Here is a 56,817-nt window from a genome sequence, read left to right as displayed (position 1 = left end):
GGTGCAGGGCCTCGCGGTCGGCGGCGAGTGGGGTGGCGCGGTGCTCATGAGCGTCGAGCACGCCCCCGAGAAGTCGAAGACGTTCTACGGCGGCTTCACGCAGCTCGGCAACCCGGCCGGTGCGCTGCTGGCGTCGGGCATCTTCGCGATCATGACCCGCATGGGCGACGACTTCATCATCAACGGCGGCTGGCGCATCCCGTTCCTGCTGTCGATCGTGCTGGTCGGCGTCGGCTTCTGGGTCCGTTATCGCGTCGAGGAGACCCCGGTCTTCGAGGCGAAGGTCGAGGGCCGCAAGCAGTCGATGCCGCTGGCCTTCGCGCTGCGCACCAACTGGCGTCCGATTCTGCTCGGCATCGGCATCCTGCCCATCTCGACCGGCGGCTACTACCTGGCCACCACCTTCGCCACGGCCTACGCCACCGGCGACACGGTCGCGATCAGCGAGCAGGTCATCCTCGACGCCATGACGATCGCCTCCTTCGTGGAGTTCGTCGTGACCCTCCCGGTCGCCTGGCTGGGAGACAAGTGGGGGCGGAAGAACGTCATGTACATCGGTCTGATCACCTCGGTGCTGACCTTCGTGCCGTTCCTGCTGATCCTGCCGGGGCGCATCGAACCGCTCATCTTCCTGTTCGCCTCGCTGGTGCGCATCGCGATGAGCGCCACCTACGCGCCGATCGCCGCCCTGCTCTCGCAGATGTTCCGCCCACAGGCCCGCTACACCTCGATCGCCCTCTCCTACGGTGTCGGTGCGGCTGTATGGGCCGGATTCTCGCCGTGGTTCGCGACGCAGCTGATCGCCTGGACGGGCAGCATCTGGTCGGTGATCGCGATGTTCATCGGCATGGCCCTCATCGCCGGCATCTGCACACGCCTCGCGCCGCAGCACTCCGACGAGGCTCCCGTGACGGCGTCCTTCACCGCGCGTACGGACACGACGGCGAACCGCCTGCCCTGACCGGCGCCGCCCCTCCGCCTCCCGCACGCCACGACCGCGAACAGGTTCCCCATGAGAAAGCTCACCCCCTTCGACCGCTCGGCTCAGACGGCTCCCCTCCTCCTGACCGCGCACGCCATCCACACCGCGGATGCCGACGCCACCACGGCGACGGCGATGCTGACCGATCGCGGGCGCATCCTCGCGATCGGCACGCCCGCCGAGTGCGAGGCGGCAGCGGAGGGGGTGGGCCTCTCGCCTGAGCGCATCGATCTCGGCGACGCCGTCATCGTCCCCGGTTTCGTCGACGCCCACGCGCATCCGCTCATGTTCGGGCAGATGATGAGCTGGGTCGACTGCGGCCCCGAGAAGGCGGGCAGCATCCCCGAGATCGTGGCGCTGCTGAAGGCGGCGGCCGCCGAGCTTCCCCAGGGGCGTCCGGTGCGCGGGTACGGGTACGAGCAGCGCAACCTCGCCGAGAAGCGGCACCCCACCCGGTTCGAACTCGACGAGGTCGCCGCCGACCGCGAGGTGTACCTCATGAACGCCTCGGGCCACGGCGGCGTGGTGAACTCGCACACCCTTGCGATCAACGGGGTCGACCGCGATACCCCGAACCCCGACGGCGGAGAGTTCTTCCGCGACGCGGACGGCGAGCTCACCGGCGAGCTGTCGGACGCGGCGTGCAACATCCTCACCGGCGTCCACGGGGTGAAGATCGGTCATCACGGTCCGAACTTCCACCTGGCGGACGAGCCGGAGGAGCACCTGCGCCAGCTCGACGCGGCGACGCAGCGGTTCCTCGCCGGAGGAGTGACCTCGATCGGCGACGCCCAGGTCACCCGTCGCGAGTTCGACATGTACCTGCGCCTCGCCGAGGCCGGGCGTCTGGAGCTGCGGGTGTCGATGTACCTGCTGTCCCACCTGCTCGACGAGGCCCTCGAGATGGGGCTCGTCGGCCAGTTCGGCAACGCACACCTCAGTTTCGCCGGCATCAAGTTCTACGCCGACGGCACGCTCGGGGGCTGGACCGCGTACTTCCCTGACGGCTACGTGGGCGACCCCTGCCGCACAGGCCAGCTGTACCACGAGCCCGCCGAGTACGAGGGGCTCATCCGCAAGGCGCACGCCGCGGGGCTGCAGACCGCGACTCACGCTCAGTCGCCCACCGCGATCGAGATGGTCGTGTCAGCGATCGAGACCGCGCTCGCCGAGCACCCCGACCCCGACGCCCGTCACCGCATCGAGCACTGCGGCCTGCCGACTCCCGAGCAGATCGAGCGCATGGCCGCCTCCGGCATCCGTCCGGTCAACCAGACCCAGCACTACTTCAACTGGGGCGAGGGCGTCGAGGAGGCGATCGGCACACCGGGCGAACGCTTCAATCCGCTGGGCGAGTTCGAGCGTGCGGGTGTGCCGTTCACGATCTCGTCCGATGCCCCGGTCGCCGAGCCCATCCCGCTCGAAGCGATCCAGACGGCTGTGACCCGCGTCACGCGGCGTGGGCACAAGCTCGGACCGGATGACCTGCGCGTCTCGGCGCTGGCCGCTCTGCGCGCCCACACGATCGAAGGTGCCGTGTCGATCGGTCGCGAAGACGACCTGGGTTCGCTCGAGGTCGGCAAGTACGCCGACTTCGCGGTGCTCTCCGGCGACCCGCTGGCCGTTCCCGCCGAGGCGATCTCGGCGATCACGGTGCGCGAGACCTGGGTCGACGGCGTCCGTCGTCACCGAGTGTGAGGATGATCCGATGACCACCGACACCACACCGGCAGCGCAGTACGCCGACACGGCGGGACGGGCGGTGCTGGAGACGATCCGCGCCTACGGCGTCACCGCGGTCTTCGGTATCCCCGGCACCCACAACCTCGAGCTGTACCGCCCGCTCGCCGACCTCGGCATCCGGGCGGTGACGAACCGCCACGAGCAGGGATCCGGCTACGGTGCCGACGGCTGGGCCCAGCAGACCGGCCTCCCCGGCGTCGTGATCACCACCTCCGGCCCCGGACTGCAGAACGCCATGAGCGCGATCGGCACGGCGTTCTGCGAGTCGCGCCCGCTCATCGTGCTCTCCCCGGGAGTGCCGCTCGGCGCGGAGTTCGCCGACGTGGGCACGCTCCACGAGACGAAGGACGCCTCGGCGATGGTCGCCGCCATCGCCGAGTGGTCGCGTCGGGTGTCGAGCGCTGCCGAGGCGGTCGAGGCGGTGCACGACGCGTTCGCGCTGTTCCGCACAGGTCGTCCGCGCCCCGTGCACATCGAGGTCCCGCTCGACGTGCTGGAAGCCCCCGCCGACGTTCCGGCCGAGGCGCGGCAGCCGCGGCCGGTCCCTGCGCGGGTCTCCGGTGATCCGGCGGCGCTCGCCGAAGCGGCCCGGCTGCTGGTGGAGGCGAAGACGCCGGTGATCGTCGCCGGTGGTGGGGCCGTGGATGCCGCGCATGAGGTCACCACGCTCGCCGAGCGCCTCGGTGCCCCCGTGCTGACCACGCTGAACGGCAAGGGCGTCGTCGATGAGCGGCATCCGCTCTCGCTCGGCTCGAACCTGCGTCTGGCCGCCGCCCGTTCGATCGCGGAGACCGCCGACGTGCTGCTCGTGGTCGGCTCGAAGCTCGGTGAGGCCGAGCTGTGGGCGCCGCGGCTCGAGGCGGGGGGCGCGGTCATCCGCATCGACATCTCGCCCTCGCAGCGCGACAAGAACCTGACCGCGACCGTCGGTCTCACCGGCGACGCGGCTGCCGTACTGGGGGCGCTGCTCTCCGCCATCCCCACCGACTCCGCCATCCCCACCGACTCCGCCGAGGGCCGCTCGCCGCGCGACCTCGCCGCAGCGCGCGCCGCGATCGATGCCGAGATGCGCGCGACCGCCCCCGACACGGTGGCACTGGCCGAGCTCATCGTCGAGGCCCTGCCCGCCGACGCCATCGTCGCGGGTGACTCGTCGCAGATCGTCTACATGGCGCTCGGCAGCGTGCTGTCGTCGGCTCGTCCGCACTCCCTGCTCTACACCCCGACCTACGCCACCCTCGGCTACGGCCTTCCTGCCGCGATCGGTGCCAGGGTCGCGCAGACCGAGCACCCGGTCGTGACCGTGATCGGCGACGGCGCTCTGATGTTCTGCGTGAACGAGCTGGTGACGGCGGTCGAACAGCGCCTCGACATCACGATCGTGTGCGTCGACAACGGCGGCTATGCCGAGATCCGTCAGAACGAGGTCGACCGCGGCATGGAGCCGATCGGCGTCGACCTGGTGCAGCCCGACTGGGCGGCGCTCGCCACGGCCTTCGGCGCGATCGGACGCAGGGTGGAACGCCGCGACGACATCGCGTCGAGCATCCGCACCGCGATCGCCGACGGGGGAGTGCAGCTGGTGCACATCCCGCAGAGTGCGCTCTGAATCCCTCGACATCCCCGACGAACAGGAACGAGCAATGACCGACAACATCGGCCCCATCGACGCCTCCGTGAACCCGCGGTATTCCGGCATCGCGACCTTCGCCCGGCTGCCCCGCATCGAAGACGTGCCGCGTGCGGACATCGCCGTCGTCGGCATCCCCTTCGACTCCGGTGTGAGCTACCGACCGGGCACGCGCTTCGGCCCGTCGCACGTGCGGGAGTCCTCGCGGCTGCTGCGCCCCTACAACCCGGCCCAGGATGTGTCGCCTTTCGCGATCGCGCAGGTGGTGGACGCCGGTGACATCCCGGTCAACCCCTTCGACCTCACCGAGGCCGTGACCGAGGTCGAGCGCGCGGCGCTGGCGCTCGGCGAGCAGGTGCAGCGCATCGTCACGATCGGCGGCGACCACACTGTGGCCCTGCCGCTGCTGCGTGCGGTCGCGGCGAAGCACGGTCCGGTCGCTGTGCTGCACTTCGATGCGCACCTCGACACCTGGGACACCTACTTCGGGGCCCCCATCACGCACGGCACACCCTTCCGACGCGCGAGCGAGGAGGGGCTGATCGACCTCACCGCGAGCTGCCACGTCGGCACCCGCGGACCCCTGTACTCCAAGCAGGACCTGGAAGACGACGAGCGCCTCGGCTTCTCGATCGTGTCGAGCGAATACATCGAGGAGCACGGGGTCGAGGCCGCCATCGCCCGCATCCTGCAGCGCATCGGCGACAAGCCGCTGTACGTGTCGATCGACATCGACGTGCTCGACCCCGCCCACGCCCCCGGCACCGGCACCCCCGAGGCGGGCGGGCTCACGAGCCGTGAGCTGCTGCGGATCCTGCGTGCCCTGACCTCGCAGAACATCGTGGGGGCGGATGTGGTCGAGGTGTCGCCCGCCTACGACCACGCGCAGATGACCGGTATCGCCGCGAGCCACGTGGTCTATGAGCTCGTGACGCTGCTGGCCGCCCGCCTCGCGGCCTGAGTCCACCGGCCCCCGGCCTCCCGCCCCGCCTTCCACCCCCTCCCGATCCAGCCCCCCGGGTCTCCAGATCTCTGCTCCGGTCGCGATATTCCAGCCAGATTCCGGATCCAACCTGGAATATCGCGACCGGAGCAGGGCACCGGGCGGGTGGGGGCGTGTCAGGCGTACGAGGCGGCGAGCAGCTCGGCGAACAGCTCCTCGGGGTCGCAGTCGACGCGACGCCGGGTGAACCACTCGCAGATGTTCATGCAGTCGCGGTGCAGCAGGTCGAGCCCCTGTGGGTTGGCGATGATGTCGACGATCTGCGGCAGGTCGATCACGCGCACCCGCCCTTCGTGCACGAGCAGGTTGTATGCCGACAGGTCGCCGTGCGCGAAGCCGGCTGCGGCGAAGGTCCGCATCAGGTCGACCGTCTGCGCGTAGAAGTCCTGCAGCTCGGTGCGATCGCTGCGCACCTGGGCGAGGCGGGGCGCGGCCGTGCCGTCGGAGGTGCCGAGGAACTCCATCAGCACCTCGGTGCCGTTCACCTGCACCGGGTACGGCACGGGTGCGCCGAGCTCCCACATCCGGCAGAGGGCCTCGAACTCGGCGAACGACCACTGCGCCGCGGCCACCTCGCGGCCGTGGACCGACTTCCGTGCGAGCGCACGCGTATCGCGGGTGTTCCGGGTGCTGCGGCCCTCGGTGTAGATCGACGAGCGGTGGAAGCTGCTGTGCTCGGCGCTGCGGTATCGCTTCGCGGCGAGCAGGCTGTGCTGTGTGGAGTCGCCAGGCACCGCTCTTTCGAGCAGGAACACGTCGGCTTCCTTGCCGGTCTTGAGGATGCCCCGCTCTGTGTCGAGCGCCCCGGCAGAGGTCACGACCCACGCGGGCCGGGGTTCGGGACCACGCTCGGACGGTGTGACCGCCGGCCAGGTGGTCCACCGCTGGCCTTCGCCGGGGTCGACCTCGGCGAAGGAGAGCTCGGTCTCGAGGGAGTCGAACACGGTGCCATCGAACGCTGGTGCGTCGAGTCCGGTGGCGTCGAAGGATTGCGCGTCGAAGGATGGTGCGAGGGATTGTGCGTCGAAGGACGCGGCTTCCGAGGAAGCGAAGAGATCAGACAAGATATGGCTCCGGGAGCAGGAGGCCACACCAGGATCAGGAGCGGGTGGCCTCGAGGGGAAGGTGGTCGGCGGAGAGCGCGACAAAGACGGTGTTCATGTCCTCGGCTCCTTCCGCTCGGGCTTCCCGGGATGCTCCCGGTGCGTCGTCGAGCCTAGGGCGTCGACGACACCGTGTCCAGAGGCGGAGTGAGCCCGCCGGAACCGGACCGGACGAATGGTCGGATGCGGCGGACGCCTGATCGGGCGTCGGCCTCCGAGGACTGCGAGTGTGGAGAACATGACCACGACTGCCCCCGTCCCCACCGTGCCGCCGTCCGCGGCTGCCCGTATCCGCTACGGCGGACTGATCGTCCTGATGCTGATGGGGTTCCTGCTGGTCACGGCCGAGTTCCTTCCGAACGGCGTCCTCACCGAGATGGCCGACGGGCTCGGGGTCACCCCGGGGCAGGCAGGGCAGACGGTCACGGTCACCGCGCTGGTGGGGCTCGTGGTCGCGCCGACCGTCGGACTCATGTTCCCGCGGCTCGATCGACGGTCGCTGCTCGTGTGGATGGCGCTCGCGGCCGCCGTGTCGAACCTCATCGTCGCGATCGCCCCGAACCTGATCATCGTGCTGCTGGCGCGCTTCCTGCTGGGCGCCGCGATCAGCGCGTTCTGGGCGATGTCGATCACGGTCGCCGCACGGCTCGCGGGACCGGAGAACCTTGGTCGCGGTGTCATGTTCACCTCGGCCGGAGTGTCGCTGGCGACGGTGGCCGGGGTGCCGCTGGGCGTCATGCTGAGCGAGCTCGTCGACTGGAGGATGGTCTTCGCCATCGCCGGCGCGCTGATGGTCGTCCTCGCCGTCGTCCTGCGTTTCGCGCTGCCCTCGGTTCCGGCCGAGAGGGCGTCGAGCCTGCGTCTGCTCGTGGACACGCTGCGCCGCCCGGGGATCGGTCTCGGCATGGTCGGACACGTTCTGGTGGTGCTCGGACACTTCCTCGCCTACACCTATGTGCGTCTCGCGTTGGAGCGCATCCCGGAGGTCGACGCCTCGACCATCGTGGTGCTGCTGGCGCTGTTCGGTGTCGGCGGGCTCCTCGGCAACATCACGATCGGGCTCGTCATCGACCGCACCTTCGCGTTCTTCGCGGTGTTCGCGCCGCTGGTGATCGCCGTGTCCGTGCTCTCGATGATCCTGTTCTCGGGGTCGATCATCGGCGTCGGCATCGTCGTGCTGGTGTGGGGCTTCTTCTTCTCGTCCTGGTTGATCGTCGCCAACACCTGGGTCGGTCACCGCATGCCGGATCGTCTCGAAGCGGGAGGCAGCCTCGTGGTCGTCGGGTTCCAGGGAGCGATCACGCTGGCGGCGGGCATCGGCGGTCTCCTCGTCGACACCCTGAACGTCGAGCTCGTCTACGTGATCGGCGCGATCGCGCTGCTCGCCGGCGCGGTGCTGTTCGGCGCCTCGAACCGGGTCAGCAGCAGGGCCTGAGCAGCACGCGGCCTCAGGCCGAGACGGGGAGGCGGTGCGCGAGCCGCCACGACGAGGGGGTCATGCCGGTGCGGCGTCGGAACGCACGGCTGAACCCCTCGTCGGAGGCGTATCCCAGCTCGCGCGAGATGTCGGAGACGCTGCGTCCGGCCTCGAGCATGCGCTTCGCCGCGTCGACACGCACCTCGGTCACGTAGTCCGCGGGTGAGCGGCCGACGGCGCTGCGGAACCTCTCCGCGAAGGTCGACCGCGACATGGCGCCGATGCCTGCCAGGCGCTCGACCGTCCAGTCGCGGCCGGGCTCCTCGCGGATGGCGTCGACGACGCGGTCGAGGAACGGATCGTTCGACAACGAGGGCCAGCCTGTCGGCGCGCAGCCGTTCGCCGCCCATGCCCTGATCAGGGACAGCAGCACGGTGGTCGCCATCATGCGGCAGATGATGGGGTCGCCCTGGCGCGCGGGTGTCACCGCGTGATCGATGACGCCCATGTTGAGGGCGAGGGCTGCGGCGGCGGGCTCCACGGCGTCGAAACCGGTGACCGTGAGGAACGGGGGGAGCAGGGCGGGGAGCGGGGATGCCGCATCCGCGAGCTCGATGTCGGCGATCATCAGACTCGTATCGTCCTGTGCTTCGAGGACGAAGGGCGAACGACCGAGCGTCAGGAACGCGTCACCGGCGACGAGCTTGTCTCGGCGGCCCTTCGGGGCGAGGGCGAGGGCGTCGAGCGAGAAGCGCTTCGGGTCGGTGTCGACGTCGAGTCGGCAGCCGTCGCCGAGCGGCGGGTGCCCGTGCACGCCGCCCGCGGCGACGTAGACCAGGGTGATGCTGTCGGCCGGAATGGGCAGCAGCGATCCCGCAGGCAGCGAGGCGCGTCGACCGATGCCGACACGGAGGTCGACGGAGCCGAGCACGTTCGAGAGCGCATCCGCGTCCACTGTCACCATGCCTTCGGCAACGCCGTCGCGCCGTTCGCTATTCCGTCGCGCCGTTCGCTATTCCGTCGCGGCCGCGCGACGATGCGCTGTGCGGTGCCGGCACCCCGCTGACCGACCTCAACCATTCGGTTGATTCGGAGCCCCGAGCGTGCGGATACGGTGGAGGGACACCACCCGAGGAGTACCGTGTTCCGCACCCCCGACCGCCTGTTCCGAGTTCTCGCGATCGCCGAGGCGATCACCTGGACGATCCTGATCTCCGCGATCATCGCGCGCGCCGTCGGCGCTCCCGGAGTCGTGGTGACCGTGGGCGGTGGCATCCACGGGTTCGTGTTCCTGTCGTACGCCGCGACGGCGATCCTGGTCGCCCTCAACCAGCGCTGGCATGCCGGCGTCGGCGTGCTCGCGGTGGCCAGTGCCATCGTCCCGTATGCGACGATCCCCATGGAGATCTGGCTGCATCGCACCGGTCGACTCACCGGAGACTGGCGCCTCGAGGCGACGGACGATCCACGTGATCGTCGCTGGTACGACCGGCTGATGCGGTGGTTCCTGCAGCGGCCGTGGGTGCTCGCGCTGCTGCTGGTCGTGGGCATCGTCGCGCTGTACGTCATCCTGCTGCTGATCGGCCCTCCCGGCGGGAAGTGAGCCGAAGCGGGCTGTCCTCCGCTGTTCAGGGCGTGACGACGACCGCATTCTCCTCATTGATCTTCGCCATGGTCGCCTCGGCGTCTCCGGCGGTGCAGTCCACGATCACGGAGAGTCCCACCCCGGTCTGGGTGAAAGCGCGCGCGGCCATCAGCCAGGTGCGGCTGCCGTCCACTCCGACGACCTGACGCGTCTCGACGCCCCCGTTCCCTCCCGCCATGTAGCTGAACTCTCCGGTGGTGGCGAGCGGCGTGACGTCTGCCGTCGGCATCTGCAGCAGCACGCCGAGGATCGCATCGGACGACGTGCTGTCGTCACCGGGGACCACGGGCACGTCGGTCGTGTGACCCTGCCAGAACCGTGCGGTGCAGGTGCCGTCGACGGTGCCGTAGGTCCACCCGCCGTTGCCGTCGTCCGGGGCAACGATCTTCCACCCGTCGTCGACGACGAGACCGTCGCCCCACTCGATGTAGGTGTCGCTCGCGAGATCGAGCCCTTCCGTGAAGCTCAGGGTCGAACCGGAGGGGCCGTCGGCCGGTGCGTCGGTGTCCGTGCCCGCGGAGGGGGCGTCGGAGGGCGAGCCCGTCGGGATCTGCGCGTACAGACATCCGCTGAGGGACAGGACGGCCAGGGCGGCGACGGCCGCGGCGGTCAGGCGCAGGGTGTGGGAGGAAGTGCGCGTCATGCCGGTCAGCCTAGCCCCGCTCTGCTCCGCCCTCTCGCCGATGCTCGTTCCTGCCTCAGTGCGCTGATCCTGCCTCAGTGCGCTGTGGCCACGCCGATCGAGTCGTGCACCATGACCGCCGCGACCCGAGCGCCCGCACCTGCCGCGACGATGAGCTGCTGCGGTCCGGGAGCCGCCGCGTCGCCTGCGGCGTACAAGCCTGGCACGTCTGTGCGCCCGGAACGGTCGATGCGCAGGTGCCCGGCATCGTCCGTCGTCGGAGCGATCCCCTCGAGGAACGACAGCGTGCTGTGCCATTCGGGACGTACGAATCCGCCGTCGATGGCGACCGTCGTGTCGTCACCAAGGCGGATGCTCTCGATCTGACCTCGGTCGCCGACGAGCTCGACGATGGGTTCCCGGCGTACGGCGATCCCGGCGGCGGCGAGTTCGGCCTCCTCCTCTGCTGTGACCACATCTGCGCCGTGGGTGAACACCGTGAGGTTGTCGGTCAGGCGACCGATGAGGCGGGCGCGTTCGGCGATGTCGGGTGCCTCACCGATGAGGGCGAGGCGACGACCTCGGAGCTCCCAGGCATCGCAGGCGGCGCAGCTGAACAGGCTCATGCCGTAGTAGCCACGGAGGTTCGGCACCTCGGGGAGCGTCTCGCGCAGGCCGGTGGCGAGCAGCACGGTGCGTGCGGTCACCGTCGTCTCCGCCTCGCGGCGCCCGATCCCGGCCGCGAACCCGCCGTCGCTCGGGCGGAGCGCGGTGACCCGGGTGCGCCTTCGCACCTCGACGTCCGGGTAGGCCGAGAGCTCCTCCCTGGCGAGCCGGCGCAGCTCCTGCGGCGGGATGCCGTCGCGGGTGAGAAAGCCGTGCGATCGCAGGGTCGCAGCATTGCGCGGACGATCGGCATCGATCACCAGCACCCGCATGAGTGCGCGTCCGAGGTTGAGGGCGGCGGACAGGCCGGCCGGCCCGCCGCCCACGATGAGCACGTCGTAATCGGTGCTGTCGCTCCCGCCCATCACCGCAGATCTCATCCGCACGGTCCTTCCGAGAAAGGGACGGATCCATGCCGCGGCGTCTGCCGGGCGACACCGCCGGGGCGGCCGGTAAGGCTCGCCTTACTCTCATCCTGCCACTGTTCGACGCTCGCGGCGCCGTGCGCCTCAGCCTCTTTGCTCAGCCTCTTCGCACGGGCTGCTGCAGTTCGGTGACCCAGTCGGACTGGTCGTCGGAGACGGCGCGCACGTAGAGTTCGCGGCAGGGGCCGTCGTGCACCAGGCCGCGGGCCACGATCTCGGTGTGGATCGCGTGCCAGCTCTCTGCGATGTGCTCCATCGAACCGAGATGGATGCCGCACACGGCCTCGTCCGCCGGAGGCAGTTCGATGATCTCGAGACCTTCCCGTGCGGGTCCGGCATAGGTGTATCCGGCGATGACCTGCAGGCCGTCGTCGAGTGTCTCGTACTGGGCGATCGGGGTCGACAGGGAGTGGTCGTCGCCGATGATCTCCGCCACTGCATCGAATGCGGGACCGACGACTCCGGCGACGGCGGGCTGGTCGGCGACGATGGTGCGGATCGCGGCCAGGCGGACAGCGGGGAGCGGCTTGTCGATGATCTCGATCTGGGACATGTGATTCTCTCTCTCGATGAGGTGGAGGCGCCTTTCCACGTCGACGAGTCTCTCTGCGGCGACACGGTGCTCCTGCTCGACCTCTGCGCGACGGATCCGCAGCAGCGCGGCGATGCGCTCGGCATCGACGCCACGGTCGAGGATCGCGGAGATGTCATCGAGCCCGAACCCCAGCTGGCGCAGGGCGACGATCCGGTGCAGCCGTTCCAGCTGTGACGGATCGTAGGAGCGATAACCGCTGAACTCGTCCACGTGGGCGGGCTCGAGCAGACCCGCGGCGTCCCAATGCCGGAGCATCCGGTGGGTCACCTGGCCGATCTGCGCGAACGCTCCGATGGACAACATGCCTCAGTTCTCCCGTCTGCCACTGTGTCAGGGTCAAGTATCGCGGTGGGACGGCGGGGCATCGGCGCGCTAACGTCGACGCGTGGACGAAGAGGTGCTGGCAGGAGGGAACGCGAGCGGGGTCGTTGTGCGCATCGGCGACACGGTGCGCAAGGCGTGGACGGCAGCTACCCCGAGCGTCGATCATTTCGTCGCGGCGCTGCGGATGGCGGGCGTCGATGCGCCGGAACCGCGTGGCCGCGATGAACGAGGCCGGCAGGTCGTGGAGTTCGTGCCGGGAACCCTGGCGATGGACGGCGAGCGGCTGACGGCGGCCGAGCTGCGGCGCGTCGGCTCGATGATCCGGGAGATCCACGACGCCGGTGCCGGATACACGCCGCAGGCGGATGCCGTCTGGGAGACCGCGATCGTCGCGCCCGGTGCCGAGCTCATCTGCCACAACGATCTGGCGCCGTGGAACCTCGTCATCGGCGACCGCTGGGTGTTCATCGACTGGGATGCCTCCGGTCCGAGCACCCGGCTCTGGGACCTCGCCTACGCGGCACAGGCGTTCGCGCTGTCGGACGTCGGGCGAGACCCGGTGGAGGCATCTCGGGATCTCGCTGCGCTGGTCGACGGATACCGGGCGGACGATGTCATGCGCCGTGATCTGCCTCGCGGCATGGAGGACCGGACGGCGGCGATGCTCGCGCTGCTCGAGCGGTCTCACGCCGTCGGCGACGAGCCGTGGTCCTCGATGTACGTGGACGGGCACGGCGACCACTGGGCGAACGCCCTGCGGTACGTACGGGAGCATCGAGCGGTGTGGGCCGACGCCCTCGGCGGGGGCTGAGCGGCTTTCCGGGCGCTCTCGAGCACAGCAACGTTCACATTCCGGTATATCGTTTTTCGCCTGTGATCTGGGACTTCGAATGTCGGTGGCCCCTGATTCACTCCAGGTATGACGGCATTGGCTGATGCGACGCTCGAGCAGGTGGGCGCGCTCGCCGCGCTCACCGAGATGCTCGTCGAGGTCGAGCGCACGATCAGCAGTCTGCAGGCCGCGCGCGACGGCATCCTGGCGGTGGGGTCACGCATCGCTCTCGAGGTCGCCGAACAGGCGGAGCACCCCGATCGCGGCGACATGTCGGCGCGCACGGTGGCTGCCGAGTTCGCCGCCGCCCTGCGGGTGAGCGATCGGACGGTGCAGCGCCGGATGACAGACGCGGCATGGATCGTGGAGCGCTTCCCGCTGGTCTGGGAGGCGCAGGGCGCCGGTCGCATCAGTGCAGCGCACGCGCGGGTCATCTGCGAAGCAGGGGAGCACCTGGATGAGGCGGCGAGTCGTGACGCCTATGCGACGCAGATGATCGCGTTCGCCGAAGCGGAGTCTCCGGGGCGGGTGGGCCGCATGGCTCGGCGGGTGGCTGAGCGATTCCAGGCGCGGTCGATCGAGGATCGGCACCTCGACGCGCGGGAGAAGAGATCCGTGTGGGTGAAAGACATCGGCGACGGGATGTCACAGCTCGGCCTGCTCGGGCCGTCGACCCTCGTCCACGGTGTGTTCGACCGGCTGACGCAGATGGCCAAGATCGTGCAAGGGACGGATGGGCCTTCGGGTCCGGAAGCAGACTCGCCCTCGGATCCGCGCACCTTGGATCCGCGCACCTCGGATCCGCGCACCGTCGCTCAGCTCCGCGCCGACCTCGCCCTCGACCTGCTCCTTGTCGGCGCTCCGATCGGGCACGACGTTCCTGAGGGACTCCTCTCGGGGATTCGTGGAGCGGTGTCGATCACCGTCCCCGTCACCACCCTCATCAGAGGCGGTGGGGCGCCGGGCGAGTTGAACGGCTGCACTCCCATCGACTCCGCGACTGCCCGCACGCTCGCCGGCACCGTCTCCGGATGGGATCGAGTGCTGACCCACCCCATCAACGGGGCGCTCCTCGCGGTGGACCGCTATCGTCCGGGGTCCGACCTGAAGCGACATCTGAAAGCGAGGGATCAGCGCTGTCGATTCCCTGCCTGCGGACATCTGTCCGTCGACTGCGACATCGATCATCATCACGACGCCGCTCTCGGGGGAGACACCCGCGAATCAAACCTCGGCCACCTGTGCCGACGCCATCACATGCTCAAACACCACTCGCCGTGGGCGGTCGAATCTCTGGGTGGTGGCGTGTATGCCTGGACGAGTCCGACCGGCAAGAGCTACATCGACCGACCGCCCCCGCAGAACACCGTCGCCTTCGCGGAAGACTTCGCGGTGCCCCCGTTCTGAGCCCCTTCGTGTCGCGAGTCGGGTGCTCGTCCTTCGCCGCGGGCGCTCTTCATCTCAAACTTGAGTCAGTTCATATCAAGTTCATTTGACTCCTCGTCGACCCCCACGTACACTTGAGTCATCGCGACTCAGGTTTTCCTGATCGCCGCAGATTTCTGGAACACAGAGAACTTCCCACGAAGAGAACTTCCAACAAAGGAGAGAACACATGGCACGTGCTGTCGGTATCGACCTCGGAACCACCAACTCCGTCGTCAGCGTCCTCGAGGGTGGCGAGCCCAAGGTCATCGCCAACGCCGAGGGTTTCCGCACGACCCCTTCGGTCGTGGCCTTCACCAAGGACGGGGAGGTGCTCGTCGGTGAGACCGCGAAGCGCCAGGCCGTCACCAACGTCGACCGGACGATCGCTTCCGTCAAGCGCCACATGGGCACCGACTGGACCTTCGACGTCGACGGCAAGAAGTGGACGCCGCAGGAGATCTCCGCGCGCATCCTCATGAAGCTGAAGCGCGACGCCGAGGCATACCTGGGCGACACGGTGACCGACGCGGTCATCACCGTCCCCGCGTACTTCAACGACGCCGAGCGTCAGGCCACCAAGGAGGCCGGTGAGATCGCGGGCCTGAACGTCCTGCGCATCATCAACGAGCCGACCGCTGCCGCTCTGGCGTACGGCCTCGACAAGGGCAAGGAAGACGAGCTCATCCTGGTCTTCGACCTGGGCGGTGGAACCTTCGACGTCTCGCTGCTCGAGGTGGGCAAGGACGACGACTTCTCCACGATCCAGGTGCGCGCCACCGCCGGTGACAACCGCCTCGGTGGAGACGACTGGGACCAGCGCCTGGTCGACTACCTGATCAAGCAGTTCAAGGAGACCACGGGCGTCGACGTCTCGGGTGACAAGATCGCCCTGCAGCGTCTCAAGGAAGCTGCGGAGCAGGCCAAGAAGGAGCTCTCCTCCTCGACCTCGACCAGCATCAACCTGCCGTACCTGTCGCTGACCGACTCCGGCCCCGTGTCGCTGTCCGAGACCATCACCCGCGCGAAGTTCGAGGACCTCACGAAGGACCTCCTCGACCGCACCAAGAAGCCGTTCGAGGATGTCATCCGCGAAGCCGGCATCAAGGTGTCCGAGATCGACCACATCGTGCTCGTCGGTGGATCGACCCGTATGCCAGCGGTCGCCGAGCTCGTCAAGCGCGAGACCGGCAAGGACGCGAACAAGGGCGTCAACCCGGACGAGGTCGTCGCCGTCGGTGCCGCACTGCAGGCCGGTGTCCTGAAGGGCGAGCGCAAGGACGTCCTCCTCATCGACGTCACCCCGCTCAGCCTCGGCATCGAGACCAAGGGCGGCATGATGACCAAGCTCATCGAGCGCAACACGGCCATCCCGACCAAGCGCAGCGAGACCTTCACCACGGCAGACGACAACCAGCCGTCCGTCGCGATCCAGGTGTTCCAGGGTGAGCGTGACTTCACGCGCGACAACAAGCCGCTCGGTACGTTCGAGCTGACGGGTATCGCCCCGGCTCCCCGGGGCATCCCGCAGATCGAGGTCACCTTCGACATCGACGCGAACGGCATCGTGCACGTGTCCGCCAAGGACAAGGGCACCGGCACCGAGAAGTCGATCGTCATCTCCGGCGGTTCCTCGCTGTCGAAGGAAGACATCGAGCGCATGGTGCGCGAGGCCGAGGAGCACGCGGCCGAGGACAAGGCGCGTCGCGAGGCCGCCGAGGTCCGCAACCAGGCCGAGACGCTCGCGTACTCGATCGACAAGCTGATCACCGAGAACGACGACAAGCTGCCTGAAGACGTGAAGACCGAGGTCAAGGCCGACGTCGACGCGCTCAAGACGGCTCTGGCCGGTGAGGATGACGACGCTGTGAAGACCGCGTTCGACAAGCTCAACCAGTCGCAGTCCAAGCTCGGCGAGGCCATCTACGCCTCCTCGCAGGCGGATGCCGCTGCCGGCGCTTCGGCTGACGGCGAGGCCCCGACCGGTGACGCCCCCTCCTCCGACGAGGACGTCATCGACGCCGAGGTCGTCGACGACGAGGACGAGAAGAAGTAACCATGACCGACAAGAACTTCGACGAGAACCAGAATCCTGAGTCCGCCGAAGGTCGCAGCGAGGGGTCGGATGCTCAGGCATCCGGCCCCGCGCCGCACCACCAGGACTCCCGTGATGCGCAGGCCGCCGAGGGCTCGGACGAGACCCCGGCAGACGGTGCTCCCGACGACCTGACGGTCGACGACATCCTCGGCGCGACCCAGACCGGTGAGGCCGCGGCGGAAGACGCCGTGCTCGCCGACCTCGAGTCCACTCTGCTGAACGACCTCAAGCGTCTGCAGGCCGAGTACGCCAACTACCGTCGCCGCACCGAAGAGCAGCGGCAGGTCGAGATCGAGCGGGCGAAGGGCGAGGCCGCCAAGGGCCTGGTCCCCGTGCTCGACGACCTCGATCGCGCGGCCCAGCACGGTGATCTGGTGGAGGGCACGCCCTTCGCCGTGATCGCCGATAAGGTGCGCACGGTCGTGGAGCGTCTCGGAGTGGTCGCATACGGCGAGAAGGGCGAGGAATTCGACCCGCAGCGTCACGAGGCGATCTTCCAGCAGCCGACGCCCGGCGCCGAGAAGACCACGATCCTCGAGGTCGTCGAGGTGGGCTACCGTCTCGGCGATGTCGAGCTGCGTCCTGCGAAGGTCGTCGTCGCTGTCCCGGAAGGGTAGGTGATCGATGGCCAGCCAGGATTGGTTCGACAAGGACTTCTACAAGACCCTCGGGGTGTCCAAGGACGTCAGCGATGCGGAACTGAAGAAGACGTACCGCAAGCTCGCCCGCAAGTATCACCCGGACTCCAATCAGGGTGATGCCAAGGCCGAGGCGAGGTTCAAGGAGATCAGCGAGGCCTACTCGGTGCTCTCCGACGCGGAACAGCGCAAGGAGTACGACGAGATCCGAGCCATGGGCTCCGGTGCCCGCTTCACGGCGGGCGGCCAGGGCGCAGGCGGCTTCGAAGACGTGTTCAGCCGTTTCGGCCAGCAGGGTCGAGGGCAGACGGCGGACTTCGAGGACATCTTCGCGATGTTCAACCAGGGTCAGGGTGCGAGCTTCGGCGGCGGACGTTTCGGCCAGCCGAGCGGCGGCTACCGCGGCTTCGGCGGACCGCAGCGCGGTGCCGACGTGACCGCGCGCACCACGCTCGACTTCGTCACCGCCGTGCAGGGCGAGACCATCTCGCTGCAGGGCGAAGACGGCAAGCCGTTCAAGGTGAAGATCCCCGCTGGTGTCGCCGACGGGCAGAAGATCCGTCTGCGCGGCCGTGGTCGTCCCTCGCCGGATGGCGGGGAGAGCGGTGACATCGTGGTGCAGATCACGGTGCGGCCGCACCCGGTCTTCACGCGTGACGGTCTCAACCTGCGCGTCGTGGTGCCCGTGACCTTCACCGAGGCGACCCTGGGCGCGACCATCGAGGTCCCGACCCTCGGCGGCGACGTGGTCAAGCTCCGCGTCGCGCCCGGCACCCCCTCCGGGCGGGTGCTGCGGGTCAAGGGGCGAGGAGTCGCGACGTCGAAGGGCACGGGCGATCTGCTCGCCGAGCTCCAGGTCGCGGTGCCGACGCACCTCGACGAGGCCGCACGTGCGGCGCTGGAGAAGTTCCAGGAACTCGAGCCCGACGAGAACCCGCGAGCCGAGTTGATGGCGAAGGCCCGGCGATGAGCAGTCGGAAGCGATCACCGGGGTGGAGGCGTTCATGATGAACGCCGACACCCCGGTGTTCGCGATCGCGGCCGCCGCCGAGCTCTCCGGCCTGCACCCTCAGACGTTGCGGCAGTACGACCGCATCGGCCTCGTCGTCCCCGGCCGCACCTCGGGCGGCTCGCGCCGCTACTCGTCCCGCAACATCGAGCAGCTGCGTGAGGTCGCACAGCTCTCCTCCGAAGGAGTGAGCCTTCCCGCGATCGCTCGACTCCTCGACCTCGAAGACGAGAACAGGGCGCTGCGCAACCGGATCGCCGTGCTCGAGAGCGCCCTGCGCACCGAACGGGAGAATCGTCCGGGCGTGCGGGTGTTCGCCGCGGGTTCCGCAGGTGTCGTGCCCATGCCGACCGGTCGCCGGCTGCGTCGCTCGACCGAGGTCGTGCTCTGGGACCCGCGAGGCAGCGCCTAGAGGCAGCGCTTAGAGGCAGCGCCGAGAAGTTGCGCCGAGAAGTTGCGCCCGGCCCGGTCCTCCCTTCCGGTGTGTATCCTGTCAACTGTTAACAGGAGGTCGCCATGACGCAGTCCGTGAAGCGTGGAGAGTCACTCGGCGCGCAGGTGGCCCGAGTGCTCCGGCACCGCATCGTGCGGGGCGAACTCGCACCGGGTGCGCGCATCACCGAAGAGGCGCTCGCCGAGGAGTTCTCGGTCAGTCGTGGCCCCGTGCGCGATGCCCTCACCCAGTTGAGCTTCGAGAAGCTCGTCGAGGTGCAGCGTCCGCGCGGGGTCTACATCGTCGGGCTCACCCGCGACGATGTCGATCAGCTCTACAGTCTGCGCGGTGCCCTCGAGCAGCTCGCCCTCTCCCGAGCCATGCGCGTCAGCGACGATGCCCGCTGGAAGGGGATGGATGCTGCAGTCGCGCGGATGGGCGAGGCGGCGGACGCCGGCGATCACGCGGCCTTCGTGACGGCCGACCTGGAGTTCCACTCGCAGATCTACGCGCTCGCCGACCACCCGCGCCTCGAAGGCGCGTGGAATCAGTACCTGCCGACATTCACGGCGCTGCTCGAAGTCACCATCAACCACGACGAGGATCTGCACGAATCCTCGAGCGATCACGTCAAGCTCCTCGAGGTGATGCGCAGCGGCCCGCCGAGCCAGGCGGCCACGGTGCTGTCGGAGCATCTGGACGGTGCCCGCGAGCGCATGCTGAGCGAGATCGCCGCCCGCGCCTGAGCACGCGTGAGCGCGAGCGAGGTCAGGAGAGCCACGTCAGTGTTGACTGTTAACAGTCAACACTGATACGTTCAAGGGGTCGACAACAGGGTCGACCCACGTAGAGGAGCAAAGATGCCCCGCAAGCGCATCACCCGGGCGGCCGCCGCGATCGCCGCCCTCGCAGCCACCGCTCTCATCGTCTCGGCCTGCACCAAGGTCGAACAGGGCGCGGACGCCGGTTCCACTTTCCCCGAGAACGACATCCGCCTCATCATCCAGGCCAACCCCGGCGGAGGCTCCGATCTCTCGTCGCGCGCGCTCGCCACGGAGCTCGAGAAGATCCTCGGCGTCAGCGTGATCCCGGAGAACATGCCGGGCGCTGCCGGAGCGCTCGCCATGGAGTACGTGGGTGCGCAGGATCCCGACGGCTACGTCATCGGATTTGCACCCGTCGAGATCGCGATGCTGAACACCACGCAGAGCGCGAACGTGCTCCCGGACGACTTCGACCTGCTCGGCCAGATCATGCTGGCGCCGGGCGTGGTCACCGTCGGCGCGAACAGCGGCATCGAGACGCTGGAAGACCTCGTCGCTCAGGCGAAGTCCGGTGCGGTCACGGTGGCGAACTCCGGCGCCGGCTCGATCTGGGAGGCCGCGACCATCGGGCTCGGCACAGCGACCGACGCCGAGTTCACGCCGGTGCCCTACGACGGGGGAGCGACGGCGGTCGCGGCGGCGGCATCCGGGGAGACGGTCGCGGCGGTCTCCGGACTCGGCGAGGCTCTCGCGCAGGGCGAGGCCGTGCGGATCCTGGCTGTCATGAACGACGAGCGCCACCCCGACGCGGAAGATGTCCAGACGGTCGAAGAAGCCATCGGTGAAGACGTGATCTTCGGTGGCTGGGGTGGAATCTACGCTCCCAAGGGGCTGCCCGACGACGTGAAGTCGACGCTCGAGGCCGCAGTCAAGGAAGCCGTCGAGTCGGACAGCTACCAGAAGTTCCAGGCCGACGCCGGGAACCTGGTCGTGTACCGCGACTCCGCCGAATGGACCACGTTCGTCGACGAGCAGTTCGACCTGTTCAAGGACCTCCTGGGCTGAGAAGACCCCGGTTCAGAAGACTGCAGTTCAGAAGACTGCGGGGCCGGGCGCGTTCCCGGCCCCGCAGGGCTCCCCCTCACTTCTCGGATCACGAAAGGAGCAACATGTCGACCTCTGCATCGGAGGCGTCCCCACCGGACGCCGTCGCGGGCGACGAATATCAGGGTGCACCCGCCTCGCGTCCGCTCGAGATCGTGTTCGCCGTCGTCGCCCTGGCATTCACGGCGGGCTACCTGTTCCTCTCGACGCAGATCCCGCTGCGGCGCGAGGCCGCTCCCGGACAGATCGACGCCCGCTTCTGGCCCCTCGTCATCGGGGTCGCCGGAGTCGTCGTCGCCATCGCGCTGCTCGCCGTCGCGATCACCCGTCCCGCCCCCACCCGCGAAGACCTCGAGCGCATCCAGCCCGGTGGCGTCGTCCGAGTGATCGCCACGCTCGCGATCGCCGGCGGCTTCATCGCCCTGTGGGCGCTGGGCTCGGTCATCCTCTTCGGCTACCGGGTCGAGGTGTTCCCGGTGGCCTGTGCCCTGCTCATGGCGGCTCTCATGCTCCTCTACGGCCACCGCCGCTGGCTGAGCCTCGTCATCTACTCCGTCTCCGTCACGGCGTTCGTCTACGTCGTGTTCGGCATGCTCCTGAGGATCCCCCTGTGAACGCGCTCCTGGAGGGGCTGAACTCGCTCCTCGACATCTCGATCCTGCTCTACATGCTCGTCGGCCTCGTTCTCGGGTTCATGGTCGGCGCCTTCCCCGGTATCACCGCGACCATGGCGGTCGCTCTCGCCGCCGGCTTCACCATGACCCTCGAGCCGGTGCAGGGCCTCGCGGTGCTGCTCACGATCTACGTCGCGGCCAACTTCGGCGACCGGGTGCCATCCATCCTCATCAACACCCCGGGAACGCCGGCATCCATCGCCACCACCCTGGACGGCTACCCGATGGCCAAGCAGGGAAGAGCAGGCCTCGCGCTCACGATCTCCGCGATCGTCTCGGCGGTCGGAATCCTCGCCTCGCTCGTGCTGTTCTCGGTCGCCGCCGTGCCGATCGCCAGCTTCGCCCGCGACTACTTCAAGTCTCCCGAGCTGTTCGCCCTCGTCGTCTTCGGCATCGCGATCATGATCGGCATCTCGTCCAAGTCGATGCTCAAGGGCATCCTCGCCGGCCTCTTCGGGCTGATGCTCGGCAGCGTCGGCACGTACGCCGCCACCGCCGACCAGCGCTTCACCTTCGGCGTGCTCGAACTGGTCGAGGGTGTGAACTTCATCGCCGTCATCATCGGCCTTTTCGGCATCGCCGAGCTGTTCGACCAGCTGCTCACCCATCGGAAGTCCGCTGTGCGTCCCATCTCGAGCCTCGGCCGCTGGTGGCCGAACCATGCCGAGCTGAAGCAGAGCGGTCGGGCGACCGCGGTCGGCGGCGCTGTCGGACTCGGCGTCGGGCTCATCCCGGCCGCCGGCGGTGACATCGCCGGGCTCATCGGCTGGGAGCGGGCGCGCAAGGTCTCCAAGCACCCCGAGATGTTCGGCAAGGGATCGATCGAGGGCGTCGCCGCCAGCGACACCGCCTCCAGCGCCACGCTCGGTGGCTCGCTCACCACGACGATGGCACTCGGCATCCCCGGCGACTCGGTCATGGCCGTGATGATCGGCTCCATGATCATCTGGGGCATCACCCCCGGTCCGACACTCTTCACGAACCGTCCCGACCTCGTCGTCTCGATCGTCGGCATCATGCTGGTCGCGACGATCCTGTCGCTCGCGCTCAGCCTGGTGCGCATGAAGGGCATGGTGAAGCTGCTCGACGTGCCGCAGCCGTACCTGTGGAGCGGCATCCTGATCTTCTGCATCATCGGCACCTACGCCACGTCCAACAGTCTCTCCACCGTGGTGACGATGCTCGTCTTCGGCGTCATCGGCGTGCTGCTCAAGCGCATGCAGGTTCCGGCCGGTCCCGTGGTGCTCGGTCTGCTGCTCGGACCGCTCGCGGAAGAGAACCTCGCCCGCACGCTGGCGATCCTGCCGACGCGTCCGTTCTTCGAGGTCGTCAGCCCGATCGCGCTCGTGCTGCTCGCGCTGGCCGTGCTCTCGATCGTGATGCCGGCGATCCGCGCCGCCCGCAAGCCGCGCGCCGAGCGCGCTGCGCTCGCCGACTCGATCCTGCACGACGACAGCATCCAGCAGATCGAGAAGGCGCACGGCGAACTCGCCGCGCAACCGGATCTGCTCACGTCCACCGTCCGCAACGTCGACGCCCCGCGGCGGCGTGCCCGTAAGCCCCGCACGAACTCCGAGGAGACCGAGAAGTGACCCGCTACGACATCCTGACCGCCGTGCCCACCGCGTTCCACCGCGACGGCACCCTCGACATCGAGGGCTCGCGTGCGATCTTCCGATTCGTCGCCACCTCGGGCAATGAAGGGGCGTTCGTGCTCGGGACGACGGGGGAGTTCCCCGCGGTCGATGCCGAGGAGTTCACCGCCATCGTCGAGGCGGCGCTCGCCGAGCTGGAGGGCCGCATGCGTGTGGTCGTGCACGTCGGGCGCCCGAGCACCTTCGAAGCGGTGCGCCTGACGAAGATCGCCCGTGCGCTGGGGGCCGTGGAGTTCGCCGCGCTCACGCCCTATTACCTGCGCGCGACCGACGACTCGATCTACGACTATTACCGCGCGGTGTCGGAGGCTGTCGGCGACGGACGTCTGTACGTGTACATCTACCCCGCCCGCAGCGGCAACCCGGTGTCGCCCGAACTGCTGGCGCGGCTGGCGGAACTGCCCAACGTCGTCGGCGCCAAGATCAGCGAGCTCTCGCTCGACGACATCGCCGCCTACCGTGCCGTGGTGCCCGCCGACTTCGATCTCTACACCGGTGCCGACCGCGACCTGATCGCCGCCGTCGACGTAGGAGCGCAGGGGGTCGTCTCCGGGGTGTCGTCGGTCACGCCGAAGCCGTTCCGTGCCCTCGCCGAGGCCGGCCGGTCCGGCGATGCGGACGCCATCGTCGTCGCCCAGTCCGCCGTCGACGAGGTCGTCGCCCTCATCGGCGGTGACATGGCGCGGATGAAGGAGGCGTACCGTGTGCTCGACGTGGTCGACACGCACTGCCGGATGGCGATCGCCGAACCGACAGACGCCGAGCGCACCGCTGTCGCCGAGGTGGTCGCCGCACACCGGTGAAACGTCACACGTGAAAGGTCACAGGAGATGGAAATGTCCTCTTCCTAGCGTGGACGCAGGGAAAGACCCTGCTCCGCGCCTGGCGCGCGGGTGTCCTGCCACGAAGGAAGAACTCCTCATGACGAACACCACAGCCCCTTCCGCCGCACCCTCGCTGGGACTCCTGGTCCTCCGCATCGTCGTCGGCGCGATCTTCGCCGCGCACGGCGCGCAGAAGATCTTCGAGTTCACACTCCCCGGAACCATCGGCAGCTTCGCCGGCATGGGGATTCCCCTCCCCGAGATCGCGGGCCCGGTGGTCGCGTTCGTCGAGCTCATCGGCGGCATCCTCCTGATCCTCGGACTCTTCACCCGTCCGGTGGGGATCCTGCTGGCGATCGACATGATCGTCGCCGTCATCGCCGTGCACCTGCCTGCAGGCCTCTGGGTGGGCGAGGGCGGATACGAGTTCGTCGCGGTGCTCGGTGCCGCCGCATTGGCGCTCGCCCTCACGGGAGCGGGGCGCTTCTCCCTCGACGGGGCGTTCCTGCGAGGCCGCGCACCCGCCTGGCTGAGCTGAAGCACCCCGCAGGACGACGGATGCCGCGGCCCGAAGGGGTCGCGGCATCCGTCGTCCCGGTGTGGTGTTGCGGAAGGGAAACCGGCCATCCGCGTCGTTGCGGCGTCTGTGCACATCACCGCTTTCGTTTTCGATGAGCAAGGCATATAAAAACACAGAAATAGAAAGACTTTCCCCGATCTACCGCGGATTCCTGGCTCCCAATACGCAAATAAACCTAAACTGAGCGCATCCGGCATTCCGCCGAGGACTTTTACAGCGAAGTAAGGGGATTGCAGATGAAGCTCAAGAGGAGCCTGGCGGGTGTGGCGACGGTCATCACCGCTCTCGGCGTCACCGCATGCGCAGGAGGCGCAGCGCCGGACGCGTCGGGGAACGCCTCCAGCGACACCATCACGTTCCGCTCGTGGAGCCCCATCGAGCAGACGACCCGTCAGATGATCGAGGCCTTCCAGGCCGAGAACGAGGGCTCGAAGATCGATGCGACGATCTTCAACTACCCGGAGTACCTCGTCGATCTGCAGAGTCGCGCCAGCTCGAACACCTTGCCCGACGTGCTGGGACTCCAGCCCGGAGCACTCACCCAGCAGTACCGCGAGAACCTGATGCCGCTGCAGGACTGCGCCGCCGAGACCTGGGGCGACGATTGGCAGAGCAAGTTCTACCCGATCGGCATCGAGCAGGCGAGGATGGGGAACCCGGAAGGCGATGACAACTTCTACTCCCTCCCGATCCTCACGCAGACCGTCAACCTGTGGGCCAACTCCGAGATCTTCGACGACGCCGGCCTGAGCGTGCCGAAGACCTGGGACGAGCTCGTGCAGACCACGAAGGACCTCAGCGGCGGCGACGCCGCCCCGTTCCTGCTGCCGGCCAAGGATTCCTGGCTGCGAAACGTCGTGTTCCTGCAGATCGCCAACAACGTCTCGCCGGGAACCGTCTACGAAGCCGAGGACGGCAGTGTGCCGTGGACGGATCCGGCCATCGTGAAGGCGTTCGACTACTGGAGCAAGCTGTTCTCCGACGGCATCGCGCAAGACGGGGCGATCGGTCTGGACGCCTACCCGTCGGCGGCGAACCAGTTCGAGGCGGGCAACGCCGCCATGATCCCGCTCGGGGCCTGGTGGATCCAGCAGTCCGACCCGACGAAGTCCGACATCCCTCCGCTCTCCGAGGGCATGTCCGGCTACGAACCGTTCCTGTTCCCGACCATCCCCGGTGGGGCGGCGGAACCGCAGTTCGTCGGCGGCATCGACGTGAGTCTCGGCATCTCGAAGAACACGGCCGATCCCGAGCTCGCCTGCAAGGTGCTCACCGACTTCATCGCCGGCTCCGCCGCGCAGAAGCTCGTCAACACCATGAACGACGTACCGGCGGTCACCGGCCTCGCTCCCGAGAAGTTCACGAGTGAGAAGCAGGAGCAGATCTGGAACCTGTTCGTCGACGAGTGGCTCCCGCAGGTGAAGTACTCGCGCTACTTCGAGTCGCCCAAGCTCGACCAGGCCGTGGCCGATGCGCTCGCCGCCATCGCCACCGGCGATTCCACCCCGCAGGAAGCAGCGGAATCCGTACAGGCCGTCCAGGACACCCTGTAGCAGGAGAATCCAGGAACAACGGAGTTCGTGCAGGGCCCGGGACCTCTTCCCCGGGCCCTGCCTGAGAGGAACGCGCATGAAGATCCTGACGAGAGAGCGACTGGTCGGCCTGGGATTCCTGGCACCGACGCTGATCCTCTTCGCGGTGTTCGTGGTCTACCCGATCGTCTACAACGTGCAGGCGAGCACGCTCGACTGGGACGGTGTCAACGTGGGCACGGCGGTCGGTGCCGGCAACTACCTCGAGCTGTTCCAGGACCCGACGTTCCTCATCACCCTGCGCAACTCGGCCTTCTGGATCGTGCTGACGATCGTCCCGCAGGGTGTGATCGGCTTCCTCCTCGCCGTCGCCCTCAACCAGGGGCTGCGCGGCAGCACGATCTACCGGGCGATCTTCTTCATCCCGGCGATCCTCTCCCCGGTCGTGGTCGGGATCGTCTGGCAGCGGATCCTCGACCCGTTCAACGGCGTGCTCACCGCCATCGGCAAGGCGACAGGCCTCACCTTCCTCGGCGGCAACTACCTCGCCGACCCGCAGACGGCGATCTTCGCGGTGATCTTCGTGAACGTGTGGATGTGGACCGGGTTCTCGATGCTGTTCTACCTCGCGGGGCTCCAGCTGATCGATCCCAGTCTCGTGGAGGCGGCGCGCATCGACGGTGCCGGCGGATTCCAGACCATGGTGCGCATCACCTTCCCGCTGCTGAAGACGACCACCCTGTCGCTCGTGCTCCTCGGGATCATCGGCTCGCTCAAGACCTTCGAGCTCGTCTACGTGCTCACGCAGGGCGGTCCCAACCACGCATCCGAGATGCTCCCCACATTCGCCTTCCTCGAGGCCTTCCAGCTCCAGAACGTCGGCTACGCCTCGGCCATCAGTGTCGTCCTGCTCGTGGTCGCCGTCGTGAGCTCGCTCTCGATGGTGCGGGTGTTCGGCGCCGGATTCATCACAGGAGACGAGAAATGACCGCGACGAGCGAGACCCGTACCCTGATCGTCCCGAAGGACACGGCCGGTCGCCACCGTCACGGCGCACCAGGACGCCGCGTCGGCTGGCTGCACATCGTGCTCATACCGCTCGCGGTGCTGTGGCTCGTGCCCATCATCATGGTCGTCGGGCTCTCGATGATGCCGCCGAACAACCCGAGCACGCAGTTCTTCGGGCTGTTCCCCGCAGAGTTCAGCGTCAAGAACTACCTCACGATCTGGGACCAGAACCCGATCCTGCTGCACCTGCTCAACAGCCTCCTCATCACGGTGCCCTCGGTGCTGCTGGTCTGCCTGCTCGGATCGATGACCGCCTTCGCCCTCGCCCGGCTGCGCGTGCCGCTCAAGGCGCTCATCTTCGGGGTGCTGATCCTCGCACTGATCCTGCCGATGTCGAGCATCGTGGTCGCCACGTTCCGCATCCTGCAGTCGATGCAGCTCTACAACAACCTCCTCGGACTCGTGCTCGTGTACACCGCCCTCGGCCTTCCTTTCGCCGTCATCATCATCCGCACCTCGTACCTGGCGATACCGCTCGAGACGTACGAGGCAGCACGTCTGGACGGGGCCAACAGCTGGCAGATCTTCTGGCGCATCTACCTGCCGCTGGGCAAGCCCGCGCTCGCGGTGGTCGCGGTGTGGCAGACGATGATGAGCTGGAACGACTTCCTGCTGCCTCTCGTCACCCTCGGAGACAACGAGCTCAAGCCGTTGACCCTCGTGCCGCTCGCGTATCGCGGGATGTACCTCTCGCAGCCGGGCGCGCTGTTCGCGATCCTGGTGCTGATCTCCATCCCCGTCGTGATGCTGTTCATCTTCATCCAGAAGTACCTCGTCAACGGCCTCTCGGGAGCGATCAAATGAGCGTCATCGGACTCGACCTCGGCACCAGCGGAGTGCGCGCCGTCGCCTTCGCCGCAGACGGACGGACGCTCGGAGGATCGTCAGCGCCCCTCACCCTCCGGCGCGACGGTCATGGCAGGGTCGAGCTCGACGCCGAGGAGATCGTCTCCGCCGCCGAGGCGGTGGTGCGGGCTGCCGCCACGGAAGCCGCACAGCAGGGAGACGCGGTGCAGGCCATCGGGTTCAGCGTGCTGGGCGAGGCCGTGGTGCCGGTCGACAGCTCGGGGGATCCGCTCGCCCCGGTCGCTGTGAGCATGGACACGCGCGGCACCGAGTCAGCGGAGACGCTGGGCGCACGGCTCGGCGACGGTCGTTTCACGGCGATCACCGGGCAGCCGCTGCACGGCATGTTCTCGGTCTTCAAGATCATGGCCGGCGACGCTGCGTGGGCGGCGGCCGCGGCGTATCGCTGCATCGGAGACCTCGTCGCCGAACGATGGAGCGGCGTCGCGGCGATCGATCTCGGTCAGGCCGCCCGAACCGGCATCCTGGACGTCGAGCGCGGCGAATGGAGCGAGGAGATCCTCAGCGCGGCTGCCGCATCCGCCCCCTGGCTGCAGGTCGAGCGGCTTCCTGTCCCCGTGCCCTCCGGCTCTGTGATCGGCGGTGTCCACGCCCGCGCGGCGACGCTTCTCGGCGTCGATCAGGGCACGCCACTGATCGCGGGCACGCACGACCAGGCTGCGGCGTTCCTCGGCGCCGGAGGAGTGGTCGGAGTGCGCTCGGTGATCGCGCTCGGGTCGAGCGACTGCCTCACCGTCGCCACGCGCGAACGCCCGCGCGGCCTCGAGGCGACGGGGTTCGCGAGCTATCGATTGGACGACGCGACGTGGATCACGCTCGCCGGAACCGCCGCCGGAGGCTGGGCGCTCGAATGGCTGGCCGGGCTCCTCGGCGCCGAGGTCGGAGAGGTCTTCGGCGTGCTCTCCGAGAACCCGCCCGCCCTCATCGTGCTGCCCTACCTCGCCGGCTCGGGAACCCTGGACAACGACCCCTCGGCGCGCGGCACGATCCACGGGCTCACGCTCGACACCTCGGTGCCCGAGCTGGCGCGCGCTGTCGTCGAGGCAGCGGGGTTCGAGTTCCATAAGATCATCGCGGCGCTCGAAGCCCACGGCGTCCGCGTCGACGACCTCCACGTCACCGGTGCAGGAGTGGCGAACTCCGCGGCGCTCGCCGCGCGGGCCTCCGCCGCCGGAGCGCGGATGACGCCGGTCGCGCATGACGCCTCCGCTCGCGGAGCGGCGATGCTCGCCGTCCGTGGCATCGGCGGCGATCCGAGACGGCTCCTCATCGTCCCGGACCCCGAGGCCGTCGCCGAGCCCGACCCCTCATCGAGCGCCTGGTATGCCGCTCAGCGTGCTGCCTACGTCGCGCTGTACGAGGCGACGAGGGGCATCGGCCCGCACCTGACCGAGCGTCCCACCTGACCCGTCGGTGCCCACCTGCCAGAACCACCACACCTCCGAACCACACACCTCCGAACCACACACCTCCGAACCACCACACCCCAGAACCACACACCTCCGAACCACACACCTCCGAACCACACACCCCTAGAACCACACACCCCCGGAACCACACCAGAAGGAGAACACGACATGACCGAGACGACGCTCCAGCTCGACTTCGACCTCGACGCGGCACGCGAGGAGATCCTGGACTACTGCCTGCGCTCCATGCAGTACGGACTCAACTTCAACACGCAGGGCAACATCAGCATCCGGGTGCCCGGCGTCGATGACCGTTTCCTCATCACCCCGACCGACCTCGAGTACGACAAGATGAGCGCCGACGACATCGTGCTCGTCAACGGAGACAGCGAGGTGATCGACGGACGCCTCGGCCCGTCCAGCGAGGTCACCGTGCACATGGCCGTCTACCGCCGCCGGCCCGACGTGAACGCGATCGTGCATTCCGAGCCGGTGTTCTCGAACGTCTGGGGTGTCGTGGGATCCCCGATCCTGGGAACGCTGGTGAACATGGTGATCTACACCAAGGGCGACGTGCCGATCATGCCGTTCGAGCTCAGCAACAACACCGAGTTCGGCGAGCACATGTGCGATGCGATGGGCGATCTCAATGCGGTGGTGTGGGCGAACCACGGGCTGCTCACAGTCGGCCCCAACCTGCGGGATGCGTTCAAGACGAGCGTGGCGGTGGAGTCCGCGGCCAAGGTGCAGGCCTACGCCAGCGCACTCACCGACACCCCGATCGTGCTCGACTACGACACGCTCGGCATCACCGAGTCGCTCTGAGGACCGGGGATGACGCTGCAGACGCTGCGCACCGTGCTCGCCGCGGCCGAGGAGGGCGGCTACGCCGTCGGCGCCTTCAACGTGTCGAGCATCGACCAGGCGATCGCCGTGCTAGAAGCCGCTGAGGCGGAGCGTTCGCCCGTGATCGTGCAGGCGATCGCCGGGATGTCGCCGTACGACGACGAGTCGCGCTGGTGGAAGCGCCTTCGCGCCCTGGTCGCCGAGTACGACGATGTCTCCGCTGTGCTGCATCTCGATCACGGCCGCACCTACGACGACTGCGTACGGGCCATCGATCACGGCTTCACCAGCGTCATGATCGACGCGAGCAGGGTGGCCGACACGGATGAGCCCGCCACGTTCGGTGACAACGTGAGTCTCACCCGTCGAGTCGTCGAAGCCGCGACGCGGTCAGGCGTGAGCGTCGAGGGCGAACTGGGCACGATCGGCGGTGCGGAGGCCGGGATCGCCGGGGTGCTCGAGGACATCGTGTTCGCCGACCCCGATCAGGCGGTCGAGTTCGTCGAGCAGACCGCAGTGGATGCGCTCGCCGTGGCGGTCGGCACCAGTCACGGCTCGGTGAAGTTCACGGATGCCGCCGGCGGGGGACGACTGCGCCTCGGCCTCATCTCCGAGATCAAGGAGCGGTTGCCTGACACCTTCCTCGTGCTGCACGGGTCCTCCTCGGTCCCGGCCGAAGCGGTCGCCGCGATCAACGCCCACGGCGGAGCCGTACTGCCGTCGTACGGGATCTCTCCGGCGCAGAAGTCGGAGGGCATCGCGGCCGGTATCCGCAAGATCAATCAGGGCACCGACTCGCACCTCGCGTGGAGCGCAGCACTGCGCACTTTCCTGCAGGACCATCCGGCGGTGGTCGAACCCGGCGAGCATCTGCGCCCCGCGATGGGCGGATTCCGCGCGATGGTGACGCAGCGCATGCGCGAGTTCGGCTCGTCGGGCCGCGGTTGACTCAGGTCGGCCCGATCAGGCCAGCTCGATGGTCAGGCCGCCCTCCCGAAGGGACTCCACCTCGGCCGGGGGCGCCTCGACACCGGTGACCAGCATGTCGACGCGCGCGAGCGGTGCCACCTGGATCACCTGGCTCTTGCCGATCTTCGAGCTGTCGGCGACCACGATGGCCCGCGCAGCCGAGTCGAGGTACCGCCGTTTCATCGTCACCTCGGGGAGGCTGGAGTTCGTGAACCCACGCTCGGACACCCCGTTGCAGCCGATGAAGCAGATGTCGCTGTGCACGGAGCCGATGAACATGTCGCCCATCGGATCGATGAGCGAGCGCTGCTTGTAGTTCACGGTGCCGCCGGTGACCACGACCGTGATGTGATGCGGCTCCGCCACTCCGAGCTCGAGCGCGATCGTGAGGGAGTTCGTGAACACCACGACGCCTCGCAGGTCCTCACGGGCCCGGAGTGCGCGGGCGATCGCGAGGGTCGTCGTACCGGCGTCGAGCAGGATCGCCATCTCGCTCTCCACCAGTGCGGCGGCGGCGTTGCCGATCCGCCGCTTCTCGGTGACCGCCCTCGTGAGCGCCCGTTCGTAGTCGGGCGAGTGGGCGGTGGACTTGATGCCCGAGATCGCCCCGCCGTGCACCCGTTGGATCACGTTCTCCTCGGCGAGGAGGTCGAGATCGCTGCGCACCGTGACCTCGGACACGCTGAGGGTGCGGCTCAGCTCCTGCACACGGGCGAAGCCCTGACGCTCGATGATCGACACGATCTGCTCGCGCCGCACCGTCGCGGGGACCGTCTGCGACCACTCTGGCATCCCCTCAGCGTACTCGGGGGGCTGGACCCGGCATCGATTTCATCGAAGGCGGCGCATCGGGCGGCGCGCGATACTGTTGCACCATTCCGCCGTCGTCGGCGGCTTCACGTCGTCGGGAGCAGGGAGCAGTGCGCATGGCAACGATCTACGACGTCGCCGAGCTCGCGGGGGTCTCTCCCGCGACGGTCTCTCGCGTGTTCAACGGCACGAGCGTCTCGGACGAGAAGGCGGCAGCCGTCCGTGCAGCCGCAGCGACACTCGACTTCACTCCGAACCGCGCGGCGCGGTCGTTGCGGCGGCAGAGCTCCGAGGTCATCGCCCTCGTGATCCCCGACATCGAGAACCCGTACTTCACCGAGATGGCGCGGGGAGTCGAGGACATCGCCTCCGAAGCGGGCTACTCCGTCGTGCTCTGCAATTCCGACGCACAGGTGCAGAAGGAGGCGACCTACCTCCGGATCGCGATCGCCGAGAACATGTCCGGCGTGATCATCGCGACCGCCGACGAGCACTCCGACCTTGCAGGCATCCTGGCCACAGGGCGACCGGTCGTCGCCGTCGACCGCAGCACGACCTACGACATCGACGGCGTGGTGATGGCCAATCGGGCCGCCGGTACTGCGGCGACCCGTAGCCTGATCGATGCCGGCCATCGTCGCATCGCCTACATCGGCGGACCCGCGCACATCGACACCGCCGCGGAGCGTGCCGCGGGCTGGCGATCCGCGCTCGCCGCGGCATACCCGGAGCTCGCTCTCGACGGGCTCGAGCGGTTCGCATCCTTCCGCGTCGAGGGTGGGCGTGCTGCGATGGAAGAGCTGCTCGCGCTGCCGGAGCCGCCGGACGCCGTGGTGGCGGGCAACAACCTGATCGGGGTGGGAGCCATCCAGGTGCTCACGGAACGCGGGCTGACCCCACCGGACGTCGGTGTCGCCGTGATCGGTTCGCTGCCGTTCACGACCCTCTCGCCGACTGCCGTGACCGTGGTGCGTCTGCCGGCGCGACACATGGGTGTGACCGCGGCGCGGATGCTGCTCGAGCGGATCAAAGGCGACACGCAGCCGTCGCGCACTGTCGTGTTGCGCAACGAACTGCAGCCGGCGCGCGTCGTGCGAGGCTGAGCGGGCGGCTGGTAGCGGGAGGACGGCGTCGGGCGACGTCACTGCGAGCGCCAGAACCGCGTCGCGAGGTTCGCCACCTCCTTGTCGAGGCTGTCGACCTTGTGCTCGAGGGCATCGATACGGCCGGTCAGTCGCCCCTCAAGGCTCTCCAGGCGTCCGCTCAGGTCGCCCCGCAGCTCGCGGATCTCGCCGCTCAGGTCACCGCGCAGTCCGCCGATATCTCCGCTCAGCTCGCCGCGGAGCCCACCGATCTCGGCACGGATCACCCGGCTGAACTGCATCGTCATGAGCGTCATGCCGCCGAGCATCATGGTCGTGAACGCGCCGATCAGCGTCCATACCTGCGGGTCGTCCAAGCGCATGCCTCCAGTGTGTTTCGGGGCGTCCAGATTGTCACGGTATTCCGGTGGTGGCGGCTGCCGATGCCGCTTCTGGTGGACAGATCTCGGCTGCAAGCCGTTGTGCAGAACACTCTTCTCTTGCGTCATGAAATCGATTTCGCGTACAGTGTCGATCAGACCGCGGACTCCGTCGTCCCGGCACGAGGAGGACTCATGCGCTGCACCCTCGGGGTGGACATCGGCACGTCCAGCAGCAAGGGTGTGCTGGTCGATGCCGAAGGCGGCATCCTGGCATCGGCCACCAGAGCGCACGAGGTCGATCGGCCCCGCACGGGGTGGGTCGAGATGGACGCGACCCTCTGGTGGGACGAGTTCGTCGCGATCGCTCGCGAGCTGCTCGCCGGGGCCCCGGACGCCGAGGTCGTCGGCGTCGGCGTCAGCGGCATGGGGCCCTGCATCCTGCTCTCGGACGAACGCGACGAACCGGTGCGGCCAGCGATCCTGTACGGCGTCGACACCCGATCGTCCGTGCAGATCGAGCGGCTCAACCTGGAGCTCGGCGTCGAGGAGATCACGCGTGTCGGCGGATCGGCGCTGACCTCGCAGGCAGGCGGGCCGAAGCTCGTCTGGGTCGACGACGAGGAACCGGAAGCATGGCTGCGGGCGCGGAGGCTGTACATGCCGGCGACCTGGCTCGTCCGCAAGCTCACCGGTGCGTACGTGCTCGACCATCAGTCCGCCAGCCAGGTCTCTCCTCTCTACGACATCGAAGGCGAGCGCTGGCATGACCCGTGGTGGGCGCGGTACGCGAGCGGGATCGAACAGCCGTCACTGCACTGGGCGGGCGAGATCGCCGGTGAGGTCACGGCCGATGCGTCATCGATCACGGGCATCCCTGCAGGCACCCCCGTGATCACGGGCACGATCGATGCCTGGACCGAGGCCGTCAGCGTCGGCGCGCACGAGGTCGGCGACCTGATGCTGATGTACGGCACCACGATGTTCATGGTGTTCACGAACGGGTCCGAGGCGCTGCGGACGCCGTCGATGTGGACCACGGCCGGCGCTTTCGCCGGCACTCGCAACCTCGCCGGTGGGCTCTCGACCTCCGGCGCTCTGACCGCCTGGCTCGCCGGACTCACCGGCGCGGACTATCCCGAGCTGCTGGCCGACGCCGCGGCATCGGGGCCCGGAGCACGGGGCCTGCTCGTGCTGCCCTACTTCGCCGGGGAGCGCACGCCGATCCAGGACCCGGACGCCCGCGGGGTGATCGCCGGACTCGCACTCGAGCACACCCGCGGCGACCTCTATCGCGCCGCGCTCGAAGCCACGGCGCTCGGTGTGCGGCACAACGTCGAGACGATGCGTGCGGCGGGTGCCGACATCCGCCGCATCGTCGCGGTCGGCGGCGGCACCCAGGGGCGTCTGTGGCTGCAGATCGTCTCCGACGTCACCGGCCTCGTGCAGGAGGTGCCGGCGACGACGATCGGCGCGAGCTACGGGGCTGCCTTCCTCGCCGCGACGGCGACGGCTGCATCGGGCGAGAGCCCGGCCATCGCCGACTGGAACCCGATCGCCCAGCGCATCCACCCCGACGAGGGGCTGCGCCCGCTCTACGACACGCTGTTCGATCGCTACGTGCGGCTCTACGAGGGGTCGAGACCCGTCGTCCACGAACTCGCCGCCACGCAGCGCGCCACGCCCACGACCTTTTCCACACCGACCACCCCGAACCCGACTCCCACCGCCCCGGAGGCATCATGACCACCTACACCCTGCCGACGACGGCACCCCGCCCGACGACCGCGCCGAAGACCGCGTATCTCATCACGTCCGGAGACCTGCGCGAGTCGGCGAACGTGGCGGGGTGGCCGACCCAGGTCGAGCTGGAGACCGGCGTCACCGGAGTGCTGAACGCCCTCGGCTGGGAGGTCATCCGTCCCTTCGGCGTCGACCCCGAGACCGGGCACGGCTTCATCTCGAGCCAGCGCATGGGCCTCGAGGTGTTCGCGCGCATCCCCGTCGACGCACCGCTCATCGTCGCGATCGCCAACTGGCAGTACTCGCACCATGTGCTCGCCGGACTGCGATCCCACGAGGGACCGATCCTCACGGTCGCGAACTTCGCCGGCGATTGGCCGGGCCTCGTCGGCCTTCTCGGGTTGAACGCGGGGCTGACCAAGATGGACAAGCCCTACGCGACCACCTGGTCCGTCGACTTCGCCGATGAGTGGTTCACCGACGGCATCAAGGAATGGACGGAGTCCGGCGTCATCACGCACGACAGCTCGCACGTCCGACCGCTGCCCGCGCTGCCGGACAGCCCGGAGATGCAGCTCGGCGAGGCGCTCGCCGCACAGTTGCGCTCCGAGAAGGCGATCATCGGCGTGTTCGATGAAGGCTGCATGGGCATGTACAACGCGATCTTCGACGACGAGCTGCTCAACCCGACCGGCATCTACAAGGAGCGCCTCTCGCAGTCGGCGCTGTACGCCGAGATGCTCGACGTCACGGACGATGAGGCCGACGCCGCGTACGACTGGCTGATCGACGCGGGGATGACCTTCCGCTACGGCGAGGACGGCGTCACCGAGCTCACGCGCGACCAGGTGCAGTGGCAGTTGAAGATGTACATCGCCGCGCTCCGCATCGCCGACGACTTCGGACTCGACGCGGTCGGCATCCAGTACCAGCAAGGTCTGAAGGACCTGGTGCCCGCCTCCGACCTGGCCGAGGGCATCCTGAACTCGACAGAGCGCCCGCCGGTGACTTCGCGCGACGGCTCTCGCGTGCTGCACGAGGGACGGGCTTTCCCGCACTTCAACGAGGCCGACGAGGGCGTCGCGGTGGACGCGCTCGTGACCGACCGGGTGTGGCGCGCGATGGGGCTCGTGCCCGACAACACGCTGCACGACGTCCGCTGGGGCGAGGACTACGACGGACAGTTCGTCTGGGTCTACGAGATCTCGGGATCGGTGCCGGCATCGCACCTCGGAGGCTGGCAGCACGCGGAGGGATGGCGGCAGGGTCACGTGTTCTTCCCCGCCGGCGGCGCCACGATCAACGGGGTCTCGAAGCCCGGTGAGGTCGTGCTCTCCCGGGTGTTCATCGCCGAGGGCATCCTGCAGGCCGACATCTTCCGGGCGTCGGTGGTCGAGCTGCCGGCGGAGGAGACCCAGCGGCGGAAGGACGCCACGAACCCCGAGTGGCCGATCGCCCATGTGGTCCTGCACGGCATCTCGCGCGATCAGTTCATGGCACGGCACAAGGCGAACCACGCGCAGCTCGTCTACGCACCCGACGCCGAGACCGCGGACAAGGCCCTGATCGCGAAGGCCGCGATGTTCGACGGCATGGGGATCAAAGTCAACCTCGTGGGAGACGTGACGATCTGATCGGTCGCTGAACGTTACTGCGAGCGCCAGAAGCGGGTCGCGAGGTTCGTGAGCTCCTTGTCGAGGTCGTCGACCGTGGTCTCGATACGGCCGAGTCGGGCATCGAGCCCATCGATGCGGGCCGAGAGCGTGCCTTCGATGCGGTCGACCTCGGCGCGGATCACCCGGCTGAGCTGCGTCGTCATCAGCGTCATGCCGCCCAGCATCACTGCTGCGAACACGCCGATCAGAGTCCATACCTGCGGATCGTTCAAGCGCATGCCTCCAGTCTGATTCCGGAGGGCCAGGTTGTCACGGTATTCCGGTCGCGACGTGCTGCAATCACGGTGGCTGTGGAGTGCTCGACGATCCGAACCATCGTGCAGAAGAGGGGGCGTGCAGAAGAGGGGGCGTGCAGAAGAGGTGGCGTGCAGAAGAGATCAGGAATCCGCTGCAGCCGGAGACTCGGCGACCGGAGAGGAGAAGGGTTCCCCCTGCGCCGCCGGGCGCAGCCCGCTGGGTGGTCCGCTGAGTGCCCGCAGGGCGTAGAGGATCGTCGCGAGGTCGACGAGTTCCTGGACGAGCGCACCGACGACCGCCGGGATGACGCCGGTCATCGCGACGATCATGAGCCCGACGCTCAGCCCGATGCCGATCCAGATCGCGGTCAGCGCGACCCGGAGCGTGTGGCGGCCGATCGAGACGGCATCGACGACCTTCGCGAGCGAATCGACGAGGATCACGACGTCTGCGGCATCACCGGCCGCCGTGGCCCCCTTCGCCCCCATCGCGATGCCGATGTCCGCGGCAGCCAACACGGGCGCGTCATTGACGCCGTCGCCCACCATGAGCACGGGACGCGGCTGCATCTCGGCGGCGAGTCGCACCTTCTCGGGCGGCAGCAGCTCAGCGTGGATCTCATCGATACCGAGTTGGCGTCCCACCGATTCCGCCGTCGAATCCACGTCGCCGGTGAGCATCGCGACGCGATCGACGTCGTGCACCCGCAGCCACGAGATGACGGCGGATGCTTCGGGGCGGGCGGCATCCGCGAGCACGAGCACGCCGGCGAAGCGCCCGTCCACCGCCACGTAGGCCGCGGCTTCGCCGGGTTCGAGCTGCGCCCGGACGGTGTCGGGTGCGAGCGAGGCGACGTATGCGGGCTTTCCGACCACGACGGTGCGCCCGGAGATCGTCGCGGCGACCCCGTTCGTGGCGGTCTCGCTGGCTTCGACGGCCGCGTGCAGGACGAGCCCCCGTGCATCGGCCGCGCGCCGGATGCCGTCGGCCAGCACGTGCGAGGAGTACTGCTCCGCGGATGCGGCCAGCTGCAGGATCTCGTCGGCGTCGAAGCCGACTGCAGGGCGGACCTCCACGAGCTCAGGGCGGCCCTGCGTGAGCGTCCCGGTCTTGTCGAACGCCGCGGAGCGCACCCGGGCGATCTGTTCGATCACGGCCCCGCTCTTCATGATCACCCCGGATTTCGCCGCCCGGGAGAGTCCACCGAGGAATGCCACGGGGGCCGCGATGAGGAGGGGGCACGGCGTCGCGAGCACGAGCACCTCGGCGAAGCGCGTCGAGTCGCCGGAGATCGCCCATGCCGTGCCGGCGAGCACGAGCGACACGGCGGTGAAGGGGATGGCGAAGCGGTCGGCGAGGCGGACGATCGGCGCGTGCGACGACTCGGCGGAGTGCACCAGCGCGACGATCTGCTGGTACTGACTGTCGGCGCCGGTGCGCAGTGCCCTGATGCGGACGGCGCGGCTTCCGTTGATCGCCCCGGACAGCACCTCCCCGCCTGCCTCGCGCGTGACCGGCATGCTCTCGCCCGTCAGCGAGGACTCGTCGAACGTCCCCGTCCCGGTCAGGAGCGTCGCATCCACCGGCACGATCTCGGAGGGGCGCACCAGCAGCACGTCGCCGACCGCGACATCGTCGATCGGCACGTCGCGAGCTTCGTCGGAATCGAGCGAGTCCGGGTGCACCAGCACGTGGGCGATGCGCGGCGAGCGGTCAAGCAACGCGGACAGATCCCGCTTGGCCCTGCGTCCGGCGAAGTCCTCGAGCGCTTCGCCGCCGGAGAGCATCAGCACGATGATGAGCGCAGCGATGTACTCGCCGACCGCCAGCGTGGCGACCATCGCGACGACGGCCAGGATGTCGAGCCCGACGTGTCCGTGCAGCACATCGCGCACCATGCCGATCAGCGTCCAGACCACGACGCCGGCCACGTACACTGTGGCGAGCCAGCGGCCGATCCCCGCCTCGTCCACCGCGTGCAGCACCCCGACCGCAGCGAAGACGAGCACGGTGAGCGTGATCACGGGGTACCGCCACAGCGGTCGAAGCGCGCGCATGAGTCCAGCATCCCGGGAAAGCGATGTCGGCACCAGTGCCCGCGCGAGGCACTGCTCATGACCATCGCGGGGACTCTTTCGGCCGGATCGCTTAAGCGATATAGTCGGCCGCGAGACGCACCGATGCGGCTCGATCTGGACACGACGACGAAGGAGACGAACTGTCATGAGTCAGCCGAAAGCCAGTAGCCACCGGTTCCGTAGAGCGCTTGCAGCCGCCGCGGCCCTCGCGCTCGCGGGGATGGGGGCGGTCGCCGGATCGACGGCGGCCGCTGCGGACGACACGGCCGCCGAGCCGAAGCTCGCTGTCTACGTGGAAGTCAACTCGAACGATTTAGCCAATGTCGCCGACTACACGCTCGCCGATTCGGGTCTTCCGGCCGTCGACCTGGCGATGATCTTCGCCGCCAACATCAACTACGACGGCGAGAAGGCCTACCTGCACTTCAACGAGCGTGTCACCGAAACGCTCCAGGACGCGCAGAACCAGATCCGACCGCTGCAGGCCCGCGGCACGAAGGTGCTGCTGTCCGTGCTGGGGAATCATCAGGGTGCCGGGTTCGCGAACTTCACGTCGTTCGCGGCCGCAGACGCCTTCGCCGCCCAGCTCGCCGACGCGGTCACGACCTACGGCCTCGACGGCATCGACTTCGACGACGAGTGGACGAACTACGGCGCGAACGGCACGCCGCAGCCCAACGCGCAGTCCTTCGGGTGGCTCGCCTCGGCGCTGCGTGATCGCCTCGGCCCTGACAAGCTCATCACCCTGTACGCGATCGGCGAGACGTACACCGTGACGGACTTCACCCGGTTCGATGCCGCAGCGGTGATCGACCACGCCTGGAACCCCTACTACCCGTCCTACAACGCCCCCACGGTGCCGGGTCTCGAGGACAGGGCGCGCCTCGGCGCGGCCGCGGTCGACCTCTCGAACGTGAGCTCCGCGACGGCCGCGGACTACGCCCGGCGCACGGTCTCCGACGGCTACGGCGTCTACGTGGCGTACAACCTGACGGCGACCGACCAGTCGGGTCTCCTCTCCGGGATCACGCAGGCACTCAAGGGCGAGGCGACCGAGTACCGCGCGGCTCCGTGAGCGGTACGAGACCCGATCAGTCGAGATCGAAGAGCTCGATCTGACGGAGCGTGGCCTCGGCTTCCGCCCGGACGCGGATCGCCGAGGTCACGACCCGTTCCGTGAACGTGAAGGGCGTCGTACGGTCGGCCGGGAGCATGGAGACATGGGTCGTCGGGACGGCCTCCCACTCACCCGCAGCCGTCAGGCGCTCCCACAGCAGCGCCGATGACGAGACAGCGGACGTGGCTGTCACCGTGACATCGCTGACTTCCCGCGGTGTGGAGAACCGCCATCCGACCCAGTCAGCGGCGTGCAGGATGCCGCTCTGAGGACTCCCGCCGTGGTGACCCGCGCCATCGTCGCCCGCGCCATCGTCGAAGAGGTGCTCGGGGTGCACGACGCCGGACGAGGCGAACGCATGCCCGTCGAGCGACGTCAGGTCCTTGCACCAGGGCGCCGAGTGCCGTTCCGGACCCGCGACCTCCAGCGCCAGAAGGGGGTCGGTACCGAACCGCAGCTCCAGAACGGAGTCTCCGACCAGCGCATCGATCGGCAGGTCAGCCGACGTCAGGCCCACGCCGTCGAGGCGCGCCTCCTCCAGTACGTGGGCGGAGGGGCCGGAGCGACGTGACCGGATCCGCAGCGTCGAGCCGTCGCCGCGATCCACGCGGATGTCGTCGAACAGCGGGGATCCGATCCGGAGCCGTCCCGAGGCGAGCTCCAGCGGATAGAGCCCGAGCGCGGCCCACAGCCACCACGCGCTCATCTCGCCGTTGTCCTCGTCGCCAGGGAACCCCTGGCCGATGTGGGCACCGGTGAACAGGCGTCCGGCGAGGTCGTGCACGAGGGGCGCCGTCTGCCACGGGCGGTCGGAGAACGCGTACATGAAGGGGATGTGGTGGGCGGGTTGATTCGAGATCGCGCACATCCCCGACCGCAGGGCGCGTGCCTCCCGCTGCTCGTGGATCACGGTGCCGTACGCACCGCCGAAACGCTCGTCCGCAGTCTCCGGTTCGGCGAAGAGTGCGTCGAGATGGCGGCCGAGGCGCGCGGGGCCGCCGTGGAGGTCCGCGAGTCCTGCGCCGTCGTGCACGGCACCGACCGACATGCCCCAGGCGTTCGTCTCGACGTTGTCTCCGCCCCAGGAGCGTGGATCGAAGTCGCCCGCGAACTCGCCGAGGGCGTCCCTCCCGCGGAAGAATCCCGTGTCCGGGTCGAACAGGGTGCGATACGACCGTGCACGGTTCGCGAAGTACCGGGCGAAGGAGCGATAGCGGGCGGCATCCGATGCGGATTCGACGGCGAGCTGCGCGGCGAAGTGGCCGAGGGCGGCGTCGCTCACCGCGTTCTCGATGCTCCAGCTCATGCCCTCCGGTATCTCCGAGGAGATGTACCCGGTGAACCGACCCGTCGCGATCCCCTTGCGGCCACGGCGTGCGTCGGGCCCCGGCTCGCAGGCGTTCCGCCACCCGCTCTCGAAAGCGGCCGCGCGGTCGAACCCGACGCCCCAGCGGGCGGCATCCGCGAAGATCTGGTCGCTGGAGGTGCCGACCATGCTGTCGACGTAGCCAGGGGCGCTCCACCTCGCCATCCAGCCGCCTCGACGATACTGCTCGAGCTGCCCGTCGAGCAGCTCTCCCGCGAGGGCGGGGTCGAGCAGGGCGAGTGCCGGCCACTCGGTGCGATAGGTGTCCCAATAGCCGTTGTTGACGACGAGCTCACCGTCGACGATCGGCGGGGTCTCGCCCCAGGACGCACGCGCAGCGAACACGTCGGCGAACCGCCAGACGGGCGCCTCCGCCGTCCCGACGTTCTCCGCCGCGCTGTTCGGGTACAGGTGCATCCGGTGGAGGGCGGCCGCGATCCGGGAGCGGTGCTCTTCATCGGCGAGCGAGCGATGGCGGAGGTCGCCGTCCGGCAGCGGGGGGATCGCCACACGCGACAGCAGCCGATTCCAGGAGGCCGCAGTGGTCTCGCGAAGTTCCTCGTAGGTGATCGACGGCGGCGCCTCGGTCTCCAGGGCGCGTCGGGCCTGTTCGACGGAGACGAAGGAGATGCCGATCCGCACCTCGAGCGAACCCCGTCCGCCGACGTAGCCTGCGACGGCACCGCGTCCGTCGTCGGCGAGCGGACCGTGCGCGAACACGGTTCCGTCCCGTCGCCCGTCATCGTCGCGGGACAGCACATCTTCGAGGGAATCCACCGCTCCCGCGAAGAAGCAGCGGGGAGCGTTGCCCCACTCCTCGGAGCCTTCGGGGATCCAGCCCTCGAACCCTCCGGCCTCCGTCCAGGCGAGGCGCCCGTCATCGCTGAGCTGGTCGATGACGAAGCCGATGCGGGCGTCGGCATCGGAGCTGCACACGCGGAACGCGGCGGTGTGGGCGGTCGCCGTCAGTTCGACGCGCAGGCCCTCGCCCAGCTCTGCCGCGTACTCGTGCGGCCGCGCCCGTTCCGTGCCCGGCGTGATCCAGCGTCGTCGCCCGGCACGACTCGATGTCGGGTCGCCGAGGAACGGCATCAGCTGGAGCACTGCGCGATCACCGATCCACGGACTCGGCTGATGCGAGAACTGCAGGGCCTCGAGTCGTCGCCCCTGCGGGTCGTCGTGCACGAAGGGGCGATACGGCCAGCGCGAGTCGGCGGCGTCGGTGGCTGGCGTGACGAACGTGAATCCGTGGGGCACGGCGACCGCCGGGATGGTGTTGCCGCGGGAGAATCGTGCACCCGAGTGCGAACCGCGGCGGGTGTCGACGCGTTCCACGGGTGCGAGCTCGGCCGGTGCCGGCACCCTCTCCTCGATCATGAGCTGCACGAAGCCCGTGCAACGCGAGGGGAGGTCCACGGAGCCAGTCGGGGAAGCATCGGCCTGTGAAGAACCGACAGACAGAGCCGCGGTGCCGAACACGACCTCGACCACCCCGGCGCGACCGACGAAGGGGGCGAGGGCGACGGTGTCGGCGTTCCACTGCTCCGGCAGGCTCCACCGTGCGCCGAACTGCGCCTGCGCGGTGACCGGGAAGTCGTAGCGGTCCCGCACCGCCGCGTCATCGCTCAGCCGCGAGCCGTCGGCGAAGCGCACATCGACCGTCACCGCGAGTGCGGCGTGCGGTGCCTGCGTCGCCGTCGGTCCGTCCGCGTAGAACGCCCAGTGCAGCACGGTGTCCCGGGTGATCTCGACAGCGGGGAGCTCCGGCACCTCGATCCGCTGCTCGCCGGCCGAGGGGTCGAATGTGAATGCGAAGACGGGTGCGCGCAGCACTCCGCTGCGCGGGCGGGAAGAAGGGGGATCGGCCGGGCCGTCCGCCGGGATGAGGTGCACGCTGCTCACCCCTTGATCGCGCCTTCCTGCACGCCCTTGAAGAAGAACCGCTGCGTGAACGAGAACATGATCACGATGGGGACGAGCGCGATCATGGTGCCGGCCGCGATCAGGCGCGGGTCGACCGAGAAGCTGCTGTTGAGGTAGGCCATGCCGACCGTCAGCGTGTACTTCGCGGGGTCGGAGAGCACGATCAGCGGCCACAGGTAGTCGTCCCACGCACCGATGAAGGCGAAGATCGCGACGACCGAGACCATGCCGCGGATGTTCGGCCACACGATGTGGCGGATGCGCTGCCACGTGGTCGCCCCGTCGACGGTGGCCGCGTCCAGCACGTCCTTCGGGATCATGCGGCAGGCGGTGGCGACCAGCAGCACGTTCATGGCGCTGATCGCTCCGGGCAGGAACACGCCCCAGAGCGAGTCGGCGAGACCCAGGGCGCGGATCGTGAGGAAGTTGCTCGTCACGGTCACCTCGCCGGGGAACAGCAGGGTCGACAGCAGGATGCCCATCACGATCCACTTGCCGCGGAACCTCATGCATGCGAGCGCGTAGCCGGCGAACGTGGCCAGGATCACGTTGCTGATGACGGTGCCGACGGAGACGAGCAGCGAGTGCCACGCATACAGGTACACGGGCACGACGTCGGCGACCCTGGTGTAGTTCTGCAGGGTGGGCTCTCGCGGGATCAGCTCGGGCGGGAAGGAGTAGATGTTCTCGGTCGCCCCCTTGAAGGAGGTCGACAGCTGCCATACGAACGGTCCGATGACCAGGAAGAGCACGAGCACCAGCAGGGCGTAGCGACCGATCAGCCCGCCGAGAGTCGGCTTGCTGAAGTCGCCGGAGCCGCGGTGCCGGAAGATGCGCTCGCGTGCGGGAGTCGGGGTGTCCTGCGGCTTCTCATCGCGTTCGGGCGTGGTGATCGTCTGAGCGGTCATGCGGGAGCCTTCGCCTTCTTCTCGCGGTTCATGAACGCGATCGCCGCGAGCGGTATGAGCGTCAGGAGGAACAGGGCGACGCTGATCGCGGAGGCATAGCCGATGTTGCCGTTCAGACCGGATCCGACCTGGCGGATGAGCATCACGAGCGACATGTCATAGCCGCCGGGGCCGCCGGTGCTCTTGGAGAGCACGTCGAGCTCGGCGAACACGCGCATGGCGGAGACGGCGATCAGCACCGCGATGAGGAGCATCGCGCCGCGGACCGAGGGGATCGTCACCGAGAGGAAGCGGCGGAACGACCCGGCGCCGTCGAGCATCGCGGCTTCGTGCAGCTCCTTACCGACGTTCCCGAGGGCGGCGAGGTACACGACCATGTAGTAGCCGAGTCCCTTCCACACCGTGAGCAGGATGGCGCAACCGAGCAGTAGCCAGCGATCGACGAGGAAGGGCATCGGCTTGTCGATCAGCCCGAGGAAGTCGAGCGTCTGGTTGATGATGCCGCGGCTGTCGAACAGCCAGGTCCAGATGAGGGCGACCACCACGACCGAGGCGATCACGGGGAAGTAGAACGTGGTGCGGAAGAACGAGATGCCCGGCAGCTTCTTCTGCACGAGGAGGGCGAGCAGCAGGGGCAGGATCGTGAGCAGGGGAACGCACACCACCACATAGATGAGGCATGTGGTGAGAGCGTTCCAGAACATCTCGTCGCCGAACATGCGCTCGTAGTTCGCTCCACCGACGAAGCCGGGCGTGCGCAACGGCCGGGCGTCGGTGAAGCTGAGGAAGACCGTGTTCAGGAAGGGCCAGAGCGCGAACACCAGCACCCAGATCACGGCGGGGGCGATGAGCAGCCACGGTGTGTACCACTTGTGGGATCTCATCGTCTTCCTCCGGCTCCTGGTGCCGGTGTCCGCGCGCATGCTCACTGGTCCACGCGGTTGGCGTTGGCGTACTCGACGATCTTGTCGAGCTGGGCCTTCGGGTCCGCCTCGCCGTTGACGGCGAGAGCGATCTGCTGGGTCATGTACGTAGCCATGTCGGAGGTCCACTGGAAGGGCAGAGCCTTGGCATCCTTCATGGCGCCGAACACGGTGTCGATCGCAGCGAGCTGCTTCTCGTCGGTGACCGTCGAGGCGATGCTGTCGACGACCTGGTCTCCACCCTCGGCCGTGCCGGGCGCGGTGCCGACGGCCAGCGACGAGAACGCGACCTGGTTCTCCTGGTTCGTCGCGAACTCCGCGAACGCGAGTGCGGCTTCCTTGTTGTCGGAGTCGGCCGAGACATTGAGTCCCTGCACGTACAGGGGAGCAACTCCGAGGCGCGGCGTCGCCACCGTGTTCTCGAGCAGTGCGGGCGCGTCCTTCTGCAGGTCGGTCGTGAACCCGGTGCCACCGGTCGTGAAGGCGACCTTCTCCTGGATGTACGCCTCGGCGTTCCCGCCGTAGTCCCCGGTCAGCGCCTCGGCCGGCATCGCACCCGCCGCGTAGGCGTCGGCATACTTCTGAATGATCGCCGCGGCCTCGTCGGTGTTGAAGTCGAACTCGCCCTTGTCGTCGATGACCTCCATGCCGGCGGCCGTGAACGTGTCGAGGGCCGGGATGGAGGAGAGCAGCTGCACCTTGCCGCCCGACTCGGTCGCCACGTCTTCTGCGAGGGTGAGGAGCTCGTCGACCGTGGTCGGCAGGTTCTGCTCGGTGACCCCGAACGGCGCGAGCTGCGCGAGGTTCCACCAGGAGGCGTCGCTGGAGAGGTACCAGGGGAGGCCGTAGGTTCCCTCGACACCGGGGTAGGCGCTGTACGCCTCCCATGCGCCGGTGTTGTAGGTCGACTTCAGGTCGGGATCCGCGGTCTCCAGGTCGACGAGCTTGCCTGCGGCGACGAGCGGGTAGGCGATGTCCGGCGGCAGGTTCAGCACGTCGGGCAGGGTGTCGGCGTTCGCCTGGCTCAGGATCTTCTCCTGGTAGCCGTCGCCCGGCTGGTCGAGCCACTCCACCGTGACGTCGGGGTGCTCCTTCTCGAACGCGGCGATGAGGTCTTCGAAGTACGGGGTGAACTTCTCGTTCTTGAGCGACCAGGTCTGGAACTGGATCTTCCCGCTCAGCTCGCCCGATGTGTCGATGGGACCGGAAGCACCGGAGGATGCGCCGCCCCCCGTGCAACTCGTCAGCGCCAGAACGCCGATGGTGAATGCTGCCAGAGCGACAATGCGTGTGGGAACTTTCATCGTGCTTCTTCCTCGAGGCGGGCGAATCCGCGCGGCAGCCCTATCAGGGACTACAACGCTTTAGCAGATGAAACCATCCGATTCCGTCCCTGTCAAGACACCCGACCGCGAGATCACTGTCTGCGCGCAGGAGAGGGTGCATCGTCTGTTGCTCAAGCGTTATAGTGGTGCGAAATCCGCCCTCTCCGGAGGACACGTCCGAAAGGCCTGACACATGACGCAGCGCGGCGCCCTCGATGCTCCTCTGAGGTTCGGGGCGAACTACACGCCGTCGAAGAACTGGATGCACTCCTGGCTCGACTTCACCCCCGACGACGTGCGCCGCGACTTCGCCGCCCTCGCCGAGCTCGGGCTCGACCATGTGCGGGTGTTCCCCCTGTGGACCGTGCTGCAGCCGAACCGCACGCTGATCCGCGAGAAGGCGATCGACGACGTGCGTGCCGTCGTCGACATCGCCGGCGAGTTCGGCATGGATGCCAGCATCGATGTGGTCCAGGGGCACCTTTCGAGCTTCGATTTCGTGCCCTCGTGGCTGTACACCTGGCACGACAAGAACATGTTCACCGACCCCAGGGCGCTCGAGGGCCAGATCGCCCTTGTCGACCGCCTGGGACGAACGCTGAGCGAGGCGCCGAACTTCCTCGGGTTGACGCTCGGCAACGAGACGAACCAGTTCTCCGCGCACACGCATCCGTCGCCCTGGCCGGTCACGCAGGACGAGGCCGGGGGGTGGATCACCGCGCTGCTGTCGGCGGCGGAGGCTGCAGCCCCAGGGCTCCCGCACGTCCACAGCGAGTACGACGCGGTCTGGTACATGGACGGGCACGGCTTCACACCGGCCCATGCCTCGCGGCTGGGAGCCATGACCACGATCCACTCCTGGATCTTCAACGGGACTGCCCAGAGGTACGGCGGACGCTCCGTCGCGTCGGATCGTCACGCCGAGTACCTGATCGAACTCTCCCGCGCCTTCGCGACAGATCCCGACCGCGTGGTGTGGCTGCAGGAGGTCGGCGCCCCCTCGAACTGCCTCACCGACGACGAGATGCCCGGCTTCCTGGAGGCGACCGTGCGCTCCGCCGTGCGCACCGAGAACCTCTGGGGCATCACGTGGTGGTGCTCGCACGACGTGAGCCGTGACCTCGGCGACTTCCCCGAACTCGAGTACACCCTGGGGCTGATCGGTCAGGACGGCGCCGCGAAGCCCATCGGTCGGCGTCTCGCCGAGCTCATCCCCGAACTGCGCCAGCGCGTCGCGCCTCCCGTGCGGGACACCGCGATCGTGGTCGACGTCGACGCACGTGAGGTTCCCGTCAGCCGCGCAGCACTGAGCCCAGGGGGCGCCGTGTTCCAGGCATGGGTCGACGCCTGCGCTGCCGGACTCGATCCGACGCTGGTCACCTCGCGCGACGCGCTCGACCCTGTTGCGCTCGATGCACGCGGTATCCGCCGCCTGATCCGTCCCGACCTCTCGGCGGATGTCGTCGACCCCTACGGCTCGGTCAACACGGTCGTTCCCGGCTGATCAGAGTCGGGTGCGCTTCTCCGTCCGTGCGGGCGCTCAGTCCGTGCGAGATGGCGGAGCCGTGCTCTCGCGCGCGGTGAGCACGGGCGTCGGGCCCTCGACGCTCGGCAGATTCGCTCCCGCCTCGATCTGCTGCAGCAGCAGAGTGGCGGCACGCTCCCCGAGCTCGAAGGTGTCGCGGGTCATCGCCGTGATCGACGGATTGATGAGCCCGGCGATGACCGAGTCGTCGAAAGAGGCGAGGGAGACGTCACGAGGGACGGCGCGGCCCATCTCCTGGGCCACGCGGAGACCTGCGACCGCCATCACGTCATTGTCGTAGACGATGGCCGTCGGGTGCTGTCGCCCTGACAGCAGCGTCCGCGTCACGGCGGAGGCGCGCGCGGGTGAGAAGTCGGTGGTGATGACCTCGCCCTCGAGGCCGTCGGCGGTCATGCGCTCGAGCACCTGGGCCCGCAGTCGCGTGTGCTCGAGCTCTGCAGGGCCCGCGACGTAGGCGATGCGGGTGTGCCCGAGCGCGGACAGATAGGAGAAGAGGGTCTCGGCCACGGTGTCGTCGCCGATCCAGACGCTGGGCACCGAACCCTCGGGGGAGGGCTCAGACCCGATCATCACGGCCCTGGCGTCGAGGGCTTCGATGCGCCCGACTCGGGGATCGTCTTCACGGGGGTCGATGAAGATGAACCCGTCGACCTGATTGGAGGAGCGCCACTGCCGGTGCACCTCCATCTCCTCCGCGACATCGGCGACGAGCCGCAGCTGGAGGCTCACCTTGCTCTCCGACAGACGCGATTCGATGCCGGCGATGAGGTCGGTGAAGAAGGCCTCGGAGCCCAGGGAGCGAGCGGGGCGGGCGAGGGCGAAGCCCACCGTGTTGGCGCGCGCGCCGACCAGTGCGCGCGCCGCGGAGCTGGGCTGCCAGCCGTTCTCCTCGACGATCGCGAGGATGCGGTGCCTGGTCTCCTCGCTCACGCCAGGGCGTCCGTTGAGGGCGAAGGAGACGGCGCCGGGGGACACCCCCGCCATGCGCGCGATATCGGCGATCGTGACGCGTTTCGCCGGACTCATAGTCCCTCACCCTACTTGATCGGTTTAGCCTCGGGAAAGACGCCGGAATGTGCCCTAGACTCTTCCACTAGATCGCTTTAGTACAACAGATAGCATTCAGTCACAGCGCATCACCGCAGACCCGAATCAGCCCTCACCGTCGAGCCCGGAGACCCACTCATGCATGACGACACCTCGCTCACCGTCGGCCGCGTCAAGCGCGTTCTCGAGGAGCGCATCCGCCCGGCGATCCACTCGGCCTCCGTGCCGCTGGGCGTCGAGATCCACGAGCTGCCCGGCGAGCCCATCCCACCCGCCGAGGGACTCGCCCTCGACTACACGCCCGGCGTCGTCGGGGCGCCGTGGGGGCCCGCCTGGGGCACCACCTGGTTCAAGCTGACCGGGCGCGTGCCGGCCGAGTGGGCGGGACGTCGGGTCGAGGCGCTCATCGACCTCGGCTTCGACGTGAACATGACCGGGTTCCAGTGCGAGGCCCTGGCCTATCGCGCGGGCGGTGCGGATGTCGACCCGATCCCGGTCCCGATCAAGAGCATCAACCCGCGCAACCAGTGGGTGCCGATCGCCGAGACCGCCGCGGGTGACGAACCCGTCGAGCTCTACCTCGAAGCGGCATCCAACCCGGTGCTGCTGGACTACCACCCCTTCCTGCCGACGCGGGAGGGCGACATCCTCACGTCCTCCAAGGAGCCGCTCTACCGCGCGCGGCGGATGGACCTGGCGGTGTTCGAGCCCGAGGTCTTCGACCTGTCCCTCGATCTCGAGGTGCTGTTCGAGCTGCAGGCCGAGCTCCCCGCGACGTCGCCGCGCCGCATGCGCATCCTGCAGGCGATGGACGACGCGCTCGACGTGCTCGACCTGCAGCACATCGTGGAGACCGCAGGCGACGCGAGGGCCCGGCTCGCTGATGTCCTCGCGGCCCCGGCCGAGGCGAGTGCGCACCGGATCTCGGCGGTGGGACACGCTCACATCGACTCGGCGTGGCTGTGGCCGGTGCGCGAGACGATCCGCAAGGTCGCACGCACGACCTCGTCCATGACCACGCTCATCGAGGAGCAGCCCGACTTCCAGTACGGCATGTCCAGTGCGCAGCAGTACGCCTGGATCAAGGAGCACCGCCCCGAGGTGTGGGAACGGGTCAAGGCCGCCGTCGCCGCCGGGCGCTTCCTGCCGCTGGGCGGCATGTGGGTCGAGTCCGACACCGTCATGCCGACGGGCGAGTCGCTCGTGCGGCAGTTCTCGCACGGGCAGCGGTTCTTCGAACGCGAGTTCGGCATCCGCTCGAAGGGCGTGTGGCTGCCGGACAGCTTCGGCTACTCGCCGGCCCTTCCGCAGCTGATGCGCCGTGCCGGGTTCGAGTGGTTCTTCACGCAGAAGATCTCGTGGAACCAGCAGAACGTCTTCCCGCACCACTCCTTCCTCTGGGAGGGCATCGACGGTTCGCAGGTGTTCACGCACTTCCCGTCGATGGACACCTACAACTCGCAGCTGAGCGGCATGGAGGTGGCGAAGGCCTCACGTCAGTTCAAGGAGAACCGCCTCAGCTCGCGGTCGATCGCTCCGGTCGGCTGGGGCGACGGCGGCGGCGGCACGACGCGTGAGATGACAGGCAAGGCCGAGCGGCTGCGCGACCTCGAGGGCAGCGCGCAGGTCGTATGGGAGCACCCCGACGTGTTCTTCGACGCCGCCAAGGCCGAGCTGCCGAACCCGGCGGTGTGGGTCGGCGAGCTCTACCTCGAACTGCACCGCGGCACGCTCACCAGCCAGCACGCCACGAAGGCCCTGCACCGCTGGGCCGAGCACGCTCTGATCGAAGCAGAGCTGTGGGCCGCCACCGATGCCGTGCGCACCGGTGCCTCGTACCCGCAGGCCGAGCTCGACCGGCTGTGGCAGGCCGTGCTGCTGCACGAGTTCCACGACATCCTGCCCGGAACATCGATCGCGTGGGTGCACCGCGAGGCCGTCGCCGTGCTGTCCGACGTGCTGTCGGACGCCCGTGACATCGCCGACGCCGCACGTCGGTCACTCGTCGGCGAGGGCGACCGCGAGCTGCGGTTCGAGCCGAGCTCGGCCGGTCGGGGACGAGCGCTCGGGGCGGCGTTCGTCGCCGAGTCCACTGCGACCCCGGTGTCGCTGCAAGAGGAAGACGGCGGCTGGCGCCTGGAGAACGAGCTCGTGTCCGTGCTCGTCTCGGGCGAGGGCCTGATCGTCTCCGCCGTCGACAAGGCGTCCGGCAGGGAGACGGTCGCCGCAGGCAGAGCCGCCAACCTGTTCCAGCTGCACCAGGACTTCCCGAACATGTGGGACGCGTGGGACATCGACCGCTACTACCGCAACAGCGTCGATGATCTCACCGCCGTCTCGTCGATCGACGCATCGCTCGTGAACGGTGTCGCGCAGATCGTCGTCGTGCGTCCGTTCTCCGAATCGACCATCACGCAGACGATCCTTCTCGCACCTGACTCGCGCACGGTGCTGCTGCGCAACGAGGTCGACTGGCACGAGACGGAGAAGCTGCTCAAGCTCGCATTCCCGCTCGACATCCAGGCGTCGCACACCGAAGCCGAGACGCAGTTCGGCTACCAGGCGCGCGTCACCCACACGAACACCAGCTGGGAGGCGGCCAAGTTCGAGACCTCGATGCACCGCTTCGTGCTGGTGCGCGAGCAGGACTTCGGAGCGGCCCTCGTGAACGACTCGATCTACGGGTACGACACGACGCGCGAGGTCGGCGAGGACGGGGTCACCACGACCGTGCGGCTCTCGCTGCTGCGGGCGCCGCGCTTCCCCGACCCGGACACGGATCACGGGCCCCACGAGATCGAGGTCGGCTTCGTGATCGGCGCCGACGCCGCGATCGCCACGGCCGAGGGCATCCGCATCAACAGCCTGCCCACCGTTCTCCGCGGGGCGCGCGAGGTCGAGCCGCTGGTCTCGGTGCAGGGCGAGGGCATCGTCGTGTCGGCCGTGAAGCTCGCCGACGACGGTTCCGGCGACGTCATCGTGCGCGTGTACGAGGCGCTCGGGCGTCGCGCGGTCGGCGAGCTGTCGGTCGGCTTCGACCATCGTGAGGTGCGCGAGGTGAGTCTGATCGAGGACGAGATCGACGATGCGCGGACGGGCGGCGCGCTGCGACTGCGTCCGTTCGAGGTGCGGACGCTCCGTATCGTGCGCTGAGCATCGTGCGCTGAGCATCGTGCACTGAGCATCGTGCGCTGATCTCGCGCGTGTGGGTCACGTGCGCGGGGCCATTGTGGCAGGCGGCCGCATGCGGGACGATGACGCGATGGCGAGTATCGAGGACGTGCGGACCATCGCCGTCGCGCTTCCGGGAGTCGTCGAGGCGGTCAGCGGTCATACCGGTGCTGCGGCGTGGCGGTTGAAGAGCGGCCAGATCGCGTGGTTGCGGGGTCCGAGCGCGACTGATCTGCGACAGCTCGCCGAGCTCGGACGGGAGTGGCCGTCGGGTGTGGTGCTCGCAGTGCGCGTCGCCGATGTGGATGAGAAGGAGGCCCTGCTGGCCGCCGAACCCGAATCGATGTTCACGATTCCCCATTTCGACGGCTACCCAGGGCTGCTCGTCCGTCTCGATGCCGTCGACCGCGACCGGCTCGAGGAGATCATCACGGATGCGTGGCTGGCGCGCGCGCCCGCGAGAGCTGCGAAGGCGTGGTTAGAGTCGCACGGGCTGGAATGACGCGGGGAGGGAGAGGAGCGACGTCGGCTCGGGGCGACGTCGGCTCGGGGTGATCAGGCTGGCGGCAATCGCAGCACGTCGGGGGACTCGCCGCCCGTGAGGTCGTCGGCGATGCGGAGGCTGCGCGCGAGGTCGTCCAGCGCGCCGATCAGCGTGCCGAACCGCTCCTTGTCGCTGCACACGGCCGTCAACGTCACCAGGTGGGTGCCGGTGTCCCAGGTGTAGGTCGCGAAGGGCGGCGAGGCCGGCGATGGCGGCATCGGGACGAGCAGCTTCTCGCCGACGCCGAGACGGGTGGGGAACGACTCCGTGTCGTCGTAGTCCATCGGCATCGAGGCCCGGGCGATGCGCACATCCGGCGTCAGCACCTGTGCGGTCGCCATCGCCACGACCAGCTCCGGCTCCGCCTTCCACGTCCACACCAGCACGCGTCCGTCCGCGCGTTTCATGAGCATCGGCGCCGCCTGGCTCATCGCCCACGCGCCGAACCTCGAGCCGGGTCGCTCCGTCGCTCCGACCGCGGCGTTGACCTGGCCGAGCAGCATCCGGATCGCGGCCTTCCGGTGACGGCGACCCTTCCAGCCGAGCGAGTCCGTCACGGGAATCCACAGCTGGGGATCGGCGTCGGCACTCAGTCGCATGACTCCACGGTAGCCGGTGCGTCTGAGTGATGCCCGGTACGCCTCGGCGGCACGATCAGGGCCCTCCGGTAGAGTGGCCAGCGCCCGACCAGGGCTCTCCCTTGGCCGCCACATCGTAAGGCAGCATGTCTGTGACCTCCTCCGACGATCCGATCGATCCGTCGAGCGGCTCCGCCGCCGAATCCGCGCCCCGACCGTTGAAGATCGTGATCGGCTGCGACACGTTCGCGCCCGACATCAACGGCGCGGCCCGCTTCGCCGAGCGCCTCGCCGCCGGCCTCGTGCAGCGCGGACACGACGTGCACGTCGTCGCCCTCAACCAGGCCTACCGTCGTGCCGAGCCGCGGACCGAGGTCATCGAAGGCGAGCCGATGACCCTGCACCGGCTGCCGTCGGTGCGTTGGCCTCCGCACGACTGGCTGCGTTTCGTATGGCCCTGGCGCTCGAAGCACTATGCCCGCAAGGTGCTCGACCAGGTGCAGCCTGACGTGGTGCACATCCAGTCGCACATCGTGATCGGTCGCGGGCTGGCGCGCATCGCCCACGAGCGCGGCATCCCCGTCATCGCGACCAACCACGTCATGGCCGAGAACATCCTCGACCACACGACCATGCCCAAGTTCATCGACGACCTGGTGCTGAAATTCGCCTGGGCCGACGCGAAGCGCACGTTCGACCTGACCAGGGCGATCACCACACCCACCCGCCGTGCCGCCGACTTCCTCGAGAACACCGTCGAGGTGAAGGGGGTCATCCCCGTCAGCTGCGGCATCGACCGTTCGCAGTACACGCCGGTCATCGGCCCACGCGAGAAGAACCGCATCGTGTTCGTCGGACGCCTCACCGCCGAGAAGCAGGTCGAGGTCATCCTCCAGGCCATGACGAAGCTCGACCCCGCGCTCGAGACCACGTTCGACATCGTGGGCGGTGGCGACCAGCGCAAGCAGCTGGAGCACCTGACCGCCCAGCTCGGTCTCTCCGACCGGGTGACCTTCCACGGACGAACCACCGACGAGGAGCTGCGAGCCCTGCTGTCGCGGGCGAGCCTGTTCGTGATCGCCTCGATCGCCGAGCTGCAGTCGATCGCGACCATGGAGGCCATGGCTTCGGCCCTGCCCATCGTCGCGGCCGATGCCGTGGCCCTCCCGCACCTGGTGCACCACGGCGAGAACGGCTACCTGTTCGAGCCGGGGAACGCCGACGAGCTCGCCGCCCGCCTCACCGATGTGCTCACGGCGGAGCCCGCGGAGTACGAGCGGATGCAGCAGGCCTCGCTCGACGGCGTGCTGATCCACGACATCAACCGCACCCTCGACACCTTCGAGGCGCTGTACCGCGACGAGCCGCTGCCGGAGTAACCCGCCATGCACATCGTCTTCTTCGGCGATCAACACCTCGACTCCCTCGGGGGAGCGCAGGTGTCGATGCGGCTCCAGCGGGAGTTCCTCGAACGCGCCGGTCACACCGTGACGGTCGTGGCACCGAAGATGCACGGACCGCGTGCCTCATCCGGCACCCACGGCGGCGCGTACGTCGACCTGCCGTCCATGCCGATCACGACGGATCGCGAATACTCGATGAGCTGGCCAGGACGCGGCACCGATCGCTTCCTCGACAAGGCCATGACCCGCCGTCCGCCCGTCGACCTGGTGCACGTGCAAGCGGACTTCTGGGGAGCCTTCATCGGACACCGGTATGCGCAGCGGCACGGCATCCCGGTCGTGCACACCATGCACAACCGGGTCGACGTCGGCATCGCCGCCGTCACTCCACTGCACCGCCCGGTGCTCGCGGCGCTCAACGCCTGGCGTGGAATCGCACTGCGGGGCGTCGGCGACCCCGTGAAGGGAAGCGACGGGTGGGCGTTCCTGCGCGGTCTCGCCTCCGGAGCATCCGCCGTGACGGCCCCCTCGACGCACTTCGCCCGCCGCCTCGAGCAGCACGACGTCTTCCCGCACGTCGACGTGATCTGGAACGGCATCGACGACGACGTCCGCGAGCAGACGCTCGCGGACACGCCCGCAGACCGTGCGCCGGGCAGACCGCGGTTCGTCTGGCTCGGCCGGATGAGCCCGGAGAAGCGTCTCCTTCCGTTTCTCGAGGCGTTCGTCGCTTCGGGAGTCGACGCCGACCTGGAGATCATCGGGGGAGGCGCTCAGCGCGCAGCCGCCGAGAAGATCGTCCGTGCACGCGACGGCGTGCACTTCGCCGGACGCCTCACCTACCCGCAGACGTTGGCGCGCATCGCCGCCGCCGACGCGCTCGTGCAGACGTCGATCGGCTTCGAGACCCAGGGGATGACCCCTTTCGAGGCAGCCACTCTCGGAACACCATCGGTGATCTGCGATCCCGACATCGCTGCGGAGCTCGGCGGCGGTCTGTGGGCCGTGCCAGAGCCTGACGCGGAGGGCGGATCCGGGGTGGAGCGAGAGGCTCGCCGACGCGTCGTGCTGGCTGAGACGTTGCGACGTGCGGCAGAGGACATCGCGCGGGGGACGGCTCCGGTTCCGCTGCCTGAGGTGGCCGAGGCCTTCCGGCAGTCATCGCGCACGGCGGCGATGGTCGAGGTCTACGAACGGGTGCTCGCATGATCACGAGGGCTCTGGCAGTCGTGGCTCCGAGCAGGCAGCCTCAGAAGAACTGGTAGAAGAGCGACGACATCCAGGTGGTCGCCATGCCGATGGCGCCGACTCCGGCGATGCCGATCGCGATGCCGGCGAGCAGGTGCGGGCCGGGCCGGCGGACGGCGACGAGTCCGAGTATGAACGCCAGGACGTATGCGACGAGGCTCACCACACCGACCAAGCCGGAGAGGGCGTTGTACCAGCCGTAACCGTCGGCGGCGAAGTAGGCGAACGGCGCTGTCAACGAGATGACGAGATTGACGGCGAAAGCGATCACGGCGATGAGGAACGCGACCCTTCCGAGCGGGTTTCCCGTGTCGGCGGGGTGCGGCGCTGCGCCATAAGAGGGAAGGGTCGCCTGCGGGTACTGCGGTGCGGCGGGGCTCTGGGGTGCTGCGGAGTTCTGCGATGCTGCCGGGTACTGCGGAGTCGCTGGCAGGTGTGGGGTGGGGGGACCGGAAGGGTGCTGAGGCTCGCTCATGACGACGAGCGTAGCCCCCGCGGTCATGAGCGGTGGTCAGCGGTAACCGTGCCCCGACTCGGCCTGCTGCCCGACATCGCGCCCGGCGACGCGCGTCCAGTCGGTCGGGGTGCGGCGGTATCCGTCGCGGCGCAGTTCGACGACGGTGGCGATCGTGGCCCATGCGGCGAGGGCGAGGAGTGCGATGAGGAGTATCATGGCAGAAACGCTACGTTCGATGCCGAACAGCCACGAGTGGCAGAATAGACTCTGAACGTATGAAAACTGCCAACCGGGAGTGTGTATGAAGACGGTCGCCTGTGTCATCCAGGACGGGTTCGCGCCCTTCGAGTTCGGCGTCGCCTGCGAGGCTTTC

At 68.4% G+C, this 56,817-nt stretch carries 51 protein-coding genes (2 of these 51 cut by a window edge); 34 read left to right on the top strand and 17 right to left on the bottom strand.

All coding sequences use genetic code 11. The features are described from left to right. The 4 genes in view from AB4070_RS10920 to speB are tightly spaced (at most 51 nt apart) and all read left to right on the top strand, a layout consistent with a single transcriptional unit that may run on beyond the window. On the top strand, positions 1-961 hold the 3' portion of the coding sequence (locus AB4070_RS10920; RefSeq protein WP_113681436.1) for an MFS transporter. Its footprint begins 377 nt before the window's first position; 961 of the gene's 1,338 nt are visible here — the last part of the coding sequence; its start codon lies beyond the left edge, outside the window; its stop codon occupies positions 959-961. Positions 962-1,012: 51 nt separating this feature from the next. After that, complete coding sequence (locus tag AB4070_RS10915) at positions 1,013-2,680, top strand: amidohydrolase (protein WP_441980113.1); 1,668 nt, start codon at positions 1,013-1,015, stop codon at positions 2,678-2,680. 10 nt (positions 2,681-2,690) lie between these two features. Beyond that, positions 2,691-4,334, top strand: coding sequence for a thiamine pyrophosphate-binding protein (locus AB4070_RS10910; protein ID WP_441980112.1), 1,644 nt, complete (start codon positions 2,691-2,693; stop codon positions 4,332-4,334). Between the two features lie 34 nt (positions 4,335-4,368). Further along, positions 4,369-5,316: an agmatinase gene (gene speB / locus AB4070_RS10905; RefSeq protein ID WP_441980111.1), complete on the top strand. Its 948-nt coding sequence runs from the start codon at positions 4,369-4,371 to the stop codon at positions 5,314-5,316. A gap of 158 nt (positions 5,317-5,474) precedes the next feature. Here the strand turns inward: speB and AB4070_RS10900 are convergent, their stop codons facing one another. Continuing rightward, positions 5,475-6,422, bottom strand: coding sequence for a serine protein kinase RIO (locus tag AB4070_RS10900; RefSeq protein ID WP_441980110.1), 948 nt, complete (start codon positions 6,420-6,422; stop codon positions 5,475-5,477). Between the two features lie 277 nt (positions 6,423-6,699). On the opposite strand from AB4070_RS10900, the gene AB4070_RS10895 reads away from it, so the two are divergent. After that, positions 6,700-7,896: an MFS transporter gene (locus AB4070_RS10895; RefSeq protein WP_441980109.1), complete on the top strand. Its 1,197-nt coding sequence runs from the start codon at positions 6,700-6,702 to the stop codon at positions 7,894-7,896. Positions 7,897-7,909: 13 nt separating this feature from the next. On the opposite strand, the gene AB4070_RS10890 is transcribed toward AB4070_RS10895, so the two are convergent. After that, entirely contained in the window at positions 7,910-8,842 is a 933-nt protein-coding gene (locus tag AB4070_RS10890; protein ID WP_441980108.1) for a helix-turn-helix domain-containing protein, read from the bottom strand. Positions 8,843-9,019: 177 nt separating this feature from the next. On the opposite strand from AB4070_RS10890, the gene AB4070_RS10885 reads away from it, so the two are divergent. Further along, positions 9,020-9,481 carry a DUF3817 domain-containing protein gene (locus AB4070_RS10885; protein ID WP_045263911.1) on the top strand — a complete coding sequence of 154 codons (462 nt, stop codon included), beginning with the start codon at positions 9,020-9,022 and terminating at the stop codon, positions 9,479-9,481. 25 nt (positions 9,482-9,506) lie between these two features. On the opposite strand, the gene AB4070_RS10880 is transcribed toward AB4070_RS10885, so the two are convergent. From AB4070_RS10880 to AB4070_RS10870, 3 genes are all read right to left on the bottom strand, one after another. Next, the gene (locus AB4070_RS10880; RefSeq protein ID WP_441980107.1) at positions 9,507-10,166 is read right to left on the bottom strand and encodes a hypothetical protein; all 660 of its coding nucleotides are present in this window, start codon (positions 10,164-10,166) and stop codon (positions 9,507-9,509) included. Positions 10,167-10,240: 74 nt separating this feature from the next. After that, complete coding sequence (locus AB4070_RS10875; RefSeq protein ID WP_441980106.1) at positions 10,241-11,191, bottom strand: NAD(P)/FAD-dependent oxidoreductase; 951 nt, start codon at positions 11,189-11,191, stop codon at positions 10,241-10,243. 142 nt (positions 11,192-11,333) lie between these two features. Then, positions 11,334-12,134, bottom strand: coding sequence for a MerR family transcriptional regulator (locus tag AB4070_RS10870; RefSeq protein WP_441980105.1), 801 nt, complete (start codon positions 12,132-12,134; stop codon positions 11,334-11,336). Positions 12,135-12,216: 82 nt separating this feature from the next. Between AB4070_RS10870 and AB4070_RS10865 the strand changes: the two genes are divergently transcribed. The 18 genes from AB4070_RS10865 to AB4070_RS10780 all read left to right on the top strand — a co-directional run bounded on the left by AB4070_RS10865 (position 12,217) and on the right by AB4070_RS10780 (position 30,861). Further along, entirely contained in the window at positions 12,217-12,966 is a 750-nt protein-coding gene (locus tag AB4070_RS10865) for a phosphotransferase (protein WP_441980104.1), read from the top strand. A gap of 108 nt (positions 12,967-13,074) precedes the next feature. Further along, on the top strand, positions 13,075-14,394 hold the full coding sequence (locus AB4070_RS10860; RefSeq protein WP_441980103.1) for a DUF222 domain-containing protein: 1,320 nt from the start codon (positions 13,075-13,077) through the stop codon (positions 14,392-14,394). A 208-nt stretch (positions 14,395-14,602) separates the two neighbouring features. Beyond that, positions 14,603-16,468, top strand: a complete 1,866-nt coding sequence (gene dnaK, locus AB4070_RS10855) for a molecular chaperone DnaK (protein WP_282845757.1) — start codon at positions 14,603-14,605, stop codon at positions 16,466-16,468. Positions 16,469-16,470: 2 nt separating this feature from the next. Beyond that, a complete protein-coding gene (locus AB4070_RS10850) occupies positions 16,471-17,127 on the top strand; it encodes a nucleotide exchange factor GrpE (RefSeq protein ID WP_282845756.1) in 657 nt (218 codons plus the stop codon). A gap of 7 nt (positions 17,128-17,134) precedes the next feature. Beyond that, positions 17,135-18,118, top strand: coding sequence for a DnaJ C-terminal domain-containing protein (locus tag AB4070_RS10845; protein WP_441980102.1), 984 nt, complete (start codon positions 17,135-17,137; stop codon positions 18,116-18,118). Between the two features lie 37 nt (positions 18,119-18,155). Continuing rightward, entirely contained in the window at positions 18,156-18,569 is a 414-nt protein-coding gene (locus tag AB4070_RS10840) for a heat shock protein transcriptional repressor HspR (RefSeq protein ID WP_045264043.1), read from the top strand. 104 nt (positions 18,570-18,673) lie between these two features. Continuing rightward, on the top strand, positions 18,674-19,336 hold the full coding sequence (locus AB4070_RS10835) for a GntR family transcriptional regulator (RefSeq protein WP_441980101.1): 663 nt from the start codon (positions 18,674-18,676) through the stop codon (positions 19,334-19,336). Positions 19,337-19,450: 114 nt separating this feature from the next. Beyond that, on the top strand, positions 19,451-20,419 hold the full coding sequence (locus AB4070_RS10830) for a tripartite tricarboxylate transporter substrate binding protein (RefSeq protein ID WP_441980100.1): 969 nt from the start codon (positions 19,451-19,453) through the stop codon (positions 20,417-20,419). 104 nt (positions 20,420-20,523) lie between these two features. Next, entirely contained in the window at positions 20,524-21,072 is a 549-nt protein-coding gene (locus AB4070_RS10825) for a tripartite tricarboxylate transporter TctB family protein (protein ID WP_441980099.1), read from the top strand. Next, positions 21,069-22,724: a tripartite tricarboxylate transporter permease gene (locus AB4070_RS10820; RefSeq protein WP_441980098.1), complete on the top strand. Its 1,656-nt coding sequence runs from the start codon at positions 21,069-21,071 to the stop codon at positions 22,722-22,724. The genes AB4070_RS10825 and AB4070_RS10820 overlap by 4 nt, the downstream gene beginning before the upstream one ends. Further along, complete coding sequence (locus AB4070_RS10815) at positions 22,721-23,590, top strand: dihydrodipicolinate synthase family protein (RefSeq protein ID WP_441980097.1); 870 nt, start codon at positions 22,721-22,723, stop codon at positions 23,588-23,590. Before AB4070_RS10820 ends, AB4070_RS10815 begins: the two co-directional genes overlap by 4 nt. A gap of 118 nt (positions 23,591-23,708) precedes the next feature. Continuing rightward, complete coding sequence (locus AB4070_RS10810) at positions 23,709-24,149, top strand: DoxX family protein (RefSeq protein ID WP_441980096.1); 441 nt, start codon at positions 23,709-23,711, stop codon at positions 24,147-24,149. 278 nt (positions 24,150-24,427) lie between these two features. Then, complete coding sequence (locus tag AB4070_RS10805; RefSeq protein WP_441980095.1) at positions 24,428-25,744, top strand: ABC transporter substrate-binding protein; 1,317 nt, start codon at positions 24,428-24,430, stop codon at positions 25,742-25,744. Between the two features lie 76 nt (positions 25,745-25,820). Further along, positions 25,821-26,711 (top strand): carbohydrate ABC transporter permease, encoded by an 891-nt coding sequence (locus AB4070_RS10800; protein ID WP_441980094.1) that lies wholly within the window; start codon positions 25,821-25,823, stop codon positions 26,709-26,711. Beyond that, on the top strand, positions 26,708-27,595 hold the full coding sequence (locus AB4070_RS10795; RefSeq protein ID WP_441980093.1) for a carbohydrate ABC transporter permease: 888 nt from the start codon (positions 26,708-26,710) through the stop codon (positions 27,593-27,595). The genes AB4070_RS10800 and AB4070_RS10795 overlap by 4 nt, the downstream gene beginning before the upstream one ends. Further along, positions 27,592-29,064 carry an FGGY-family carbohydrate kinase gene (locus AB4070_RS10790; protein WP_441980092.1) on the top strand — a complete coding sequence of 491 codons (1,473 nt, stop codon included), beginning with the start codon at positions 27,592-27,594 and terminating at the stop codon, positions 29,062-29,064. Before AB4070_RS10795 ends, AB4070_RS10790 begins: the two co-directional genes overlap by 4 nt. Before the next feature lie 171 nt (positions 29,065-29,235). Next, entirely contained in the window at positions 29,236-29,892 is a 657-nt protein-coding gene (locus tag AB4070_RS10785; protein WP_441980091.1) for a class II aldolase/adducin family protein, read from the top strand. A 9-nt stretch (positions 29,893-29,901) separates the two neighbouring features. Beyond that, on the top strand, positions 29,902-30,861 hold the full coding sequence (locus AB4070_RS10780; protein WP_441980090.1) for a ketose-bisphosphate aldolase: 960 nt from the start codon (positions 29,902-29,904) through the stop codon (positions 30,859-30,861). A 15-nt stretch (positions 30,862-30,876) separates the two neighbouring features. Here AB4070_RS10780 and AB4070_RS10775 read toward each other — a convergent pair whose 3' ends face one another. Then, on the bottom strand, positions 30,877-31,674 hold the full coding sequence (locus tag AB4070_RS10775; protein ID WP_441980089.1) for a DeoR/GlpR family DNA-binding transcription regulator: 798 nt from the start codon (positions 31,672-31,674) through the stop codon (positions 30,877-30,879). A gap of 134 nt (positions 31,675-31,808) precedes the next feature. Between AB4070_RS10775 and AB4070_RS10770 the strand changes: the two genes are divergently transcribed. Beyond that, positions 31,809-32,795 carry a LacI family DNA-binding transcriptional regulator gene (locus tag AB4070_RS10770; protein WP_441980088.1) on the top strand — a complete coding sequence of 329 codons (987 nt, stop codon included), beginning with the start codon at positions 31,809-31,811 and terminating at the stop codon, positions 32,793-32,795. A 38-nt stretch (positions 32,796-32,833) separates the two neighbouring features. Here AB4070_RS10770 and AB4070_RS10765 read toward each other — a convergent pair whose 3' ends face one another. Beyond that, positions 32,834-33,157: a hypothetical protein gene (locus AB4070_RS10765; RefSeq protein WP_441980087.1), complete on the bottom strand. Its 324-nt coding sequence runs from the start codon at positions 33,155-33,157 to the stop codon at positions 32,834-32,836. A 192-nt stretch (positions 33,158-33,349) separates the two neighbouring features. On the opposite strand from AB4070_RS10765, the gene AB4070_RS10760 reads away from it, so the two are divergent. Further along, complete coding sequence (locus AB4070_RS10760; protein WP_441980086.1) at positions 33,350-34,900, top strand: FGGY-family carbohydrate kinase; 1,551 nt, start codon at positions 33,350-33,352, stop codon at positions 34,898-34,900. Then, on the top strand, positions 34,897-36,531 hold the full coding sequence (locus AB4070_RS10755) for a fucose isomerase (protein ID WP_441980085.1): 1,635 nt from the start codon (positions 34,897-34,899) through the stop codon (positions 36,529-36,531). The genes AB4070_RS10760 and AB4070_RS10755 overlap by 4 nt, the downstream gene beginning before the upstream one ends. Before the next feature lie 14 nt (positions 36,532-36,545). On the opposite strand, the gene AB4070_RS10750 is transcribed toward AB4070_RS10755, so the two are convergent. Next, positions 36,546-36,791: a hypothetical protein gene (locus AB4070_RS10750; protein WP_441980084.1), complete on the bottom strand. Its 246-nt coding sequence runs from the start codon at positions 36,789-36,791 to the stop codon at positions 36,546-36,548. Between the two features lie 159 nt (positions 36,792-36,950). Continuing rightward, complete coding sequence (locus AB4070_RS10745) at positions 36,951-38,867, bottom strand: heavy metal translocating P-type ATPase (protein WP_441980083.1); 1,917 nt, start codon at positions 38,865-38,867, stop codon at positions 36,951-36,953. Positions 38,868-39,033: 166 nt separating this feature from the next. Here AB4070_RS10745 and AB4070_RS10740 point away from each other — a divergent pair, with 166 nt between their 5' ends. After that, positions 39,034-39,963 (top strand): endo-beta-N-acetylglucosaminidase H, encoded by a 930-nt coding sequence (locus AB4070_RS10740; protein ID WP_441980082.1) that lies wholly within the window; start codon positions 39,034-39,036, stop codon positions 39,961-39,963. Between the two features lie 16 nt (positions 39,964-39,979). On the opposite strand, the gene AB4070_RS10735 is transcribed toward AB4070_RS10740, so the two are convergent. Genes AB4070_RS10735 through AB4070_RS10720 form a run of 4 tightly spaced genes read right to left on the bottom strand, consistent with a single transcriptional unit; the run spans position 39,980 to position 46,429 of the window. Continuing rightward, positions 39,980-43,273 carry a GH92 family glycosyl hydrolase gene (locus tag AB4070_RS10735; protein ID WP_441980081.1) on the bottom strand — a complete coding sequence of 1,098 codons (3,294 nt, stop codon included), beginning with the start codon at positions 43,271-43,273 and terminating at the stop codon, positions 39,980-39,982. Then, on the bottom strand, positions 43,270-44,202 hold the full coding sequence (locus AB4070_RS10730; RefSeq protein ID WP_441980080.1) for a carbohydrate ABC transporter permease: 933 nt from the start codon (positions 44,200-44,202) through the stop codon (positions 43,270-43,272). The genes AB4070_RS10735 and AB4070_RS10730 overlap by 4 nt, the downstream gene beginning before the upstream one ends. Further along, positions 44,199-45,086 carry a carbohydrate ABC transporter permease gene (locus AB4070_RS10725; protein ID WP_058632343.1) on the bottom strand — a complete coding sequence of 296 codons (888 nt, stop codon included), beginning with the start codon at positions 45,084-45,086 and terminating at the stop codon, positions 44,199-44,201. The genes AB4070_RS10730 and AB4070_RS10725 overlap by 4 nt, the downstream gene beginning before the upstream one ends. A gap of 41 nt (positions 45,087-45,127) precedes the next feature. Further along, positions 45,128-46,429, bottom strand: a complete 1,302-nt coding sequence (locus AB4070_RS10720; RefSeq protein ID WP_061018009.1) for an ABC transporter substrate-binding protein — start codon at positions 46,427-46,429, stop codon at positions 45,128-45,130. Between the two features lie 214 nt (positions 46,430-46,643). On the opposite strand from AB4070_RS10720, the gene AB4070_RS10715 reads away from it, so the two are divergent. Further along, positions 46,644-47,954: a glycoside hydrolase 5 family protein gene (locus AB4070_RS10715; protein WP_441980079.1), complete on the top strand. Its 1,311-nt coding sequence runs from the start codon at positions 46,644-46,646 to the stop codon at positions 47,952-47,954. A gap of 36 nt (positions 47,955-47,990) precedes the next feature. Here AB4070_RS10715 and AB4070_RS10710 read toward each other — a convergent pair whose 3' ends face one another. Further along, entirely contained in the window at positions 47,991-49,022 is a 1,032-nt protein-coding gene (locus tag AB4070_RS10710) for a LacI family DNA-binding transcriptional regulator (protein ID WP_441980078.1), read from the bottom strand. Between the two features lie 159 nt (positions 49,023-49,181). Between AB4070_RS10710 and AB4070_RS10705 the strand changes: the two genes are divergently transcribed. Further along, positions 49,182-52,196, top strand: coding sequence for an alpha-mannosidase (locus AB4070_RS10705; RefSeq protein WP_441980077.1), 3,015 nt, complete (start codon positions 49,182-49,184; stop codon positions 52,194-52,196). A gap of 109 nt (positions 52,197-52,305) precedes the next feature. Next, positions 52,306-52,716 (top strand): hypothetical protein, encoded by a 411-nt coding sequence (locus AB4070_RS10700; protein ID WP_441980076.1) that lies wholly within the window; start codon positions 52,306-52,308, stop codon positions 52,714-52,716. Between the two features lie 53 nt (positions 52,717-52,769). Here the strand turns inward: AB4070_RS10700 and AB4070_RS10695 are convergent, their stop codons facing one another. Further along, positions 52,770-53,357, bottom strand: coding sequence for a hypothetical protein (locus tag AB4070_RS10695; RefSeq protein ID WP_046748723.1), 588 nt, complete (start codon positions 53,355-53,357; stop codon positions 52,770-52,772). 125 nt (positions 53,358-53,482) lie between these two features. Here AB4070_RS10695 and AB4070_RS10690 point away from each other — a divergent pair, with 125 nt between their 5' ends. Together AB4070_RS10690 and AB4070_RS10685 are read left to right on the top strand one after the other, a co-directional pair. Next, positions 53,483-54,715: a glycosyltransferase gene (locus AB4070_RS10690; RefSeq protein WP_441980075.1), complete on the top strand. Its 1,233-nt coding sequence runs from the start codon at positions 53,483-53,485 to the stop codon at positions 54,713-54,715. Between the two features lie 6 nt (positions 54,716-54,721). Continuing rightward, on the top strand, positions 54,722-55,948 hold the full coding sequence (locus AB4070_RS10685; protein WP_441980074.1) for a glycosyltransferase: 1,227 nt from the start codon (positions 54,722-54,724) through the stop codon (positions 55,946-55,948). A gap of 40 nt (positions 55,949-55,988) precedes the next feature. On the opposite strand, the gene AB4070_RS10680 is transcribed toward AB4070_RS10685, so the two are convergent. Further along, positions 55,989-56,462, bottom strand: coding sequence for a hypothetical protein (locus AB4070_RS10680; RefSeq protein ID WP_441980073.1), 474 nt, complete (start codon positions 56,460-56,462; stop codon positions 55,989-55,991). A 36-nt stretch (positions 56,463-56,498) separates the two neighbouring features. Next, entirely contained in the window at positions 56,499-56,660 is a 162-nt protein-coding gene (locus AB4070_RS10675; protein ID WP_441980072.1) for a hypothetical protein, read from the bottom strand. Between the two features lie 85 nt (positions 56,661-56,745). On the opposite strand from AB4070_RS10675, the gene AB4070_RS10670 reads away from it, so the two are divergent. Continuing rightward, positions 56,746-56,817: the start of a GlxA family transcriptional regulator gene (locus AB4070_RS10670; RefSeq protein WP_441980071.1), read on the top strand. It continues 903 nt past the right edge of the window; the window shows 72 of its 975 coding nt (coding positions 1-72); its start codon is at positions 56,746-56,748; its stop codon lies off the right edge, out of view.

Origin of the sequence: Microbacterium sp. 2RAF4, assembly GCF_052115285.1 — a bacterium.
GTDB classification, from domain to species: domain Bacteria; phylum Actinomycetota; class Actinomycetes; order Actinomycetales; family Microbacteriaceae; genus Microbacterium; species Microbacterium oxydans.
The sequence above is the reverse complement of the archived record's forward strand: the minus strand, read 5'-3'. Positions and strand labels throughout refer to the sequence as shown.

What these genes read in the sequence shown, in the direction of transcription:
- AB4070_RS10915 (WP_441980113.1), top strand. Translation starts at nt 1,013, where the DNA reads ATGAGAAAGCTCACCCCCTTCGACCGCTCGGCTCAGACGGCTCCCCTC.
- AB4070_RS10910 (WP_441980112.1), top strand. Translation starts at nt 2,691, where the DNA reads ATGACCACCGACACCACACCGGCAGCGCAGTACGCCGACACGGCGGGA.
- speB (WP_441980111.1), top strand. Translation starts at nt 4,369, where the DNA reads ATGACCGACAACATCGGCCCCATCGACGCCTCCGTGAACCCGCGGTAT.
- AB4070_RS10895 (WP_441980109.1), top strand. Translation starts at nt 6,700, where the DNA reads ATGACCACGACTGCCCCCGTCCCCACCGTGCCGCCGTCCGCGGCTGCC.
- AB4070_RS10890 (WP_441980108.1), bottom strand. Translation starts at nt 8,842, where the DNA reads ATGGTGACAGTGGACGCGGATGCGCTCTCGAACGTGCTCGGCTCCGTC.
- AB4070_RS10880 (WP_441980107.1), bottom strand. Translation starts at nt 10,166, where the DNA reads ATGACGCGCACTTCCTCCCACACCCTGCGCCTGACCGCCGCGGCCGTC.
- AB4070_RS10875 (WP_441980106.1), bottom strand. Translation starts at nt 11,191, where the DNA reads ATGAGATCTGCGGTGATGGGCGGGAGCGACAGCACCGATTACGACGTG.
- AB4070_RS10870 (WP_441980105.1), bottom strand. Translation starts at nt 12,134, where the DNA reads ATGTTGTCCATCGGAGCGTTCGCGCAGATCGGCCAGGTGACCCACCGG.
- AB4070_RS10860 (WP_441980103.1), top strand. Translation starts at nt 13,075, where the DNA reads ATGACGGCATTGGCTGATGCGACGCTCGAGCAGGTGGGCGCGCTCGCC.
- dnaK (WP_282845757.1), top strand. Translation starts at nt 14,603, where the DNA reads ATGGCACGTGCTGTCGGTATCGACCTCGGAACCACCAACTCCGTCGTC.
- AB4070_RS10850 (WP_282845756.1), top strand. Translation starts at nt 16,471, where the DNA reads ATGACCGACAAGAACTTCGACGAGAACCAGAATCCTGAGTCCGCCGAA.
- AB4070_RS10845 (WP_441980102.1), top strand. Translation starts at nt 17,135, where the DNA reads ATGGCCAGCCAGGATTGGTTCGACAAGGACTTCTACAAGACCCTCGGG.
- AB4070_RS10840 (WP_045264043.1), top strand. Translation starts at nt 18,156, where the DNA reads ATGAACGCCGACACCCCGGTGTTCGCGATCGCGGCCGCCGCCGAGCTC.
- AB4070_RS10835 (WP_441980101.1), top strand. Translation starts at nt 18,674, where the DNA reads ATGACGCAGTCCGTGAAGCGTGGAGAGTCACTCGGCGCGCAGGTGGCC.
- AB4070_RS10830 (WP_441980100.1), top strand. Translation starts at nt 19,451, where the DNA reads ATGCCCCGCAAGCGCATCACCCGGGCGGCCGCCGCGATCGCCGCCCTC.
- AB4070_RS10825 (WP_441980099.1), top strand. Translation starts at nt 20,524, where the DNA reads ATGTCGACCTCTGCATCGGAGGCGTCCCCACCGGACGCCGTCGCGGGC.
- AB4070_RS10810 (WP_441980096.1), top strand. Translation starts at nt 23,709, where the DNA reads ATGACGAACACCACAGCCCCTTCCGCCGCACCCTCGCTGGGACTCCTG.
- AB4070_RS10805 (WP_441980095.1), top strand. Translation starts at nt 24,428, where the DNA reads ATGAAGCTCAAGAGGAGCCTGGCGGGTGTGGCGACGGTCATCACCGCT.
- AB4070_RS10800 (WP_441980094.1), top strand. Translation starts at nt 25,821, where the DNA reads ATGAAGATCCTGACGAGAGAGCGACTGGTCGGCCTGGGATTCCTGGCA.
- AB4070_RS10795 (WP_441980093.1), top strand. Translation starts at nt 26,708, where the DNA reads ATGACCGCGACGAGCGAGACCCGTACCCTGATCGTCCCGAAGGACACG.
- AB4070_RS10790 (WP_441980092.1), top strand. Translation starts at nt 27,592, where the DNA reads ATGAGCGTCATCGGACTCGACCTCGGCACCAGCGGAGTGCGCGCCGTC.
- AB4070_RS10785 (WP_441980091.1), top strand. Translation starts at nt 29,236, where the DNA reads ATGACCGAGACGACGCTCCAGCTCGACTTCGACCTCGACGCGGCACGC.
- AB4070_RS10780 (WP_441980090.1), top strand. Translation starts at nt 29,902, where the DNA reads ATGACGCTGCAGACGCTGCGCACCGTGCTCGCCGCGGCCGAGGAGGGC.
- AB4070_RS10775 (WP_441980089.1), bottom strand. Translation starts at nt 31,674, where the DNA reads ATGCCAGAGTGGTCGCAGACGGTCCCCGCGACGGTGCGGCGCGAGCAG.
- AB4070_RS10770 (WP_441980088.1), top strand. Translation starts at nt 31,809, where the DNA reads ATGGCAACGATCTACGACGTCGCCGAGCTCGCGGGGGTCTCTCCCGCG.
- AB4070_RS10765 (WP_441980087.1), bottom strand. Translation starts at nt 33,157, where the DNA reads ATGCGCTTGGACGACCCGCAGGTATGGACGCTGATCGGCGCGTTCACG.
- AB4070_RS10760 (WP_441980086.1), top strand. Translation starts at nt 33,350, where the DNA reads ATGCGCTGCACCCTCGGGGTGGACATCGGCACGTCCAGCAGCAAGGGT.
- AB4070_RS10755 (WP_441980085.1), top strand. Translation starts at nt 34,897, where the DNA reads ATGACCACCTACACCCTGCCGACGACGGCACCCCGCCCGACGACCGCG.
- AB4070_RS10750 (WP_441980084.1), bottom strand. Translation starts at nt 36,791, where the DNA reads ATGCGCTTGAACGATCCGCAGGTATGGACTCTGATCGGCGTGTTCGCA.
- AB4070_RS10745 (WP_441980083.1), bottom strand. Translation starts at nt 38,867, where the DNA reads ATGCGCGCGCTTCGACCGCTGTGGCGGTACCCCGTGATCACGCTCACC.
- AB4070_RS10740 (WP_441980082.1), top strand. Translation starts at nt 39,034, where the DNA reads ATGAGTCAGCCGAAAGCCAGTAGCCACCGGTTCCGTAGAGCGCTTGCA.
- AB4070_RS10730 (WP_441980080.1), bottom strand. Translation starts at nt 44,202, where the DNA reads ATGACCGCTCAGACGATCACCACGCCCGAACGCGATGAGAAGCCGCAG.
- AB4070_RS10725 (WP_058632343.1), bottom strand. Translation starts at nt 45,086, where the DNA reads ATGAGATCCCACAAGTGGTACACACCGTGGCTGCTCATCGCCCCCGCC.
- AB4070_RS10720 (WP_061018009.1), bottom strand. Translation starts at nt 46,429, where the DNA reads ATGAAAGTTCCCACACGCATTGTCGCTCTGGCAGCATTCACCATCGGC.
- AB4070_RS10715 (WP_441980079.1), top strand. Translation starts at nt 46,644, where the DNA reads ATGACGCAGCGCGGCGCCCTCGATGCTCCTCTGAGGTTCGGGGCGAAC.
- AB4070_RS10710 (WP_441980078.1), bottom strand. Translation starts at nt 49,022, where the DNA reads ATGAGTCCGGCGAAACGCGTCACGATCGCCGATATCGCGCGCATGGCG.
- AB4070_RS10705 (WP_441980077.1), top strand. Translation starts at nt 49,182, where the DNA reads ATGCATGACGACACCTCGCTCACCGTCGGCCGCGTCAAGCGCGTTCTC.
- AB4070_RS10700 (WP_441980076.1), top strand. Translation starts at nt 52,306, where the DNA reads ATGGCGAGTATCGAGGACGTGCGGACCATCGCCGTCGCGCTTCCGGGA.
- AB4070_RS10695 (WP_046748723.1), bottom strand. Translation starts at nt 53,357, where the DNA reads ATGCGACTGAGTGCCGACGCCGATCCCCAGCTGTGGATTCCCGTGACG.
- AB4070_RS10690 (WP_441980075.1), top strand. Translation starts at nt 53,483, where the DNA reads ATGTCTGTGACCTCCTCCGACGATCCGATCGATCCGTCGAGCGGCTCC.
- AB4070_RS10685 (WP_441980074.1), top strand. Translation starts at nt 54,722, where the DNA reads ATGCACATCGTCTTCTTCGGCGATCAACACCTCGACTCCCTCGGGGGA.
- AB4070_RS10680 (WP_441980073.1), bottom strand. Translation starts at nt 56,462, where the DNA reads ATGAGCGAGCCTCAGCACCCTTCCGGTCCCCCCACCCCACACCTGCCA.
- AB4070_RS10675 (WP_441980072.1), bottom strand. Translation starts at nt 56,660, where the DNA reads ATGATACTCCTCATCGCACTCCTCGCCCTCGCCGCATGGGCCACGATC.